47 protein-coding genes (2 of these 47 running past the window's edge) are annotated in these 57,671 nt (G+C 65.0%); 20 read left to right on the top strand and 27 right to left on the bottom strand.

What is annotated here, in order from left to right; genetic code table 11:
* Positions 1-375, bottom strand: the start of a protein-coding gene (locus R2N16_RS08025; RefSeq protein ID WP_316665108.1) for an oxygenase MpaB family protein. The gene continues 522 nt to the left of window position 1, outside the view; only the first 375 of its 897 coding nucleotides appear in the window; the start codon lies at positions 373-375; the stop codon falls past the left edge of the window.
* Between the two features lie 188 nt (positions 376-563).
* Between R2N16_RS08025 and R2N16_RS08020 the strand changes: the two genes are divergently transcribed.
* Complete coding sequence (locus R2N16_RS08020) at positions 564-1,490, top strand: hypothetical protein (RefSeq protein ID WP_428984101.1); 927 nt, start codon at positions 564-566, stop codon at positions 1,488-1,490.
* A 4-nt stretch (positions 1,491-1,494) separates the two neighbouring features.
* Here the strand turns inward: R2N16_RS08020 and R2N16_RS08015 are convergent, their stop codons facing one another.
* Complete coding sequence (locus R2N16_RS08015; protein WP_316665107.1) at positions 1,495-1,926, bottom strand: PGDYG domain-containing protein; 432 nt, start codon at positions 1,924-1,926, stop codon at positions 1,495-1,497.
* A gap of 131 nt (positions 1,927-2,057) precedes the next feature.
* Between R2N16_RS08015 and R2N16_RS08010 the strand changes: the two genes are divergently transcribed.
* Entirely contained in the window at positions 2,058-2,477 is a 420-nt protein-coding gene (locus tag R2N16_RS08010; RefSeq protein WP_316665106.1) for a membrane dipeptidase, read from the top strand.
* Between the two features lie 65 nt (positions 2,478-2,542).
* Here the strand turns inward: R2N16_RS08010 and R2N16_RS08005 are convergent, their stop codons facing one another.
* The gene (locus tag R2N16_RS08005) at positions 2,543-4,645 is read right to left on the bottom strand and encodes a hypothetical protein (protein ID WP_316665105.1); all 2,103 of its coding nucleotides are present in this window, start codon (positions 4,643-4,645) and stop codon (positions 2,543-2,545) included.
* Positions 4,646-4,889: 244 nt separating this feature from the next.
* Between R2N16_RS08005 and R2N16_RS08000 the strand changes: the two genes are divergently transcribed.
* Positions 4,890-6,008, top strand: a complete 1,119-nt coding sequence (locus R2N16_RS08000) for a helix-turn-helix transcriptional regulator (RefSeq protein ID WP_316665104.1) — start codon at positions 4,890-4,892, stop codon at positions 6,006-6,008.
* 7 nt (positions 6,009-6,015) lie between these two features.
* Here the strand turns inward: R2N16_RS08000 and R2N16_RS07995 are convergent, their stop codons facing one another.
* From R2N16_RS07995 to R2N16_RS07980, 4 genes are all read right to left on the bottom strand, one after another.
* On the bottom strand, positions 6,016-6,321 hold the full coding sequence (locus tag R2N16_RS07995) for an NIPSNAP family protein (RefSeq protein WP_316665103.1): 306 nt from the start codon (positions 6,319-6,321) through the stop codon (positions 6,016-6,018).
* Between the two features lie 62 nt (positions 6,322-6,383).
* Positions 6,384-7,415 carry a cytochrome d ubiquinol oxidase subunit II gene (locus R2N16_RS07990; protein ID WP_316665102.1) on the bottom strand — a complete coding sequence of 344 codons (1,032 nt, stop codon included), beginning with the start codon at positions 7,413-7,415 and terminating at the stop codon, positions 6,384-6,386.
* On the bottom strand, positions 7,412-8,785 hold the full coding sequence (locus R2N16_RS07985; protein ID WP_316665101.1) for a cytochrome ubiquinol oxidase subunit I: 1,374 nt from the start codon (positions 8,783-8,785) through the stop codon (positions 7,412-7,414). Before R2N16_RS07985 ends, R2N16_RS07990 begins: the two co-directional genes overlap by 4 nt.
* A 19-nt stretch (positions 8,786-8,804) precedes the next feature.
* The gene (locus tag R2N16_RS07980; protein WP_316665100.1) at positions 8,805-9,365 is read right to left on the bottom strand and encodes a GbsR/MarR family transcriptional regulator; all 561 of its coding nucleotides are present in this window, start codon (positions 9,363-9,365) and stop codon (positions 8,805-8,807) included.
* Positions 9,366-9,798: 433 nt separating this feature from the next.
* Here R2N16_RS07980 and R2N16_RS07975 point away from each other — a divergent pair, with 433 nt between their 5' ends.
* The 10 genes from R2N16_RS07975 to R2N16_RS07930 all read left to right on the top strand — a co-directional run bounded on the left by R2N16_RS07975 (position 9,799) and on the right by R2N16_RS07930 (position 22,906).
* The gene (locus R2N16_RS07975; RefSeq protein ID WP_316665099.1) at positions 9,799-11,343 is read left to right on the top strand and encodes a methyl-accepting chemotaxis protein; all 1,545 of its coding nucleotides are present in this window, start codon (positions 9,799-9,801) and stop codon (positions 11,341-11,343) included.
* A 110-nt stretch (positions 11,344-11,453) separates the two neighbouring features.
* The gene (locus R2N16_RS07970; RefSeq protein WP_065854483.1) at positions 11,454-11,708 is read left to right on the top strand and encodes a GlsB/YeaQ/YmgE family stress response membrane protein; all 255 of its coding nucleotides are present in this window, start codon (positions 11,454-11,456) and stop codon (positions 11,706-11,708) included.
* 161 nt (positions 11,709-11,869) lie between these two features.
* Positions 11,870-12,160 carry a hypothetical protein gene (locus R2N16_RS07965; RefSeq protein ID WP_316665098.1) on the top strand — a complete coding sequence of 97 codons (291 nt, stop codon included), beginning with the start codon at positions 11,870-11,872 and terminating at the stop codon, positions 12,158-12,160.
* Positions 12,161-12,557: 397 nt separating this feature from the next.
* Complete coding sequence (locus R2N16_RS07960; protein WP_316665097.1) at positions 12,558-13,880, top strand: MFS transporter; 1,323 nt, start codon at positions 12,558-12,560, stop codon at positions 13,878-13,880.
* Between the two features lie 12 nt (positions 13,881-13,892).
* Positions 13,893-16,448: a nitrite reductase large subunit NirB gene (nirB, locus tag R2N16_RS07955; protein WP_316665096.1), complete on the top strand. Its 2,556-nt coding sequence runs from the start codon at positions 13,893-13,895 to the stop codon at positions 16,446-16,448.
* A 14-nt stretch (positions 16,449-16,462) separates the two neighbouring features.
* Entirely contained in the window at positions 16,463-16,801 is a 339-nt protein-coding gene (nirD, locus tag R2N16_RS07950) for a nitrite reductase small subunit NirD (protein ID WP_316665095.1), read from the top strand.
* Positions 16,798-18,030, top strand: coding sequence for an NAD(P)/FAD-dependent oxidoreductase (locus R2N16_RS07945; RefSeq protein WP_316665094.1), 1,233 nt, complete (start codon positions 16,798-16,800; stop codon positions 18,028-18,030). The genes nirD and R2N16_RS07945 overlap by 4 nt, the downstream gene beginning before the upstream one ends.
* 31 nt (positions 18,031-18,061) lie before the next feature.
* Positions 18,062-20,815 (top strand): molybdopterin-dependent oxidoreductase, encoded by a 2,754-nt coding sequence (locus R2N16_RS07940; protein WP_316665093.1) that lies wholly within the window; start codon positions 18,062-18,064, stop codon positions 20,813-20,815.
* Between the two features lie 109 nt (positions 20,816-20,924).
* On the top strand, positions 20,925-21,542 hold the full coding sequence (locus R2N16_RS07935) for a DUF2239 family protein (protein ID WP_316665092.1): 618 nt from the start codon (positions 20,925-20,927) through the stop codon (positions 21,540-21,542).
* Complete coding sequence (locus R2N16_RS07930) at positions 21,539-22,906, top strand: MATE family efflux transporter (RefSeq protein ID WP_316665091.1); 1,368 nt, start codon at positions 21,539-21,541, stop codon at positions 22,904-22,906. Before R2N16_RS07935 ends, R2N16_RS07930 begins: the two co-directional genes overlap by 4 nt.
* A gap of 54 nt (positions 22,907-22,960) precedes the next feature.
* On the opposite strand, the gene R2N16_RS07925 is transcribed toward R2N16_RS07930, so the two are convergent.
* From R2N16_RS07925 to R2N16_RS07885, 9 genes are all read right to left on the bottom strand, one after another.
* The gene (locus tag R2N16_RS07925; protein WP_316665090.1) at positions 22,961-24,607 is read right to left on the bottom strand and encodes a fatty acid--CoA ligase; all 1,647 of its coding nucleotides are present in this window, start codon (positions 24,605-24,607) and stop codon (positions 22,961-22,963) included.
* Positions 24,608-24,656: 49 nt separating this feature from the next.
* Positions 24,657-24,983 (bottom strand): Rieske (2Fe-2S) protein, encoded by a 327-nt coding sequence (locus tag R2N16_RS07920; protein ID WP_316665089.1) that lies wholly within the window; start codon positions 24,981-24,983, stop codon positions 24,657-24,659.
* Positions 24,980-25,687 carry a DsbA family oxidoreductase gene (locus R2N16_RS07915; protein ID WP_316665087.1) on the bottom strand — a complete coding sequence of 236 codons (708 nt, stop codon included), beginning with the start codon at positions 25,685-25,687 and terminating at the stop codon, positions 24,980-24,982. Before R2N16_RS07915 ends, R2N16_RS07920 begins: the two co-directional genes overlap by 4 nt.
* Entirely contained in the window at positions 25,674-26,249 is a 576-nt protein-coding gene (locus tag R2N16_RS07910) for an RBBP9/YdeN family alpha/beta hydrolase (RefSeq protein WP_316665086.1), read from the bottom strand. The genes R2N16_RS07915 and R2N16_RS07910 overlap by 14 nt, the downstream gene beginning before the upstream one ends.
* Before the next feature lie 92 nt (positions 26,250-26,341).
* A complete protein-coding gene (locus R2N16_RS07905) occupies positions 26,342-27,475 on the bottom strand; it encodes a porin (RefSeq protein ID WP_316665085.1) in 1,134 nt (377 codons plus the stop codon).
* A gap of 57 nt (positions 27,476-27,532) precedes the next feature.
* Positions 27,533-28,381 (bottom strand): TauD/TfdA dioxygenase family protein, encoded by an 849-nt coding sequence (locus tag R2N16_RS07900; RefSeq protein ID WP_316665083.1) that lies wholly within the window; start codon positions 28,379-28,381, stop codon positions 27,533-27,535.
* Between the two features lie 9 nt (positions 28,382-28,390).
* Complete coding sequence (locus tag R2N16_RS07895) at positions 28,391-29,371, bottom strand: quinone oxidoreductase family protein (RefSeq protein WP_316665081.1); 981 nt, start codon at positions 29,369-29,371, stop codon at positions 28,391-28,393.
* Positions 29,372-29,503: 132 nt separating this feature from the next.
* The gene (locus R2N16_RS07890; protein ID WP_316665080.1) at positions 29,504-30,841 is read right to left on the bottom strand and encodes an MFS transporter; all 1,338 of its coding nucleotides are present in this window, start codon (positions 30,839-30,841) and stop codon (positions 29,504-29,506) included.
* 71 nt (positions 30,842-30,912) lie between these two features.
* Positions 30,913-31,968, bottom strand: a complete 1,056-nt coding sequence (locus tag R2N16_RS07885) for a beta-keto acid cleavage family enzyme (protein WP_316665079.1) — start codon at positions 31,966-31,968, stop codon at positions 30,913-30,915.
* A 144-nt stretch (positions 31,969-32,112) separates the two neighbouring features.
* On the opposite strand from R2N16_RS07885, the gene R2N16_RS07880 reads away from it, so the two are divergent.
* Positions 32,113-33,177 carry an AraC family transcriptional regulator gene (locus R2N16_RS07880; protein WP_316665078.1) on the top strand — a complete coding sequence of 355 codons (1,065 nt, stop codon included), beginning with the start codon at positions 32,113-32,115 and terminating at the stop codon, positions 33,175-33,177.
* Here the strand turns inward: R2N16_RS07880 and R2N16_RS07875 are convergent.
* Both R2N16_RS07875 and cls read right to left on the bottom strand, forming a co-directional pair.
* A complete protein-coding gene (locus R2N16_RS07875) occupies positions 33,132-34,394 on the bottom strand; it encodes an MFS transporter (RefSeq protein ID WP_316665077.1) in 1,263 nt (420 codons plus the stop codon). The genes R2N16_RS07880 and R2N16_RS07875 overlap by 46 nt on opposite strands.
* Positions 34,395-34,480: 86 nt before the next feature.
* Entirely contained in the window at positions 34,481-35,914 is a 1,434-nt protein-coding gene (cls, locus tag R2N16_RS07870; protein ID WP_316665076.1) for a cardiolipin synthase, read from the bottom strand.
* Positions 35,915-36,102: 188 nt separating this feature from the next.
* Here cls and R2N16_RS07865 point away from each other — a divergent pair, with 188 nt between their 5' ends.
* A complete protein-coding gene (locus R2N16_RS07865) occupies positions 36,103-37,830 on the top strand; it encodes a phospholipase D family protein (RefSeq protein ID WP_316665075.1) in 1,728 nt (575 codons plus the stop codon).
* A gap of 77 nt (positions 37,831-37,907) precedes the next feature.
* Here the strand turns inward: R2N16_RS07865 and R2N16_RS07860 are convergent, their stop codons facing one another.
* Complete coding sequence (locus R2N16_RS07860; RefSeq protein ID WP_009240575.1) at positions 37,908-38,048, bottom strand: entericidin A/B family lipoprotein; 141 nt, start codon at positions 38,046-38,048, stop codon at positions 37,908-37,910.
* A gap of 290 nt (positions 38,049-38,338) precedes the next feature.
* Here R2N16_RS07860 and R2N16_RS07855 point away from each other — a divergent pair, with 290 nt between their 5' ends.
* Positions 38,339-39,907 carry a methyl-accepting chemotaxis protein gene (locus tag R2N16_RS07855; RefSeq protein WP_316665074.1) on the top strand — a complete coding sequence of 523 codons (1,569 nt, stop codon included), beginning with the start codon at positions 38,339-38,341 and terminating at the stop codon, positions 39,905-39,907.
* 58 nt (positions 39,908-39,965) lie between these two features.
* Here the strand turns inward: R2N16_RS07855 and R2N16_RS07850 are convergent, their stop codons facing one another.
* Both R2N16_RS07850 and R2N16_RS07845 read right to left on the bottom strand, forming a co-directional pair.
* Positions 39,966-41,381: a bifunctional diguanylate cyclase/phosphodiesterase gene (locus R2N16_RS07850; protein ID WP_316665072.1), complete on the bottom strand. Its 1,416-nt coding sequence runs from the start codon at positions 41,379-41,381 to the stop codon at positions 39,966-39,968.
* A 224-nt stretch (positions 41,382-41,605) separates the two neighbouring features.
* The gene (locus tag R2N16_RS07845; protein ID WP_316665071.1) at positions 41,606-42,511 is read right to left on the bottom strand and encodes a flagellar brake protein; all 906 of its coding nucleotides are present in this window, start codon (positions 42,509-42,511) and stop codon (positions 41,606-41,608) included.
* 167 nt (positions 42,512-42,678) lie between these two features.
* On the opposite strand from R2N16_RS07845, the gene R2N16_RS07840 reads away from it, so the two are divergent.
* Positions 42,679-43,143, top strand: a complete 465-nt coding sequence (locus R2N16_RS07840) for a GtrA family protein (RefSeq protein WP_316665069.1) — start codon at positions 42,679-42,681, stop codon at positions 43,141-43,143.
* A gap of 14 nt (positions 43,144-43,157) precedes the next feature.
* Here the strand turns inward: R2N16_RS07840 and R2N16_RS07835 are convergent, their stop codons facing one another.
* Positions 43,158-43,640 carry a hypothetical protein gene (locus R2N16_RS07835; protein WP_316665068.1) on the bottom strand — a complete coding sequence of 161 codons (483 nt, stop codon included), beginning with the start codon at positions 43,638-43,640 and terminating at the stop codon, positions 43,158-43,160.
* A 654-nt stretch (positions 43,641-44,294) separates the two neighbouring features.
* Between R2N16_RS07835 and R2N16_RS07830 the strand changes: the two genes are divergently transcribed.
* Entirely contained in the window at positions 44,295-45,635 is a 1,341-nt protein-coding gene (locus R2N16_RS07830) for a diguanylate cyclase domain-containing protein (protein ID WP_316665067.1), read from the top strand.
* 79 nt (positions 45,636-45,714) lie between these two features.
* On the opposite strand, the gene R2N16_RS07825 is transcribed toward R2N16_RS07830, so the two are convergent.
* The 5 genes from R2N16_RS07825 to R2N16_RS07805 form a co-directional block, all read right to left on the bottom strand.
* Positions 45,715-46,278 carry an acyloxyacyl hydrolase gene (locus R2N16_RS07825; protein ID WP_316665065.1) on the bottom strand — a complete coding sequence of 188 codons (564 nt, stop codon included), beginning with the start codon at positions 46,276-46,278 and terminating at the stop codon, positions 45,715-45,717.
* Between the two features lie 300 nt (positions 46,279-46,578).
* Entirely contained in the window at positions 46,579-48,084 is a 1,506-nt protein-coding gene (locus R2N16_RS07820) for an efflux transporter outer membrane subunit (protein ID WP_316665064.1), read from the bottom strand.
* 2 nt (positions 48,085-48,086) lie between these two features.
* Complete coding sequence (locus R2N16_RS07815) at positions 48,087-51,188, bottom strand: multidrug efflux RND transporter permease subunit (RefSeq protein ID WP_316665063.1); 3,102 nt, start codon at positions 51,186-51,188, stop codon at positions 48,087-48,089.
* A complete protein-coding gene (locus tag R2N16_RS07810; protein WP_316665062.1) occupies positions 51,185-54,319 on the bottom strand; it encodes an MdtB/MuxB family multidrug efflux RND transporter permease subunit in 3,135 nt (1,044 codons plus the stop codon). The genes R2N16_RS07815 and R2N16_RS07810 overlap by 4 nt, the downstream gene beginning before the upstream one ends.
* Positions 54,320-54,376: 57 nt before the next feature.
* Entirely contained in the window at positions 54,377-55,765 is a 1,389-nt protein-coding gene (locus R2N16_RS07805; RefSeq protein ID WP_316665061.1) for an MdtA/MuxA family multidrug efflux RND transporter periplasmic adaptor subunit, read from the bottom strand.
* Between the two features lie 253 nt (positions 55,766-56,018).
* Between R2N16_RS07805 and R2N16_RS07800 the strand changes: the two genes are divergently transcribed.
* Positions 56,019-56,750: a response regulator gene (locus R2N16_RS07800; protein WP_316665060.1), complete on the top strand. Its 732-nt coding sequence runs from the start codon at positions 56,019-56,021 to the stop codon at positions 56,748-56,750.
* Positions 56,734-57,671: the 5' portion of an ATP-binding protein gene (locus R2N16_RS07795; RefSeq protein ID WP_316665059.1), read on the top strand. It continues 349 nt past the right edge of the window; the window shows 938 of its 1,287 coding nt (coding positions 1-938); its start codon is at positions 56,734-56,736; the stop codon falls past the right edge of the window. The genes R2N16_RS07800 and R2N16_RS07795 overlap by 17 nt, the downstream gene beginning before the upstream one ends.

Here is a 57,671-nt window from a genome sequence, read left to right as displayed (position 1 = left end):
GCCTTGCACGCGATCGTGGATGGTTTTCACGCGGTCGATGAGCGCCAGCGCATCGTGCCGGCTGCCATACGTGGTACCGGCCACGAACTGCGCGGTGCGGCCCAGGCGCCCTTGCAGGTCTTCGCGAAAGTTGGAGTGATCCCACACGCCGGCCAGCGCACGCGGATGCAGCGCCTGCAGCAGCAGCGCGCTGACGCCGCCGGCCATCATCGCCGGAAAATCGGCATGCACCTTCCAGCAGACCGCATCGGGGCCGAACAGGCCCGGGTCGCCCGGCGGAGAGGCAATGTCGAGGGTGAGGCTGCCGGTGGCACGCGTCAGGCCGCGGACCTGGCTGGCGATGCGTTCACGAATTGCGACGAGTGGCGAGGGCATGGTGCCGGAGGTGCCCGGAGGCACGAGGCGAAGAAGCGTCCATTTTACCGACCCGCACCCGGGCACACGGTGCCCGCCATGAGGACAGAACGTCGCATGGCCGATGTGCACCTGCAGGACCATTTGTTGCGAGAGCGTTGGCGTTAGCGCCTCCTAGAATGAAGAGCAATTCCACGAGAACGCCGTCTATGACCTTGCACCGACATACCGCCTGGCTGCGTCCAGTTACCCTGCTTGCCTTGATGGCCACGATGGCCGGCCTATGCCTGAGCCCGGGCTCCCACGCGGCAGACGACGCGCAGGGCCTGCGCGACAAATACCAGAGCGTGGCGCCGCAATTGGCTGATAACCCATTCCACCGTCCGCTGGTGCTGGAATCCACCGAGACGCCCACCATGCTCAAGGGCGACATCTACAGCGTGGTCGATTACCCGTTCGCCACCGTGAACAGCGCGTTGAGTGACGCGACACAAGGCCCCGGCAACTGGTGCGACGTGCTGATCCTGCATCTGAACATCAAGTATTGCCACGCCGTGCCCGGCGCCAAGGGCCCCGTGCTCGACGTGAACCTCGGCCGCAAGGTCGAGCAGACCCTGTCCAGCAGCTATCGGCTGGAGTTCAACTACCGCCCGGTTGCCAGCAATGCAGACTACTTTCGCGTGGAACTGAATGCCGAGTCCGGCCCGTTCAGCACGAAGGACTACCGCATCACGCTGGAGGCCATTCCTGCACCGGCGGGCGGCAACCACACCTTCCTGCATCTGACGTATTCGTACGGATACGGCACAGCGGGCCGGCTGGCGATGCGCACGTATCTGGGCACGGTCGGCAGCGACAAGGTGGGTTTTACGAAGACGGCAGAGTCGTCAGCCGCCGCACCGGAATACGTGGGCGGTGTGCGCGGCCTGCTCGAGCGCAACACGATGCGTTACTACCTCGCAATCGACGCCTATTTGAAAGCGTTGTCAGCGCCGCCGGACAAGCGTTTGCAGCAGCGGCTGAACACGTGGTTCAACGCCACCGAGCAGTATCCGCGCCAGTTGCATGAAGTGGAACGGCAGGACTACCTGCAGATGAAGCACCACGAAGCCGAGCGCCAGCAGACGGCTCAGTAGCGATTCAGGCGGGCCGGTAGACCTTGGCGAAGCGCTGCGCCTGCACGACGCCGTAGTCGCCGGGGGCGTATTGGAGCACCCAATCACCGGCTTGGCCGTGCAGCACATCGCCGGCTTCGGAGCGCGCCATCGAGAACGCTTCGCTCATCTGCTTGGCGAGCACCACGCTCGGGCAATTGCGATAAGCGCCGGCCTGACCATGCGTGAGTGACGCATCGGCGGGGACGTACTTGGCATCGAAACGCCCGCGCGAGACCACCCAGCGGTCGCCAGTTGAACCGGTGATCAGCGCATCGCCGGGTGCGTAGCGGTTGGGGCCTTCCAGGCTCATCAGCGCGCCGGCTTCGGCGGCAAAGTCGACGTGGACGGTCTCGTCCTTGACGAAAGGGCGGGCGGCGGGGTCCGTGCGCAGGTCGACGTGTTGCAGGGTGGGCATGAGGGGGCGCAAAGGCGATGAAGGCGAGGTCGGGCGAAAGGCCGTAAGCGTAGCGCAAATGGTCCGGCTACAGCGTGGTGGGATTGCCGTTGCGGTCGCGTTCGAACACCTTGTGGCGTTTCAGGCAATCCATGAGCCAGGGACCGGCCCGCCCGATTGTGCGCGCGGCGGCCACGACCACCAAACCGCTGGTGCTGTCGCACACGGCGCTGTCGGGGGCGCCCAGGGCGCGCAGCCGGTTGATTTCAGCAGACCATGCACGCGCGGCGGCGGACACCGGCGGTGTGATTGGCGTGTGGCCCAATGCGGCGGATTTTCCCAACCTCGATGCCATGGCGATGGGCATCAAGCGCATGGCCGACGTGGTGGGCGTGGCGCACGTGGGGCTGGGCACCGACCTGCTTGGCTTTATCCGGCCGCCGGTGTTCACCAGTTATGCGCAGTTGCCGGCGCTGGCCCGGGCCCTGCTGAAAGCGGGGTTCACGTCCGTGGAAGTTGGCCAGATTCTGGGCGGTAACTACCGGCGCGTGTTTGAGGCGACAGTGGTTTGATCGGGGCCCGCAAGGTATGACGCCTTGCGGGCCCGATCATCGCTCTTCCCCGTGTGCCCTGCTTGTTAGCGGTCGTACTCGACCGCCGTTGTGAAGTTCAGATCCTGCGGGTCTGCCCACGACATATTCGTGAACGACATGTCTTGTGCGCCCGACCAGCCCGTCACCGCCGGGAAGGCCACACCCTGGTCGCCCGCGACGTTGACGGTGAGCGTGGTGCCCGGCGCGGCCGGTGAGGCACGGCCGACACCATTCACGAACACCGTCGGCTGGCCCGACGCCGTGGAGCGGATCTGGACGTTGACGCGTTTCACGAACGGCACGCCCGCCTTGGTCGTCCACGTGACGGGCAGCGTGGGGCCGCCTGCGAACGTCGATGCCGTGCCCGGGGTGAGGATGTCGCGCGTGGTTTGCGAGATGTCCTGCCAGGTGTACTGGCGCAGCGCCTCGGGCGAGGGCGACGGTGTGCGCAACCGCACCGTGTAGGTCTTGGACGGCAGGCTGGTGACCCCGCCCTGATAGATGGCGATCGTGTAGGCGCTGAACGGCGTGATGGTCGCCAGCTCCGATGCCGTCAGTTGCGGCTTGGCCCATGCCGTGTTGTTGCGCGGTGCATCGCCGGGCCACGTGAAACTCCCCTGATTGGCCGGGTCTTGTGCCGCGCCTGCCAGGCGGAAGTTATTGCGGCAGGCGCTTTGCTTGGCCAGCAGGGCAAGCTGCGCTGGGGTCTGGCTTGCGCCGACCTGGGCGCGGATGTTCAGCGTGTCGCACGTGCCCGAAGACGGCTGCAGGAACACGCCATTGCGCAGGCCCGGGCCGGTAACAATCGCAAAGTCGACCGGCGTGCCGGAGGCGTCCACGATGCCCACCTGCATGTTGATCGAATCGACAAACGCATTGGTGCCCGTCATTGCGGTGGCGCTGTTCAGCCAGTCCCACTTCTGCGCGTTGGCGTTGACCTTCGAGAGCACGGCGCGCTGGTTGCCGACGATACGCCAGCCGTTGTCGCCGCTGGTGCGCGAGGCGGCTTGCACCGCCACTTGCACGTGCTGCTGCATGCCGTCGCGAAGGCCGTCGGCGCGGGTCCAGGCGAGCTTGACCCACAGCGTGTCGCCGCTGCTGGACGCCACGCGGATGATCTCCGGCAGGCTGAAGCTGGCGTTGTTCATCGCGTCGTCGGCAAACAGGCCCGGCGTGCCCCCGCCCGATGCGGGGCCGAATTCCTGCTCGGCGGTCATGCCGTTGTTCAGGTAGGCCGACGGCACCCCGTTGATGCGCGCGCCGTTGGTCACGTCATCCACGAAGATCTGGCCGCAGGCGGGCACGCTGCCGCCCGTGCGTCCGGTGCCCGTGGAGCCGGCAAAGCATTGGTTGAGCGCCGTTTGCAACGCAGCCAGATCGGAGGCGGTTGGCAGGTTGGAGACGGGGTTGCCATTGATGGTCGCCACGCTCGGCAGGCTGGCCTTGTCGCTGGCCTGGGGCGCTACGCCCGGCGAGAGCTGCAATTGCGCAGGCGTATCGCTCGATGCGCCGGCCACGGAGCTGATCTGCACGCTGCCGTCCGGCAGCACGTTCACCTTCACCTGATCGAGCAGGCGGTCGAGGCCCGGTGCGCCTGCGGTCAGCGGGCCCGAGATGAGATCCACCCCGGTGTTGCCGGTGGCGGCCAGCAGGTCGGCCAGCGCGGCGGCATAGGCGGCCACAGTACTGGAGACGGTTTGCGCGGTCACCTTGCTTTGCAGCAGGCCCGTGTTGCCCAGGAGCTTGCTCGGGTTGTCGCCCACGATGGTGGCGGCGATGGCGTTGGTGATGGGCGTGATGTTGATCGTCTGCGTGCCGGCACTGGCGGACAGCGCAATCAGCGTGGCTTGGGAGTCGGCAACGTTGCCAGAAGCCGACAGCACGAACGGCGCGGTCAGGCCTGTCACCGCGCACTGGAATGCCCCGGTGGTGGCGTTGGCCGGGCAGTCGACCGACTTGCCGGACGCGTCCATCAGCGTGACCGTGGCGCCTTGCATGGCCGCGCCCGTGGCGGCGACGCCGCTGACCGTCTGTGCTGCCGGAACGTTGGGGCCGGGCGATGTGCTGGCGCTGCTGCCGGAATCGCCGCCGCCGCAAGCCGACAGGGCAAGGGTGGCCAGTGCGATTGCAATGGGGGTGAGTTTCATGGGTCCTCCGCTGGATCGTGGGTGCGCCGTGCATGCGGCGCCGTTATTCGGCAGGGAGATTCTCGAAGGGCACCCCAAGCGCCCGCATCATTCATTTGGAGGAAAGCGTCGCCAAATGAACGATGTTGATCGGCGCCCGCACGTGCTACGTTTGCGCGCATAACATGTCCGCTGCCACTTTGTTTTTGCCGAGTGAGTACGGCGGGCTTCATGGCCAGACAGCCATCCTTCGGGGGAGGGAAGCGTGCTCAAAGACCAGCTCATCGGTGATCTGTACGAAGCTGCGGTGACGCAGGATGGTTTCCTGGAAGTGTTTCACGACGTCACCGAAGCGCTAGGCGCCAACGTGTTCCACATGTTCAGTTGGGACCCCGTTCGCAACGCGCCTAATCTTTCGACTTACTCCCCAGGAAGGGGGTGGGACGACATCATTGCCCGCTACGACCAGTACTACGGCGCGCTCGATCCGCGCCGTGAGCATGTCGAACGTACCGCTCTGGGTGAATTTGCCTTCTGCCAGGACTATGTGTCCGATGCCTACGTCGAGCGCAGCGAGTTCTACCAGGACTATCAACTACCGTCGGGCTTTCGCTACCTGATGGGCGTGCGCCTGGCGCGCCCCGGCGGCAGCGACATCCTGCTCGGCATGCTGCGCGCGAACGGCCGCACCCCGTTCTCTGATGAGGAGCGCGCCACGGCTGCCGGCATGACCGGCCATCTGCAGCGCACCATCAATCTCTGGCAGGACACGCGCGTGTTGCATCGCGACGCGGCGCTTGGCACGGAGTTGATGGAGCAGCTTGGCCTGGCCGTGTTCGCGCTCGGGCGGGACCAGCGCGTGTTGTTTGCCAACGCCCAGGCCGAAGCGCTGTTGCGTGCATCGACTTGCCTGCGTTTGGAGCACGCCCGATTGAGTGCCACGTTTGCCGCCGACAACGATGGCCTGCAAGCCGCGCTGGCGCGGGTGGCGAAGTCACGCAAGGGCGAGAGCTTTGCCGTGCGTCCGGCACTCGGGGCGCCGCACGAAATCTTCCTCGGCATTTCGCAATTGCCGGCCCACGCCGCGCATGCTGCGTTCGGCGATGCGGCCATGCTGATCACGGCGCGCCGCAAGGGCGATGCCGCACCGGTGACGGCCATGCAGTTGCGCCAGGCGTTCGGTTTGTCAGCGGCGGAGGCGGCGGTGGGTGAGGCGTTGATTGCCGGCAAGACGCCCGACGAATACGCGGCCAACGCCAACGTCGCCATGTCGACCGTGCGCTCGCAGCTGCGCGCCATCTTCGACAAGACCTGCACGCGCTCGCAGGCGGAAGCCGTGGGCGCGATGCTCTGGGTACTGTCGCAGCGCAGGCCGCAGGGCTAGACGGGCGTCACGAAAGTACCGGGCGGAAGAAGCTGCGTTCGTAGCTGACAAAGCAGCCGGTCTCGTCCGCATACTGGAAGGCGGCGATGCAATCCGGGTCGTTTTTCGACCGTTCCCGATAGACCTCATATGCAGCCAGGCTGGGGAACGAGAACAAGGCCAACGCTACATTGCTGGCGCCTTCAGACGGGAGGAAGTAGCCGTGGTGCTTGCCGCCAAACTTCTCGACCAGTGGGATCCACATCTTTCCGTAGGTCTCGAATTCCTGGAGCCGGGCCGGGTTGATGATGTACCGGAGGTAGCAGGTGATCATGTCGTGTGCGGGCGGGTGGGTGAGCCGATGAGCCTAAACGCCCGCCCGCCGCTGAGTCAATCTCAGTAGTACCGCAGTTCCGTCGCCTTGCCGTGGAATACCTTGTATGAGTAGATCGTGTAGCCGACGATGGTCGGCAGCACGATGGCCACGCCCACCAGCATGAACTCAAGCGATTCAGGCGCGCTGGCGGCTTGCCAGATGTCGAGCCGGTCCACCACAAGATACGGGAAGAGGCTGTAGGCCAGGCCATTGAAGGCCAGCAGGAAGATGGCGCCGGTGCCGACGAACGGCGCCCAGATCAGGTGTTCATCCCTCTTGGCAATCTGCTGTGGCAGGCGGCGCAGCACCCAGTCGATCAGCAGGAACAGCACGATTGTTACCAGCGGCACGGGCGCCAGCAGGATGATGTTCGGCAACGCAAACCACTTGTCGAACACGCGCGTGCTGACCCAGGGCGTAGCCAGCGATACGGCGGCCACGCCCAGCGCTGTAAACCACAGGCTGCCGCGTGCCCACTGCACCGCGCGCAACTGCAGCGCGCCTTCGGTCTTCATGATGAGCCACGTGGCGCCCAGCAACAGGTAGCCTGCAATCAGCCCGCCCGCTGTGCAGATCGCAAAGACGACGTTGGCTGCGTCGTACTGGAAGCCCGTGATGTACAGCCCGAGCATCAGGCCCTGCGCCGCGGTGGCAATGACGGAGCCCGCGTAGAAGGCGCGGTTCCACCATGGCTTGTGATGCGCACGGGCCTTGACGCGAAAGTCGAATGCCACGCCCCGCAGGATCAGCCCGAACAGCATCAGCGCGACCGGCAAATACAGCGCACCCAGGATCTCGCCATGCGCGGCGGGAAACGCCACCAGCAACAGCCCGACCCCGAGCACGAGCCAGGTTTCGTTGGCGTCCCAGAACGGGCCGATGGAGGCGATCATGATGTCCTTCTCGGCGTCGTCCGCGCGGCGCAGCAGGATGCCGACGCCCAGGTCGTAGCCGTCGAGGACGACGTAGGCCAGCACGGCAATCCCCATCAGGGCCATGAAGACCACCGGCAGCCAGCCGGCGGGTTGGGTGAGGTCAGGGATGGTGCTCATACGTGGCTCGCGGCGGGCGCGGAAAATTGAGGGATGTGCTTGCCGGGGATGTCGGCGTCAGTCGGGTCGATGGCGCCGCCGGCTTTGCGGGCCAGATAGAACACCACGCCGATGTAGGAGGCGATGAGGAACGCGTACAGCGCGAGGTACATCGCCAGCGTGCTGCCGATCATCCGGGCGGGCACGGACGATGCGGCCTGGGCGGTGGTCAGCACGCCGTAGACCAGCCACGGCTGGCGACCGATTTCCGTAACGTACCAGCCGGCAACCACGGCCACCCAGCCGGAGAACGTCATGGCGACGAGGGCGCGCGCCAGCCAGTTCGGCAGCTCGCCATCACGGCGAAGGCGCCACGCGCTTGTCCACGACACCGCCAGCATCAGCAGCCCCACGCCCACCATCAGGCGGAAGGCGAAGAACACCGGCAGCACGGGCGGATGCTGGTCGAACCGATCGAGCCCCCGCACCTCGCCATCGAGCGAATGCGTGAGATACAGCGATGCGACCTTCGGTACCGCGATCTCGTAGCGGTTGCTGCGCGTGGCTGCATCTGGAATGCCGAACAGCACGGCGGGCACGCCACGTTCGGTCTGCCAGATGCCTTCCATCGCGGCCAGCTTGGCCGGTTGGTGCTCCAGCGTGTTCAGGCCGTGCGCGTCGCCGGCAGCAATCTGCAGCGGGATCAGCATGGCGGCCAGCGCCACGCCGGTCTTGAGCGTCGCACGCACATCGCCACCGCGGTCGTTGCGCAGCCAGCGGTAGGCAGACAACCCTGCCAGCAGGAACGAAACCGTCAGACCCGAGGCCAACAGCATGTGCGTGAACCGGTATGGAAACGACGGGTTGAAGATGATCGCCAGCCAGCTTTGCGGATGTGCGCGGCCGTCGATCATCACGTAGCCGGCGGGTGTCTGCATCCACGAGTTGAGCGCGATGATCCAGAACACCGAGATGGTCGTGCCCAACGCGACCAGGAACGTCGCGAATGTATGGATGCGCGGGCTCACACGGCCCGTGCCGAACAGCATGATCCCGAGAAAGCTGGCCTCCAGAAAGAACGCGGTCAGCACTTCATACGCCAGCAGCGGCCCGGCGATATTGCCGACGGTGTTCATATAGCCCGGCCAGTTCGTGCCGAACTGGAAGCTCATCGTCACGCCAGATACCACGCCCAGCGCGAACGTCAATGCAAAGACTTTCACCCAAAGGCGATATGCGGCCATCCAGGCCTCGTCACCTGTCTTGCGATAGCGCAGCTTGAAGAACAGCAGCACCCACGCGAGCGCGATGCTGATGGTGGGAAAGAGGATGTGGAACGTGATGTTGGCGCCGAATTGGATGCGCGCCAGGACAACGGGATCGAGGGACATGGTCTTTCTTCAGGCGGGGCTACTTCGATTTGCCGCCAACGACAACGGCAAGCTTGTTCTTCATTTCCAGCAGCTTGTGCACCTTGGCACCCATCTTCATGAGCTGCTGCAACGATTCGGCGTCCAGCTTCTGCACGTCCTCAAACCAGTTGGTCATGAGCATGATGAGCTGGTACATCTCTTTCATGCGTGCTTGCGCGTGGCGGTCATCCGGATCTGTGGGGGATTCGATCATCACGTCGCGCAGCAGTGAGAGCGTGGGGTCGATCTCGCGCTTGCGGCGCTCTTCGGCCAGCGTGCGGAAGATGGTCCAGATATCGTCGGGGGCGGAAAAGTATTCGCGCCGGTCGCCCGGCTTGTGCGACAGCCGCACGAGCTTCCACGACTCCAACTCCTTGAGGCCGATGCTCACATTCGAGCGGGAGAAGCCGAGCGCCTCGGCGATCTCGTCCGCGTTGATCGGCTCGCGCGCCGCGTAGAGCAGCGCGTAGATTTGCCCCACGGTGCGATTGATGCCCCAGCGGCTGCCCATCTCGCCGAAATGCAGAACGAAGCGCTGTTTCAAGGGAGAGAGTTGCATTGTTTTGATTTTTCTCAATTTTCAGGAATTTCTGAAAGTTTAGCTGCCCCGTCCAGCCGTGCAATGTGACGCGCTGTCGCGGGGGAGCACGGCGGCTTGCCCTGATCCCGAGCGGCTTTTATGTGATTTTTATTCACAAGAACGCGTGTGGCGTCTTATTATTTCGTTTTATCTCGAGTTACTCGCGCAAAAATTAACGCAAATGAGGGATTAGCGGATGCGGCGTAATGCAGTAATCCGCTGCCGCTTCGCGACAAGACCGGGCAGGTAGGGACGCTGCAGATAAGAATCATTTCCGTGATGCAGTATCTGCCTGGGCAGGGTGGAGGGGAATAGAGGAGGAGATCGTCGCGACGCCGGGGTTATGTCGGTCTTAATAAAACCGGTTTTATGCCGATTACCCGTTTGCGAAGCAAATCATCAAGGAGATCCCATGCGTGTCAACGAACCTGTTACCCAACGCGAGTACGAGTTTCCGGACAACGCCACGCTGATGTCGACCACCGACACCCAGAGCTACATCGCCTATGCGAATGCGGCGTTTGTGGAGGTCAGTGGTTTTTCCCGCGAAGAGATTGAAGGCCAGCCCCACAACATCGTGCGCCACCCGGACATGCCACCTGAGGCATTTGCCGATATGTGGGCCACGCTCAAGGCGGGGCAGCCGTGGACGGCGCTGGTCAAGAACCGCCGCAAGAATGGCGACCATTATTGGGTGCGCGCCAACGCCACGCCCGTGGTGCGTAACGGCCGGGCCAGCGGCTATATGTCAGTGCGTACCAAGCCCACGCGCGAAGAAATCGCGGCGGCCGAGGCGCTCTATAAGGATTTCCGCTCCGGCCAGGCAGGCAGCCGCAAGTTTCACAAGGGCCTGATCGTGCGAACGGGGTTGATGGCCTGGCGTTCGGTGTTTCAGGTGATGCCGGTGCGCTGGCGCATTCGGCTCACCTTTCTCACATTGCTGCCCGCGCTGCTGGCGCTGGCGTGGGCGTTCGGCCTGTCCGGCGCGGCGCTCGGTGGTTTTGCCGGCGCGTTGCTCGTGGCCCTGGCGCTGGCCTCGTGGTCATTGAAGGTGCAGATCGCCACGCCGCTCGAAAAGCTGCAGGAGCTTGCGCTGAACGTGGCCTCGGGTGAGAGCCGGAAAGTCGCCATTGCAGACCGCGTGGACGAGATCGGCATGACGCTGCGCACGATCAGCCAGCTCGGGCTGATGTTCCGCTGGTTGATCGACGATGTGGCCGAGCAGGTCGTCAACGTGCAATCGGCCAGCCTGGAGATCGCCAAGGGTAACGGCGACATCAACATGCGCACCGAGCAGGCTGCCGCGAGCCTGGAAGAAACCTCCAGCTCCATGACGCAGATGACCGCCACGGTGGCCAGCAATGCCGAGACGGCCGGGCAGGCGAACACGTTATCGAGTGCGGCCACGCAGGCGGCGGTCAACGGCGGCCATGCCATGGAGCAGGTGGTGGCCACCATGAGCGGCATTACGCAGAGTGCCAAGCAGATTGCCGACATCATTGGCGTGATCGACAGCATTGCCTTCCAGACCAACATCCTGGCACTCAACGCGGCCGTGGAGGCCGCGCGCGCCGGTGAACAAGGGCGGGGTTTTGCTGTCGTGGCGGGCGAGGTGCGCGCGCTTGCGCAGCGCAGCGCGGGCGCAGCCAAGGAGATCAAGGCGTTGATCGGCACCAGTGTCGACAAGGTCGAATCGGGCTCGCGGCTGGTGGACGATGCCGGCAAGACCATGGACGACATCGTCGAACAGGTCAAAAAGGTTTCAGCCATGATCGCCGACATCAGCCTGGCGACGGCGCAGCAGACCGACGGCATCACGCAGGTCAGCCAGGCGGTCAACCATCTGGATCAGGTCACGCAGGAGAACGCCACGCTGGTAGGCCAGAGCGCGGCAGCGGCCGAGGGCCTGCGCATTCAGGCCACGCGCCTGGTGGAGGCAGTGAACGTGTTCCGTTGAGCGCTGCAATTGCAAAAACCGCGTGAGCGCCACATCACGATTGTGCTGTCTTCGCCTACTATGCCTGTGCGGTAACGTCTCTCAAAACGGACATTCTTTGGAGCGCGAACATGGCCTCACACGGTTTGATTGCTTGGTTGATCATCGGCGCGGTGGCGGGTTGGCTGGCCGGCATCCTGGTCAAGGGTGGCGGTTTCGGCATCTTCGTCGACATCGTGGTCGGCATCGTCGGTGCGTTCATCGGCGGATGGTTGGCAGGGGTGCTGGGCATCTCGCTGGGCGGCGGCTGGATCGCCTCGATCATCACGGCGGTGATCGGCGCGGTGATCCTGCTGTTCATCATCCGGTTGATCAAGCGCGCATAGCGCGAACCCGCACTCAACCCAAGAACGGCGGTGGATGCGGATGTCATCCAACCGCCGGATTTCAACATCTACCGCATCACCTAGACTGGTTGAACCAAGGGCAGCCGCGCCGCGCCACAAGCGCTGGCGCTGCCGGTACACGCTAACCCAGCGAGGCCACCATGTCTGACCAGCTCACCGCACCGCAAGAACTCTACGAAGGGTTCGAGATTCACGTCGTGCCCAGCCCCACGCGGGCAAACTCCACGCGCTACACCTACACCGGCTACGTGTGCCACCCCGGCGCTGATCCGCAGTTGCCCGGCCATGTCGTGCCCTTTCATGCCGATGGCGACGACACCTTCCGCAGCCCCGAAGAGGCCATGGAGGAAGCCGTGCACGTGGCGCGCAGCATTGTCGACGGCACGCATCCGGATCTGTCGGTGCTGTCGATCGTGACGCACGGCTACTGACGCCGAAACCTGATCCGGTAGCTTTCCTCCTAACCGGTCACCCAGCCGGTCATGCACGTGATGTACCGGTCGCCCTTGGCGGCGACCGGCGCATTTGCTGTGCCGCACCATCCCGACTCGCGCCTGCACCGAAACCGTGCGGTGCGGTGCTCGTGCATGAGGCACGCGCACCGGCCGACTTTGGGGCAATTTCCTGCAAACCGCGATAGCACAAGGCTTTTCGCCCCTGGCACACCTGTTGCGTAGCACCATTGCGCGGGTCAAAGGCGATCCGCGCTCTTCGTGGTGAAGGCCCTGGTGCTCAGGGCTACTTGGACAACGGCGTCCCAGACCCTGGCTAGTGCAGCCGGGCTCTCGGACGCCTTTCTTTTTTTTCGGCCCCTGATTGGGATTCAACATGACCGGCAAAGCCACCCGAATCGACCTGTTCAGCCTGCGTACGCCGCAGATGCGCGCCTTCCATCTGACGTGGCTCGCGTTCTTCGTGTGTTTCTACGCGTGGTTTGCCTGCGCGCCGCTCATGCCGGTGCTCAAGGGCGAGTTCCACCTCACCCCCGGCCAGATCGCCAACATCAACATCGCGGCGGTGGCGGTGACGATCCTGGTGCGGCTGATTGTCGGCCCGCTGTGCGACCGCTTCGGCCCGCGCAAGACCTATACCGGCTTGCTGCTGCTGGGTGCCATCCCGGTGCTGGGCGTGGCGCTCGCGCAAAGCTACGAAACCTTCCTGTTCTTCCGCCTGGCGATCGGCGCGATTGGCGCGAGCTTCGTCATCACGCAGTACCACACGTCGGTCATGTTCGCGCCCAACGTGGTGGGCACCGCCAACGCGGCGGCGGCGGGCTGGGGCAACGCCGGCGGCGGTGTGGCACAAGGCACGATGCCGCTGCTGCTGACCGCCATCGTGATGATGGGCGTGACGCAGAGCCTGGGCTGGCGCCTGGCCATGGTGGTGCCGGGTGTGGCGATGCTGATCGTCGCCGCGCTGTACTGGCGCTATACGCAGGACTGCCCGGAAGGCAACTTCAGTGCGCTGCGCGCCGCCGGCAAGACCATCGAAGGCGGCAAGAAGGGCGGCTGGGGCAGCTTCGTGACGGCCGCCGGCAACTACCGCGTGTGGCTGCTGTTCATCACCTACGGCGCGTGCTTTGGCGTGGAGATCTTCATCCACAACATCGCCGCCACCTACTACGTCGATCACTTTGGCCTGTCGCTGGCGGGTGCGGGCATGGCCGCGGCGAGCTTCGGTTTGCTGGCGCTGTTTGCCCGCGCGCTGGGCGGCATCGTGTCGGACCGGGTTGCAGCCAAGCGCGGGCTCGACGCACGTACCCAACTGCTGTGCGTGCTCATGATTGGTGAGGGCCTTGGCCTGCTGGGTTTTGCGCATGCCGGCAGCGTGACGATTGCGGTTCTGGCCATGCTCGGCTTCGGCCTGTTCACGCACATGGCGTGCGGCGCCACGTATGCGCTGGTGCCGTTCATTGATCGCCGTGCGCTGGGTGGCGTGGCCGGCATCATCGGCGCGGGCGGCAACGCTGGCGCAGTGGCCGCGGGCTTCCTGCTCAAGGGCATGGGCGACACGCAGGCCACGCTGTCCATCCTCGGCGTGCTGGTGGCGCTGTCCGCCATCTGCGCCGTAGCCGTGCGCTTCTCGGCAGAACACAAGGCGCGTGAACAAGCGCTATACGACAACACGCTGGCCGCTGCCGGCAACGCCTAAGAGAGACACACCATGACCATGAAGATCGTCGTCATCGGCCACGGGATGGTGGGCCACAAGTTTCTGGAAAGCCTGCTAAATGCACCGGGCCATCACCTTCAAGTGACGGTACTGTGCGAAGAGCCGCGCCCCGCATACGACCGCGTGCACCTGTCGGAATTCTTCACGGGCAAGACGGCGGAAGACCTCTCGCTCGTGGCCCCGGGCTTCTTTGACCGCGATGACGTGGTGCTCAAGCTCAACGCCCGCGCCACCGCCATCGACACCACCGCCAAAACGGTGACGACCTCCACCGGCGAGGTGCTGCCCTACGAGAAGCTCGTCATCGCGTCGGGCTCGTCGCCGTTTGTGCCGCCGGTGCCCGGCCGCGACCGCAAGGACTGTTTCGTCTATCGCACCATCGAAGACCTCGAAGCGATGACCGAATGCGGCCAGCGCGCCAAGACCGGGGTTGTCATCGGCGGCGGCCTGCTGGGGCTGGAATGCGCCAAGGCCCTGCGCGACATGAACCTGCAAACGCACGTGGTCGAGTTTGCCGGCCGCCTGATGGCCATGCAGGTGGACGATGGCGGCGGCCGCATGCTGCGCCGGAAGATCGAAGACCTCGGCGTAACCGTGCACACGCAAAAGAACACCGCGGAGATCGTCGACGGCGAAACGGCTACGCATCGCCTGAACTTTGCAGACGGCACGCACCTGGAAGCCGACATGGTCGTCTTCTCGGCCGGCATCCGCCCGCGCGATGAACTGGCACGCGCCTGCGGGCTGGAAGTGGGCGAGCGGGGCGGCATCGTCATCGACTCCGAGTGCCGCACCTCCGCGCCGGACGTCTACGCGATTGGCGAATGCGCGCTGTGGGGCGGCAAGGTCTACGGGCTGGTTGCGCCGGGTTACGAGATGGCGCGTATCACCGCCAAGCAAATCCTGGCTGCGGACGATGCGACGGAGTTCAGCGGCGCCGACATGAGCACCAAGCTCAAGCTGATGGGCGTGGACGTCGCCAGCCTGGGCGATGCGCAGGGCGTGACGCCGGGCAGCCGCAGCGTGCAGTTCACCGACGAGCGCAAGCAGATCTACAAGAAGCTGGTCGTGTCGGAAGACGGCAAGTACCTGCTGGGCGGTGTGCTGGTGGGTGATGCAGCGGAGTACGGCACGCTGCTGCAGATGATGCTCAACCGCATCGAGCTGCCAGAGGCGCCCGAATTCCTGATCCTGCCGCAGGCCGATGGCAATGCGCGCCCCGCGCTGGGCGTGGATGCGCTGCCGGATAGCGCGCAGATCTGCTCATGCAACGACGTGTCGAAGGGCGCGCTGTGCCAAGCCGTGTGTGCGGGCGCCACCACCGTGGGTGCGCTCAAGGATGCGACCAAGGCCGGCACCTCTTGCGGCGGCTGCGTGCCGCTCATGACACAGGTGATGAAGGCCGAGATGAAGAAGCAGGGCCTGGCCGTCAACAACCACATCTGCGAGCACTTTCCGTACTCGCGTCAGGAGCTGTATCACCTGGTGCGTGTGGGCCGCATCCAATCGTTCGAGGCGCTTCTGGAGGCGCACGGCAGCGGTATGGGTTGCGACATCTGCAAGCCGGCCGTGGCGAGCATCCTCGCTTCGTGCTGGAACGACTTCGTGCTCAAGAAGGAGCACGCCGGCCTGCAGGATTCCAACGACTACTTCCTCGCCAACATCCAGAAGGATGGGACGTACTCCGTGGTGCCGCGCATGCCGGGCGGCGAGGTCACGGCAGATGGCCTGATCGCCGTGGGCCAGGTCGCCAAGAAATACGGCCTGTACACCAAGATCACCGGCGGCCAGCGTGTCGACCTGTTCGGCGCGCGCCTGGAGCAACTGCCGCTGATCTGGGAAGAACTGATTGCGGCTGGCTTTGAATCGGGCCATGCGTATGGCAAATCGCTGCGCACCGTGAAGTCGTGCGTGGGCTCCACATGGTGCCGTTATGGCGTGGGCGATTCGGTGGGTTTTGCAGTGGCGCTGGAGAACCGCTACAAGGGCCTGCGCTCGCCGCACAAGCTCAAGTTTGGCGTCTCGGGCTGCACGCGCGAATGTGCAGAAGCACAAGGCAAGGATGTCGGCATCATCGCTACCGAGAAGGGCTGGAACCTGTATGTGTGCGGCAATGGTGGCATGAAGCCCCGCCACGCCGAACTGCTGGCAGCCGACCTCGACCAGGAAACGCTCATCAAGTATGTCGACCGCTTCCTGATGTTCTACGTGCGCACGGCCGACCGCCTGCAACGCACCAGCACATGGCGCGACAACCTGGAAGGCGGCCTCGACTACCTGAAGGACGTGGTGATCAACGACAAGCTGGGCATCGTGGCGGAACTCGAAGCCGAGATGCAGCACGTGGTCGACACCTATCAAGACGAGTGGAAGACCGCCGTGACCAACCCCGAGGTGCGCAAGCGCTTCCGCCACTTCGTCAACAGCGAGGCGAAGGACGCGAATGTCGTCTTCGTTGAGGAGCGCGGCCAGATCCGCCCCGCCACGGTCGAGGAGCGTGCCAAGACGCGGCCCGTGCGCATTCCTGTTGTTGCTGAAGCGGCTTGATAGAGGAGCACGTCATGCAAGCATCCCGTTGGACCCCGATCTGTGCCCTGGAAGACATCGTTCCCAACACCGGCGTCTGCGCGCTGGTGGGCGGTGATCAGGTTGCCGTGTTCCGCGTGGGCGGCAACACCCCGACAAGCGTGTACGCCATCGGCAACTACGATCCGAATTCCGACGCTGCCGTGCTCTCGCGCGGGCTGGTCGGCAACCTGGGCGAGCGCATCGTCGTTGCCTCACCGATCTACAAGCAGCACTTCGACCTGACCACGGGCGAGTGTCTGGAAGCGCCGGCCAACTCTGTGCACGCGTACGCGACCAAGGTTGAAGACGGCAAGGTCTGGGTAGCGGTATGAACGCCACGACCGTGCGACCCAAGCTCGTCGTCATCGGCAACGGCATGGCCGGTATGCGCACGGTCGAAGAGTTGCTCAAGCTGGCGCCTGACCTGTACGACGTCACCGTGTTTGGCGAAGAGCCGCACGGCAACTACAACCGCATCCTGCTCTCGCCCGTGCTGGCGGGCGAGAAGCAGGTTGACGACATCATGCTCAACACGCGTGAGTGGTACGAGCAGAACCACATCACGCTGCATGCGGGCGACCCGGTGGTCGCCATCGACCGGCCGCGCCGCACGCTGCGCTCGCGCGACGGCGTGGAGGTGCGCTACGACCGCCTGCTGATCGCCACCGGCTCGCGGCCGTTCATCCTGCCGGTGCCGGGGCACCTGCTGCCCGGCGTGATCGCCTTCCGCGACATTCAGGACGTGGAGACGATGCTGGAGGCCGCCCGCAACCATCGGCACGCGGTCGTCATCGGCGGTGGTCTGCTGGGGCTGGAAGCCGCCAATGGCCTGATGCGCCAGGGCATGGACGTGACCGTTGTGCATCTGCCCGACAGCCTGATGGAGCGCCAGCTCGACAAGCCGGCCGCCAAGCTGTTGCAGAAGGCGCTGGAAGCCAAGGGCCTGCGATTCCTGCTGGGTGCGCACACGGCGGAGCTGCTTGGCACCGACCGCGTGACCGCTGTGCGGTTCAAAGACGGCACCGAGATTCCCGCCGACCTCGTCGTCATGACTGCCGGCGTACGCCCGAACATCGAGCTTGCCAAGGCGGCCGGCCTGCATTGCGAACGCGCCATCATCGTCGATGACACGCTGCAGACCTACGACCCGCGCATCTACGCCGTGGGCGAATGCGTTCAGCATCGCAGTGCAACGTTCGGGCTCGTCGCGCCCATCTGGGACCAGGCCCGCGTGTGCGCCGCGCACCTGGCCGGCGCCGGTCACCGCCGCTATGTCCAACAGGCCACGGCGACCAAGCTGAAGGTCACGGGCGTAGACTTGTATTCCGCTGGCGATTTCATCGGCGGCGACGGCACCGAAGACATCGTGCTGCGCGACCCGCGCCGCGGCGTCTACAAGCGCCTTGTGCTGAAGGAAGACCGCATCGTCGGTGCGGTGCTGTATGGCGACGTGGCCGATGGCCCGTGGTACTTCGACATGATCCAGCGCCAGACCCCCATCACACCCATTCGCCAGCGCCTGTTGTTTGGCCGCGCGCTGTGCGAGGTAGAAGCCGCCTGATCTCTGATCTGCCTGAACCGAAGGCCATCTCATGACGATGACGACCATCCCCATCCACCCTGCAACCAACGCGGTGCGCACCACCTGCCCGTACTGCGGCGTCGGCTGCGGTGTGCTGGCGACCCCGCAGGCGGATGGCAGCGTCGGTATTGCGGGTGATCCGGCGCACCCGTCCAACGCGGGGCGCCTGTGCGTGAAGGGCTCGGCGCTGGGCGAGACGGTCAGCCTGGATGGCCGGCTGCTATACCCGGCCATGCGCGAGCGCTCGCATGACGCGGACGCCTCGCAGTTGGCCAAACCGGCGCCATTGCAACGCGTCTCGTGGGACACCGCGCTCGACGCCGTCGCGCAAGGCTTTCGCCGCATTGCCGAAGAGCACGGCCCGGATTCTGTCGCGCTCTACGTCTCCGGCCAGTTGCTGTCCGAGGACTACTACGTCGCCAACAAGCTGATGAAGGGCTTTATCGGCACGGCCAACATCGATACCAACTCGCGGCTGTGCATGTCGTCGGCGGTGGCGGGGCACAAGCGCGCGTTCGGCGAAGACCTCGTGCCCGTCTGCTATGACGATCTGGAAACGGCCGATCTCATCGTGCTGGTGGGCTCCAACACGGCGTGGTGCCACCCGATCCTGTTCCAGCGCATCGTGCGCGCCAAGGAAGCGCGGCCCGAGATGAAGGTGGTGGTGGTTGACCCGCGCCACACGGCCACGTGCGAGCTGGCCGATCTGCATCTGCCCATCAAGCCCGGCACGGATGTGTGGCTGTTCAATGGCCTGCTGTCGTTCCTCTCGCGGCGCGGCGTGGTGGACAGGAACTTCGTCACGCTGCACACCAACGGCCCAGACGCCGCACTGGAAGCCGCCGGCACCGAGAGCAATGACGTCGAAGCCGTCGCCAAGGCCTGCAAGCTCAAGCTCGACGATCTGCTCACGTTCTACAGCTGGTTTGCCGATACCGAGCGCACCATCACCGCGTTCTCGATGGGCGTCAACCAATCGACGGCGGGTACGGACAAGGTCAACAGCATCATCAATTGCCATTTGCTCACGGGGCGTATCGGCCGCGCGGGCATGGGGCCGTTTTCGATTACCGGCCAGCCGAATGCGATGGGCGGCCGCGAGGTGGGCGGCTTGGCCAACATGCTGGCCGCGCACATGGAGCTGAATGAGCCATCGCATCGCAAGCTCGTGCAGACGTTCTGGGGCGCGCCGCGCATGGCCGACAAGGTGGGCCTCAAGGCGGTCGATCTCTTCAACGCCATTGAAGACGGGCGCGTGAAGGCCGTGTGGATCATGGGCACCAACCCCGTGGTCAGCCTGCCCGATGCGGACCAGGCGCGCCGTGCGCTGGCCAAGTGCGAACTCGTCGTCGCCTCCGACATCGTTGAAGCCACCGACACCACCGTACTGGCCGACATCGTGCTGCCCGCGCTCGGCTGGGGCGAGAAAGACGGCACGGTGACGAACTCCGAGCGCCGCATCTCGCGCCAGCGCGCCTTTCTGCCGGCACCCGGCGAGGCCCGCGCCGACTGGGACATCATCGCCGACGTCGCCCGCCGCATGGGTTACGACGGCTTCGATTTCAAGAGCCCGCGCGATGTGTTCGACGAACACGCACGCCTGTCGGCCTACGCCAACGATGCGAGCGGCATCCGCCGCGCTTTCCACCTCGGTGGTCTGACGGGGCTCGACACCGATGCGTACGACGGCATGTCGCCCGTGCAATGGCCCATCGCAACGTCGGGCAACAGCGAAGCGCGCCTCTTCAGCGATGGCCGCTTTGCGCACCCCGATGGCCGTGCGCGTTTCGTGCCGACGGCTGCCCGCGCGCCGGCGCATGCGGCGGATGGCGAGTATCCGCTCATCCTCAACACCGGCCGCGTACGTGACCAATGGCACACCATGACGCGCACTGGGCGTGCGCCCAGGCTCGCGGATCACGTGCCCGAACCGTTCGTCGACCTGCACCCGCACGATGCGCTGCTGGCCGGCGTGCGCGAAGGCACCCTGGCGCGCGTATCGTCGCGCTGGGGCAGTGTGGTGGCGCGTGTGCGCATGACGGGCGGCATCGCGCGTGGCAGCGTGTTCGTACCGATCCACTGGAACGGCCAGTTTGCTTCCGATGCGCGCGTGGGTGCGGTCGTTAATCCGGTCGTCGACCCGGTGTCCGGCGAACCCGAGTTCAAGCACACGCCAGTGATGGTCGAGCCGTTTGATGTGGCGTGGCACGGTTTCGTGCTCTCGCGCCGCGCACTCGACACCGACGATGCAACCTGGTGGACGCGCATTCAGGGCAAGCAGTTCGTGCGCTATGAGCTGGCTGGCCGCCAACAGCTTGGTTCCGTACACGATTGGGCGCGCACGTTGCTCGGCGTGAGCGACCCGCATGCCGACTGGCTCGAATACGAAGACGCCACCGCGCGGGTCTACCGCGCCGTGCACGTGGTGGACGACCGCATCGAAGCCTGCGTTTTTCTCTCGCCGCGTCCGGACCTGCCATCGCGCAACTGGCTGGCGGGCCTGTTCGCACAAGAACGCCTGGAAGACCTCGATCGCGCGGGCGTGCTGCTTGGCCAGCCGATCGAAGCCGGCGTCGACGTGGGTCCGACCGTCTGCTCGTGCTTTGGCGTGGGCCGCAACACCATCTGCGATGCCATCCGCACCAAGGGCCTGCAATCCACTGGCGAGATCACGGCCTGCCTGAAGGCGGGCGGCAATTGCGGCTCATGCGTGCCGGAACTCAAGCGGCTGCTGGTGGAGGCGCGCGTGCAGCAGGCGGCATGACCTGTTCGTCACGTAACGCGCAATAGCAATTTCTGCCCGGGTAATATTGACTTCAAATTAAACCCGGGTAGAATTTGTTCCTGTTGAAACTTCAGCAGGAGCGCGTCTCATGGATGCCGCAGCAATCCACACTTGCACGGCGTTTGCCGGCACCCAACGCTTGGCCGGCGGCCCCCTTCGCGAGGTCGCCCGGGCCGTCAAAACCCACCTGGCTGCCCACCCCGAATCGCAGGTGCTGGTGTTCGACAACACCAGTGCGCACCCTGTGGAATTCGATTTGCGCGGCACGGTTGAAGACGTGCTTGCGCGCCTTGATCAAGCTCCACCGTCTGCCACCACTGAACCGGCTGGGTCCGAAAATCGCCCGCGTGGCCCTGGCCGCCCCAAGCTGGGCGTGATTGCCCGCGAGGTGACCTTGCTGCCGCGCCACTGGGATTGGCTGGCTGCGCAGCCGGGCGGGGCGTCGGTTACGCTGCGCAAGCTGGTGGAAGACGCGCGCCGCGCGGCCGAAGGCGCCGACCGCCGCCGCGTTGCGCAAGAGGCGGCGTACCGCTTCATGTCCGCCATGGCGGGTAACGCCGCGGGCTTTGAAGATGCCACACGCGCCCTGTTTGCCGCAGATGCCGTCGCGTTCGAATCCCTCACCCAATCCTGGCCCGCTGACGTGCGCGACTTTGCGCGCGCACTGGCGAGCCAGGCATTCAATCCTCAACAGGAGGCTGCATGACAGCGCCTGCTGCTCGCCCGTTGTGGCGAACATTCGTTGCATTCCTCGGCCCCCTGATCCTGGCCAACATCCTGCAATCGTTGTCGGGCACGCTCAACAACGTCTATGTCGGACACATGCTCGGCGTGAAGGCGCTGGCCGCGGTGTCGGCGTTCTTCCCGATCCTGTTTTTCTTCATCGCGTTCATCATCGGGCTCGGGTCGGGCGCGGCGGTGTTGATCGGGCAGGCGTGGGGCGCCAAGAAGCCTGAGGCGGTCAAGACCGTTGCAGGTACGACGCTGACGGTGGGCTTCATCGTGGGGCTGACGGTGGCGCTGCTGGGCGGCCCGTTCGCGCATGCGCTGCTGGGTTGGCTCGGCACGCCGGCCGACATCCTGCAGGACGCCACGCTCTACGCCAGCGTCATGCTCTATGCCATGCCGGGCCTTTTCGTCTACCTGCTCGCCACGGCGATGATGCGCGGCGTGGGCGACACGCGCACGCCGCTGCGTACGCTCGCGCTGTCGACGTCGGTCGGGCTGGTCTTGACGCCGACGTTCATTCGCGGCTGGTTCGGCTTGCCGCAACTGGGTGTGGCAAGCGGGGCGGCGGCCACCATCATCTCGTTCACGATCGCGCTGGTGTGGCTCGCCTTCTTCCTGCGCCGCCGCAATCATCCGCTCGCGCCCGATGCCGTGTTGGCGCGGCACCTGTGGGTCGATTTTGGTGTGCTGAAAACCGTGCTGAAGATCGGCGTGCCGACGGGCGTGCAGCTTGTGGTGATCTCGATTGCCGAGCTGGCGCTGCTGTCGTTCGTCAACGGCTTCGGCTCCGACGCGACGGCCGCTTACGGCGCCGGTACGCAGATCATCAGCTACGTGCAGTTCCCGGCGATGTCGATTGCGATCACGGCGTCTATCCTCGGTGCGCAGGCCATCGGCTCGGGCAATACGGAGCGGCTCGACGCCATCACGCGCACCGGGCTGTGGCTCAATGTTGCGATTACCGGCGTGCTGGTGGTGATGGCATTGCTGTTCTCGCGCGCCGTCATCGGCTGGTTCACCACGAACACGGAAGTGATGAGCCTCGCCCAGAGCCTGCTGCATATCTCGCTATGGAGTTCGGTCATCTTTGGCATGGCGAGCGTCTTCTCGGGTGTGATGCGCTCAAGCGGCACGGTGATGGCGCCCACGGCGATTTCCATCCTCGCCATCGCGGCGGTGGAAGTGCCGGTGGCCTGGGTGCTGAGCCGGCATATCGGCACCGACGGCATCTGGGCTGCGTACCCAGCCGCCTTCCTCGCCATGTTCGTGATGCAGGGGCTGTACTACGCGCTCGTGTGGCGTCGCCGCGCGCAGCGGTTCGGCATCCGCCGCATGGTCTGACGACATCCCCGCCGGCTGCCACAGGTGCTGCCGGCGGTGGGACGGCCGCCAGGCTTACGCCGCGGTCTCGCGCAGGGCCTTCTTGTTGACCTTGCCGACGCTCGTCTTCGGGATCTCCGCCACGAAGGCGATACGGTCCAGTTCCGGCACGGCATATTTGCTGATGCGTTTGGCCTCGGCGTGCGTCAGCAGGCTGTCACGGATGGTTTCTGCCTTCAGCCGCGCGCCCGGCTTGCCGACGACAAACGCCATCGGGCGCTCTCCCCATTTGGCGTCGCGCACACCGATGACGGCGCTCTCCTGCACACCCGGCACCTGGGCAATCAGGCTTTCCACTTCAATGGATGACACCCACTCGCCGCCGGTCTTGATCAAGTCCTTGATGCGGTCGACGATCTGTACAAAACCGTCGGGCGTCATGACGGCAACGTCCTGCGTGTGCAGGTAGCCGCCGGCCCACAGCGCTTCCGACGCTTTCGGCTTGTTGAAATAGCCCTGCGTGAGGTACGGCGTGCGCAACACGATCTCGCCCGGGTGCTTGCCGTCGTGTGGCACATCGCGCAGATGCTCGTCGACGATGCGTAGTTCGGCCAGCGGCACCGGGCGCCCCGTGGCGCAGCGCATGCGGATCTCTTCCTGCCGGTCTGCGGGCTTGCGGTCTGGCGGCAATTGCGCGATTGCAACCACGGGGCCGGTTTCGGACATGCCGTAGCCGGCAAACACGTCAATGCCCCGTGCAAGCGCTGCCTCGCAGAGTGCCGGAGACAGCGCCGAACCGCCAATGAGGACCTTCCATCCGGACAGGTCGTGCATACCGCCTTCCGCCGCCTGCAGCAGCATCTGCAGCAGCGTCGGCACGCAGTGCGAGAAGGTCACCCTTTCCGAGTCATGCAGCTTGAGGAGGAGGTCTGCCGCATAGCGTCCCGGCAGGACGACCTTCAGGCCCAGCATGACCGCGATGTACGGCATGCCCCAGGCCAGGACGTGGAACATCGGCGTGATCGGCATGTAGACATCTTCGCGGTGCAGGCGCTGGCCATCGCGGGGTGCGCACAGCGTGGTGGCCGTCGCCATGGTGTGCAGCACGATGTCGCGGTGGCTGTAGCTCACGCCCTTGGGGTCCCCCGTGGTGCCGGTCGTGTAGAACGTTGCGGCCCGCGTGCGTTCATCGAAGTCGGTAAACGCAAAATCGGGCGAGGCACGGGCGAGCAGCGCCTCGTATTCGCCGCTCACCGGCAGCGCGGTGTGCGGCATGGGGGCGTTGTCGGCCAGCACCACAACGTGGCGCACGCGCGTCAGGTTGGCCCAGATCTCTTCCAGCAGCGGCACGAAGTCGGCGTGTACGAGCACGACTTCGGCCTGCGCATCGTTGAGCGTGTAGAGAATCTGCTGGGCTGAGAGTCGCACGTTCACGGTGAACAGCGTTGCGCCCATCATCGGCACGGCGAAATAGCACTCGAGGTAGCGGTGGCTGTCCCAGTCCATGACGGCCACGGTCGAGCCGTGTTGAACCGCCAGTGTGCTCAGTGCCGAGGCGAGCCGGCCGATGCGCTCTCGAAACGTGCGATAGCTGTAGCGCAGCGCACCGCGATAGGTGATTTCCTGCTCGCCGTAGAGGCATTGCGCGTTGGTCAGCAATTGCTTGACGAGCAGCGGGTACGTGTAGGCCGAAGGTGTCGGGGTGATGAGGTTCGCATGCATGGTCTGGAGGGCCTTGTTCGGTAGGCAGGTTCGTATGGGGCGTGGCGATTCAGGCTGCGTCTTCGAACTGGATGACGACATGGCCGTTGGCTTCCTGAACGGCGTAGGTCTTCAGGCACAGGCCGCCGGGGCCGGGCATGCATCCGGTGGCCAGATCGAAGCGCAGGCCGTGCGCCGGACACTGCAATACGTTGCCGTCCAGGCGCCCGCCGGCCAGTGATGCGCCGTTGTGCGGGCAACTGTTGTCGACGGCATGCAACCGGCCTTCGACGTTGAACAGAACGATGCTGCGGCCGTCGACGAAGACGAGCTTGCGTTGGCCGGCGCCCAGTTCGTTGGCCGATGCCACGGTGACATTGCGAGCCATGATGTTCATTGGGATGGCGATGGCGATAGCGATAGCGCGTTCTGCATCGCGCGCACCAGCGTACTTGCCGGATGTGCGCCGGAAATCGTCACGTCCGAGTTGAAGATGAAATGCGGCACCCCCGAAACGGTCACGCCGCGACCGACGGGCTTGCAGACGCCGGGTGGGCACGCGTTGGGCACCGTCGCCTGGGCGAGGTTGGGCTCGGCCTCCAGACGCTGCAGCACGTCTTCGTCACCGATGTCGGCGCCTTCCACAAAATAGGCGTTGAAGATGCGCTCGATAAGTTGAGCCGGCTGTCCGCCTGCATCGAGCCGGCGATAGTTCCGGACCACGCTGTGCGCACGCTGGGTATTGGGCAGGACGCTGATGCGTGCGAAATCGAAGTCGATGCCGACGGCTTGCCCGGCGCGCTGCACCTGCGCGCGCCGCATCGACACGGCAGTGGGACTGCCGAGGCGGCTGAGATAGAACGCCTGGTAGGCCAACCCTTCCTGCGGGGTGTCCGGCAGCAGCGGATACGGGCGCCACCGCACCTGGGTCTTCACCTCCGGATACAGCATCGCGAACGTGCGCAGCGCGCTTGCCAGATGGCGCGTACCGATCCAGCACCACGGACAGATGAAGTCGAAGTAGACATCGACCGTGAGCCTGGCGTGCCGACGGATCGCGCCGGCCGGACTGGCCTCCATGGGCCGGTCAATCGAGTTCATGGATCAGGGCTTCCGCCATGGGCCACGGGCCGAAGCCGGCAGCGGGGTTCAAGTGGCCGACAACGCCCAGATCGACCAGACGGCTGCCCCAGTCGGCGGCCATGCCGGCTACGCGTTCGAACGATGCCAGCGGATCGTTCCGGCTGGCCGCGACGATGCTCGGAAACGGCAGCGGCCGGCGCGGGCAGGGCAGCCAGCCGTTTTTCTGCAGCACCTCCTGCGTGGGGTAGCCCGAAGGCAACTGCGCGTCGAGATCGGCCGGGGTTGCTAACAGGGCGCCGTGGATCTTGCGCGCGTGTCGTCTGGCCCAATGCACGGTGATCATCACGCCTGCGCTATGCGCCACCAGGATCACCGGCCCATCGATGGCGCTGATGGCCCTGTCCAAAGCCGCTACCCGTGCCGCGCAGCTCAGCCTGTCGACCTCCAGCGGCGGGACGGAAGCAGCCTTGTGGCCGCCTGCCCGGAGTTTGGCTTCGAGCAACGTCTGCCAGTGCTCGGCCACGTGGTCGCGCAGGCCGGGCACCATGAGGATGGTGGAAGCGGTTTTGGACAACGTCATGATGAAGCGCCATGAAGAAAAAACGAGGAGGTCGCCCTCCTCGAATGCCGACCGGGGAGACGGCAGAAGCCGCCTCCCGTGGTGAGGGCCGCTCAGAATTTGTGGCGGATGCCAACCGCCGCGCCCAGCATGCTGGTCTTGCCGGCACCCAGGCCGTAGCCGGTGGCGTTGAGGTCCACCGTGGCCTGGTCCATCGCCAAACCCGCATTGCGCGCATAGGCCGTGCTCAGATACAGATCGGTGCGCTTGGAAAGGGTGTAGTCGGCAATGAACGCGACCTGCCACGGGTTGGCCTGTGTGGACGGGGCGCTGTTGATGGTCTTGATCTTCTGGTACGAGTATTCGAGCGAGAGCATCAGCGCATTCGTTGCCTGATAGTTCACGCCGGCCCAGTAGTAATCGTCGCGCAGCGCCACGCTGCCGTTGGCGTTCTTGTTCTGCCCCCAGCGGTAGCCGCCCATGATCTTGAGCACATCGCCCATCAGATAGCTGCCGGCCAGCGCTGCCTTGCGCACGGTGCCGGAGCTGAACGCGCCGCCGCCCAGCGGGGTGCTGGGGTTGTACTGGTCATACGCCAGGGTGGCGCCCAGCGGCCCCGCCGAATACGCCACCCCCGCACCATAGCCGCTGTCGCGTCGGGCCTGGCCCGGCACTTCACCATTGCCGCCGCCTGCCGGGTTGGCGCTCGGGGCGCCGGTGCCGAACGACCAGTGTGCCTGCGCAGTCACCGGGCCGAAGTTGCCCGTGTACATGGCGGTGTTGTCCGAGCGGAAATTGACGCCGGTTTGCACTGCGGCCGGTTCGTACTGCGTGGAATACGCCATCGGCTCGAAGTTGGCCAGCAACTGGAACAGCGTCGTGTACTGGCGGCCGAAGGTGAACTGCCCGATCGTGCTGCTCTTGAGCCCGACATAGGCCTGGCGCCCGAACAGCCGGCCGCCTTGCTGCGATTGGCCCGTATCGCTTGCAAAGCCGCTTTCGAGCACGAACAGCGCGCTCAGTCCGCCGCCAAGATCCTCCACGCCGCGCAGGCCCCAGCGCGAGCCCGACAGGCCGCCGCTTTGCATGGCCACGCGGTTGCCCGAACTGCCCGGCGTGGCGCCCGGCAGGTTGGTCGCGTATTCGATGTTGGTATCCACCACGCCGTACAGCGTGACGCCGGATTGCGCGCAGGCCGCGCCGGCACAGGCCAGCAGGGCCACGGGGGCGATGTGCATCGTCTTCATGTTGCAGGGTCTCCTCTTGGTGTTATCGCCGACGGGTCCGATGTGTCCCGACGATCGTTAGAACGGCTTGCCGCCGATGATGCCGGCACGTTCCATCTTGCGATGGCACGGTGCGTAATCCATGACTGCGTAGTGCTGCGTGGCCGTGTTATCCCAGATGGCAACGCTGTTCGGCTTCCAGCGCCAGCGCACCTGGTATTCGGGAATGTAGGCCTGGCTGATGAGGTAGCGCAGCAGCTCCGACGCGCCGCCGGTGGCGTCCTGTCCGAAGCGCACGCGCGCGGGTGTGTGGTAGTTGGTGAAGTGCGTCGTGAAGCCGTTCACGTACAGCACCTTTTCGTCAGTCTCGGGGTGCCTGCGCACCACGGGGTGTTCCGGATCGGGGTACTGCGCCTTGAGCGCGAGGCGCTTTTCGATCGGCATGACGGCCCCAAAGCTGGCTTCGATGCTGTGGCGCGCGCGCAGGCCGGCAATGTCGCGCTTGACGTCTTCGGGCAGGTTCTCGTACGCCAGCACCATGTTGGCCCACATGGTGTCGCCGCCCACGGGCGGGCATTCCACGCAACGCAGTACGGCGCCGAACTGCGGGGCCTCGCGCCAGGTGGTGTCGGCGTGCCAGCAGTTTTCGTAGCGGTCATTCGGGTGCTCGGGCGTCTTGTAGATGCGCACGAGGCCGGGGTGGTCCGGGTCGCTGCCGGCTACCGGGTGGTCTTCCAGATTGCCAAAGCGGCGAGCGAACGCAACGTGCTGCGCACGGCTCAAGTCCTGGTCGCGCAGGAAGATCACGCGGTGCTTGAGCAGCGCTGTGCGGATTTCGCCAAACAGGCCATCGTCTTCGACGGCGTCGCGCAGTTGTACGCCGGTCAGCTCGGCGCCCAGGGCGTTGGTCAGTTGTTCGATACGCATGACGGCCCCTCAGATGACGAAGACGGACGATCCCGTCGTCTTGCGTGCTTCCATATCGCGGTGGGCCTGCACCGCGTCTTGCAATGCGTAGCGCTGGTTGATTTCGATCTTGATGCGACCGGCGGCGACGTGGTCGAACAGCTCGCCGGCAAGCTCGGCTTTCTCGGCCGGATCGGCGATGTAATCCGCCAGGGCCGGACGGGTCAGGTAGAGCGAGCCCTTCATCGCCAGCAGTTGCGGGTTGAACGGCGGGATGGGGCCCGACGCCGTGCCCACGCACACCATCAGACCGCGTCGCTTGAGTGAGTCCAATGAGGCCTCGAAGGTGGCCTTGCCCACGCTGTCGAACACCACGTTCACACCCACGCCGCCGGTCAGCTCACGCACGCGTTTTGCAACGTCTTCGTGCGCGTAGTTGATGACGTGGTCGCAGCCATGTGCGCGGGCGATGTCCGCCTTCGTTTCGCTCGATACCGTGCCGATCACCGTCAGCCCGAGCAGCTTGGCCCATTGCGAGACGATCAGCCCCACGCCGCCCGCGGCCGCATGCAGCAAGATCGTGTCGCCCTTGGCAAACGCGTAGATGCGGCGCAGCAAGTAGGCTGACGTCAGGCCGCGCATGGTCATGGCGGCCGCGGTTTCGCAGGCGATGGCGGCGGGCAGCTTGATGAGCGGTGCGGCCGGAATCAGGCGCTCGGTGCTGTACGCGCCCAGCGTGTTGATGAAGCCGGTATAGGTCACGCGGTCACCCACGGCGACATTGGCCACACCATCGCCTACCGCTTCAACGATGCCTGCTGCTTCAACGCCCATGCCGGCCGGGCGCGGCACAGGGTAGAGCCCCGAGCGGAAGTAGGTGTCGGCAAAGTTCAGCCCGACGGCTTCGTGGCGCAGACGGACCTGCCCCGGGCCGGGTTGGCCGACTTCGACGGTCTCGCAACGCAAGACCTCGGGGCCGCCGGTTTCATGAAAGCGGACTGCGGTTGCCATGGGCATCTCCTGGGTTCTTTTCAAATGTTTGGGGTGCGCGCCGCCTGCGCGGCTCGCCTGGCGAGACGCGGTCAAGGCGGGAGAGGGGTGAGATGCCTTGTGCGGCGGCGCGCGGTTAGCGGAGTCAGGCCGTCATGCGGAAGCCACGGCGGCTGGTGCGGCGGTGGGCGCTGCGTCGATCGACACGTTGGCCACGCGCTTGAGTTCAGCTTCGTAGCTGCGTGCGGCCAGCAGGAAGCAGCCTGCAGCAACCACGCCGAAGATCGGCATCACTGCGAGGGCGGTCTGCAGGCCCCACGCATCGGACACGGCGCCGCCCACAAACGGCCCGATGGCCAAGCCGAACAGGTTCTGGAACAGGGAGAGCACCGCAGCTCCTGTTGAGCGCACGCCGGGGTGGACCACGTCGAACACCACGCTTGATGCCGGCGCTACCGTGCACGTCATCAAGAAGCCGCCGAAGGCGATCAAGAGGAACTGCTGGTTGGCCGGCATGGTGGCACCGAAGGCTGTCATGAACACGAGCAGCGTGATCACGGCCAGCACCGCTACCGCAATCAGCCGGTTGCGCTGGCGGCGCGCTGCAACCACATCGGCCACCACACCCCACACGAAGGCGCCCAGCGCACCGCACAGCACCACCAGTGCGGCTTGCATGGCGGCACGGTCCGGCGGTGTCCCGTGATAGCGATTCAGGTAACTCGGCAGCCACGACCAGATGGTGGACACGACGATCAGCTGGAAGGCTGCGCCCAGGCATGTCCACCACAGCGTGCGTGAGCTGGTGAGCGCGCCCGCCACGCGTTGCAGGAGCGTGCCCGCGGGCTGCCGCATTGGTGTGCTGCCAGGTGCCATCGCCACCGTCTTGTAGTCCGGCACCAACACATAGAGCAGCGCCAGCAGCAGACCAGGTACGCCTACCACGCCAAATGCCGCCTGCCAGCCCCAGCGCGCTGCAATCACGCCGCCGAGCAACACCCCCAGCACCGATCCGACGGATGCCGCGGCGAAGAAGGCGCCCATCAACGTAGCGCGCAGGCGCTTGGGGAACAGGCTGGCTATGAGCGCCGCGCCGACCGAACCGTAGCCGGTTTCACCCACGCCCACGATGGCACGCGCGGTGAAAAGCTGCCCGTAATTGCGCGTGAACATGCAGGAGATCGTTGCCAGGCTCCATACAGTGGCCATCACGACGATGCTTTTGACGCGGCTGAAGCGGTCGGCCAGCAGCGCCACGGGCAAGCCGCCCACCGCCACCACGATCGAGATGACCGAGACGAGCGCGCCAAGTTGCTTGTCAGACAGCGCCCAGGCTGTCTTCAGATGCGGGAACAGCGACACGATGACTTGCCGGTCGATGTAATCGAACAGCATCAGTGCAAAGGTCATTGCAAACGCAAACCACGCCTGGGGGCGGCTGACGAGGTAGTCGTCGTGGTCTGCGCGCGGGTCGGCGGCATGCAGATTCATGGTTGTCTCCGAGTGGCGGCGCTTGCGTTGAGCGCCACCCGTGTGGGCCCGGTGATACTGCGGCTTCTAGTTTAGGCCGCGCGCAGCGGCAGGTTCTTCACGTTCGGGGCACGGTTGGGGGACATGCCGTTCTTTGCCAGCGTTTCTTCCACGCTGTCATAGTGCACGCCGATGCGGTAGATGGCGCGGGCTTCCTTGCCGCTGGCAATCTCACGGCCCAACTCATGCGCCACGCGTACGCACTGCTGGATCTGCTGTACGGACGTCATGCGGTTGCCGTGCTGGTCGATGATGGTGTCTTCAATCCCGCAGCGCGGGTGCAGGCCCATTGCCATGGCCATCATGTTGAAGGGCAGCACGTTCTTGAGCAGCGACTCGGCCGTCAGCGTGCAGCCATCCGGCGCGCGGTGGATGAAGTTGAAGAAGTTGAACGGGTTGGGGCCGTCAAAGCCGCCGCCAATGCCGATCCAAGTCAGGTTGAGCGGGCCCAGGTAGACCCCCTTGCGCACCAGGCGCTCCAGCGTTTCCAGTGCGTGGATGCCGGTCAACTGGAAGTGCGGCTGCACGCCGGAGGCTTGCAGGCGGCGCAGGTGCTCCTCCAGCCAGGCCGGGCCGGCAGGGACGGTCATTTCCGCATAGGCTGCGGCCAGCGCGGGATTGGCCAGCGACGTGCCTTCCAGATACGCCGGATACAGCAACTCCATGATGTTCATCTGCGTGGTGTTGACTGCCACCGTCACCTGGTCGGGCGTCGGGGTCAGGTCGGCCAGCATGTGACGCGTGTCGTCCGACAGCCACTTGGCGGCTTGCCCTTCGTCTTCCGGGGCAAACGAAATCGAGCCGCCCACCTGGATGATCATGTCGGGCACCGCCGCACGCACGCCGGCAATCAGCTCGTTGAATTTCGACAGCCGCTTGGAGCCCTTGCCGTCCAGCTCACGCACGTGCAGGTGCAGCACCGTGGCGCCGGCGTTGTAGCAATCCACGGCCTTCTGCACCTGTTCTTCCATCGTGACCGGAATGTCTTCGGGAAAATCTTCCGGCATCCATTCCGGGCCATACGGCGCAACGGTAATGACGACTTTGTCCTGGTTTTCCGGGTGCAGCGAATCATCAAGGAATTGCATGTTGGGGGCTCCTGTAGGGGATGTCTCGGCTGGACTTCACTATAGGGAAGCGGTAACTTCGAATTTCTCAATTGGCGCCAATTTTTTCTCTTTGTGCGCCATTCCGCGTAAACACCAAGACGGTTCGAAGCCCCCCTGAAACCTATGGAAACGATGGTGCGTGCCCGGTCGCTCAACGGCTACTTCCAGGTCGTGCGACGGCTCGGTTTCAACCCGCAGGAAGCGCTGCGGCAGGCGGGGCTCGACCCGGCCAAACTGGCCGATCCGGAGCAGCCTGTGTCGGTCGTGGCGACGTGCCAGTTGATGGAGATCACCGCCGCCAGTGCCCCGTGCCCCACGCTCGGCCTGCAGATGGCCGAGGCGCGCCAGGAGCTGGATTTCGGCGTGCTCGGGCTGCTGCTGGCGCACAAGCGCACGCTGCGCGAGGCGCTGCAGGCCATCATCCAGTACCGCCATCTGCTGAACGAGGCACTGGCGATCTACTTGGAATCCGACGGCGACATGGTGGTGATTCGCGAAGAGGTCATCACCGAGACGCCGGTGCCGTTGCGGCAGGCCAACGAGCTGGCCGTCGGCGTGCTGGCCCGGACGTGCAGCGCGCTGCTGGGGGTGCACTGGAAGCCGCGCAGCATCCACTTCACACATGCCGCCCCCAGTGACGTCAGCCTGCACAGGCGCGTGTTCGGCTGCCCCGTCGTGTTCGGCAGCGACTTCAACGGCATCGTCTGTGCGGCTGCCGATCTGGAAACGCCCAACCCCGCCGCCGACCCGGCACTCGTGCGCTATGCGGAAAGCCTTGCCGAGCCGCTCAATGTATCGGCGCAGGAGGCGGTGGTGCAGGACGTGCGGCGCGCGATCTACCTGCTGCTGCCGCTGGAGCGTGCCTCGGTCGAGCAGGTGGCGGATCACCTCCACCTGAGCGTGCGTACGCTGCAGCGCCAGTTGGAATCAGCCGGCATGACGTTCTCTGATTTGGTGGAGGAGGTGCGGCACAACCTTGCCGTCCGCTACATGGCGAATCCGAGCTACCGGATCGGGCGGGTGGCTGCGTTGCTCGGCTATACGCGGCAGGCATCGTTTACGCGCTGGTTCATCACCCACTTCGGCATGACGCCGCGTGCGTGGCGTGATGTGCAGCGCGGTGCCCGGGGTGGTGACGCGACTCAGGCAGGTTCGAGTCCGGCTGACGCATCATCGGCACCCGGCTGATGCGCCAGCCGTACCGCCGGTGAGAGCAGAATGCACAGCAATTGCAATGCAAAGCCTGCCACCGCCACCAACAGGCAGGCCCCCACGCCGGCCTGCGCCGCGAGCCAAGCGGCCATGGCGGCGCCGACCGGCCGAGCGCCATACGACATCACGTTCACTGCGGATACGCGCGCCAGCAACGCGGGCGGCGTCACCGTCTGCCGCAGCGTGGTCGTGCTCACCACCCACAGAATCGGCCCGCAACCCAGTAGAAAGAAGCCTGTTTGTGCCAGCGCCGGCCACGGTTGCCAAAGCGTGGCCGCCAGCAGCACGCCTCCCGCCAGCCCGCACACGGGGCCGGTCGCGACCACATGGCCGAAGCGCCAACGCGCGAGAATCCGTGCGGCCAGCAGCGCGCCGACCACCATGCCCGCGCCGTACATGCCGAGCGTCAGTCCGATGGCCTGCGCAGACAGCCCCAACTGCCGAGCCGCATACGGCACGAAGATGGCGAACACCATGAAGATGGCCGTCGTGAAGACGAACTGCGTGAGGAACACCGGCCGCAGCAGCGGATGTTGAAACACGAAGCGCGCGCCTTCGGCGATGTCCTGCAGCGGATGCACTGCGTGCCGTGCCTCGGGCTCCGGAGCTGCCATGCCGGCCAGCAGTGCCGCCGCCATGGCCGACAACGCAGCTGCCAATGCAAATGCCGCCATCGCGCCCGTCCAGCCGATCAACGCGCCGCCGATGGCCGGTCCGCACGCAAATGCAATCGTGCGCGCCAACTCGATGCGCCCGTTTGCACGCGCGAGCATCGCTGCCGGCACGAGCGACGGCACCAATGCAGGCGCCGCCACACTGAACACCACCGTGCCGCATACCGCAACAAAGCCAAGCACGCCCAGCGCAGCGAGGTTCAAACGCCCTGCCACCAGCAGACCCGCCACAACAAGCAACGCCACCGCGCGCACTGCCTCTGCGCCGGCCATCAATACCCGTTTGGGCCAACGGTCCGCCAGCATGCCGATGGGAATGGCAAACAGCACGAAGGGCAGCGTCAGGGCCACTTGCAGCCAGCTCGCTGTGCTGGCGTCGGCATGCAGGGTGAGCACCGCAACCATTGGCATGGCGGCCAGCGCAATTTGTTCGGCCGACTGCGCAGCCAGGTTGGAACCCGCCAGCCGATTGAAGCCGGGCGGCAGATGGTCGACAGCGGGGACACGTGGGGCAGACATCGCACACTCCTGAAAACGTTCGTGTCAGGGTAGGGGTGGCGACGTCCGGATGCGCTCCGCTTCTTGCGGGCGAATTCGAAGCGTGGTTACAAGATGGGGGCGAACAGCTTGGCGACGTGCATGATCACGCGGCGCATTGGGTGTGCATGTTCGTATTCATCACGGCCAACACGGGCGGCTTCGGCAAAATCGGCTTCGAGCATCTGGGCGACGTCGTGGGCGAAGCGCGGGTCGGCGGTCATGATCATCAGCTCGAAGTTCAGGCGGAACGAACGGTTGTCGAGGTTGGCGCTGCCCACGGCGGCGGCCTCGTCGTCGATCAGCACCACCTTCTGGTGCAGGAAGCCAGGCAGGTAGCGATAGATCTTCACGCCGGCGCGGATCGCCTGATACGCATACAGCGTTGATGCGAGGAACACCATGTGATGGTCCGGCCGCGACGGGATCAGGATGCGCACATCCACACCACGCAGCACGGCCAGGCGCAGCGCGGCAAACACCGCTTCGTCGGGAATGAAGTACGGCGACGTGATCCACAGCCGCTTGCGCGCCGACTGAATGGCCTCCATGAAGAACAGCGAGCAGGTTTCCTGCTTGTCCGCCGGGCCGCTGGCGACAACCTGGCAGACCATGTCTTCTTCAGGCCGCAGTTCGGGCACGATCAGCTGCGGCACTTCATGGGCGGCCCAGTACCAGTCTTCGGCAAAGGTGAGCTGCAAGTCCATCACGGCTGCACCGACGATCTCGATATGCGTGTCGCGCCACGGTGCAAGCGGCGGCTTTTCGCCCATGTATTCGTTGCCGACGTTGTGGCCGCCCACGTAAGCGCGGTCGCCGTCTACCACCACGAGCTTGCGGTGATTGCGGAAATTGAGCTGGAAGCGGTTGACGAACCCGGCGTGGGTGGAGAACGGCTTGGCCAGCACGCCGCCTTCAATCAGCCGCTGCACATAGCGGCGTGGCAGCGCGTGGCAGCCGATGCTGTCGAAGAGAAAGTACACACGCACCCCCGCCCGCGCACGGTCCAGCAGCAGTTCGGCCAGGCGGCGTCCAAGCGTGTCGTCATGCACGATGAAGAACTGCACGATCAGCACGCGCCGCGCCTGCGCAATGGCCGCAAAAATGGCATCGAAGGTTTCCGCGCCATTGACGAGCAGACGGACGCGGTTGCGCGCCAGGCACGGCGTGCCGGTCAGGCGCGGCAAGGCCTGCATGCAGGCGTGCCGCGGCGCGACCACGCTCGATTCATGGTCGCGCAGGCCGCGCCAGTCGTCGGACAGGGTGATTTCGCGCAGGCGCGCGTTGTGAAAGCGGCGCGCATCCACGTAGCCGGCAAATGTGCTGCGCCCGAAGATCAGATACGGGATCAGCGTGAACTCCGGCAGCGTGACCAGCGAAATGGCCCACGCGATGGCGCCCTGCGAGGTGCGCACGGTCAGCACGGCATGTATGGCCGCGAGGACGCCCACGCAGTGCACAAGAAAGAGGAAGGCGGCAAATGCCGTGGTGTTGGTCAGCATCGGAAGCGGTGGGGGGGAAACAGCACACCGTTGGCCATTTTGACACGCCTGAGGTGGCGTCGGACAAACACGGATACTGCCCCGGCGGACATCTCGCGTAGTCTGACCGTGCGGTCTGCTCAGGCACGCCGCATGCTGGTGTGGAGTAGACGTCCTGTCGACCCGCCGCACCCAACACGACATCGAACATGCAAGGGCACCCGAGGAACCTCCCGACCGCGTATCTGCGCGCTGGGCTTGCCTGGCTGGCCATCGTACTGCTGACAAGCTGCGCAAGCCTGCCCGAGCATGTCGACCGACCCGTGACGACGGCGCTGCCCAATGCCGAATCGGCCACCTCGCTGGGGCGCCTGGCGCAGACGAACGCGCCGTCGGCCGATGTGTCCGGCTTCCGGCTGATCCCGTCGGGGGAAGAAGCCTATGCCACGTTGCTCACACTGGCCGACCGGGCCGAGCGCACGCTGGACTTGCAGTACTTCATCATTGCCAGCGACAACAGCGTGCGCGAACTGATGCGCCATGTGCTGGCCGCTGCCGACCGCGGCGTGCGCGTGCGCATGCTGGTCGACGATCTGCACAGCGACGGACGCGATCTCGCATTTCTCAAGTTTTCGTCGCATAAGAACATCGACATACGGCTGTTCAACCCGTTTCCGGGTGGGCGGATGTCGAACGTCACGCGGTACCTCAGCGGTGCGGCTGAGTTCCGCCGCGTCAATCGGCGCATGCACAACAAGGCCTTCATTGCCGACAACGCACTGGCCGTGACAGGCGGGCGCAATCTGGGCGCCGAGTATTTCACCCAGAACCCGACCACCAACTTCGTCGATCTGGATGTGCTGGCCGCCGGGCCGGCGGTGCGGCAGTTGTCGTCGGCGTTCGATGCGTACTGGAACAGCGAATTTGCCTATCCGGTGCAGGCGTTGGCGCCCGAGCCGAGCACGGCGCATCCGCCCGAACCGAAGGACGGTAACTACCCACCGCCCGTGGCGATGCCGCACCGCCCGGAAGGGCCGCCGCAGCATATCGATGTGCCGACCCGGCCGGTCGACATGGGCTCCGGTTCCGGCAAGGCGGCTCCGGGCAAGACGATCTCGCAGCTTGAACAGCGCCGCAATCAGACCGATCTCGCCAGCCCGGTGCCGGAGCAGCCCTTGCCGCTCAAGCCTGCGCCGCGCGACTGGTTCCTCGCCGACCAGATTGCTCGTGGCCGCCTGCGCCTGGAGTGGGCGCCCGCGCAGGTGATCGTCGATCGTCCGGCCAAGGTGTCGGGTGATGACGTCGAGCCCGGCGGCGAGCGCCTCGCCCAGACGCTTCTGCATCTGGTTGACGAGGCCAAGCGCGAGGTGGTGCTGATCTCGCCGTATTTCGTGCCCGGCAAGCGCGGCGTAGAGGTGGCCAAGCGGTTGCAGGATCGCGGCGTGCGCCTGTGTGTGCTGACCAATTCGCTGGCGGCGACCGACGCGCCCATCGTGCACGTGGGCTATGCGAGATATCGTGGCGCGCTCATCGACAACGGTGTTGAACTGTACGAGCTGCGCCCGACGCTGGGCGATCGCCCCAAGATGATCGGCACGTTCCGCTCGTCGCAGGCGAGCTTGCATGTGAAATCGATCGTGGTGGATCGCAGCACGCTGTTTGTCGGCTCGATGAACATCGACCCGCGCTCCATCGGATTGAATACGGAAACGGGCTTGATCATCCGCAGCCCGGTGCTGTCGGAAGCGGTGGCCAAGCTGTTTGACGACTCGGTGCGCGACAGTACATACCGGGTGACCAAGGCCGATGGCCACCTGCGCTGGACCACCCACCAGGACGGCAAGGAGGTTGTGGTCGATCACGAGCCCGAAGTCGGCCTGGGCCGCCGGACCTGGATTCAGATGCTGGCGCCGTTCACGCCCGAAGAACTGCTGTAGCGGCGCCAAAAGAAAAAACGCCGCGAAGTGCGGCGTTTTTCAACTCAGGCAAGGGGCAGCCCCAGGCCTTCGCTTCATTACATCTTCTGCTTGGTGTTGTCAGCAGCGTTTTCCAGCTTCTGGCCACCCGTCTGGATGTCCTTGCCCATGCCCGCCATCGTGTTGCAGCCAGCCAAGACGGCGCAGCCCAGGGCCAGCAGTGCGATCAGTTTCTTCATCTCGATCCCCTTGTGAGCCGTGCGGTATCCCGCACGATGTTCGCGTGATTGCCACCAGGGCGGTGGCGCAACCCGCATTTTAGTGCCACCCCGCGCACGTAGGGTGCGTTGGCCGCATCTTTTTTGCCGGCTTGCATATCACTTGCGGCGCATTCCGGTCATTCGGGGTGATGCCCTCTATTTCTGCCGCCCCCTGCCGTTAGCACCTTTGGGAGTGAACAGGGTGCCCGAAGAGGGGCGCGGGAACAGGATCTCGGCGCCACACGGCCCAACCATGCAGGGGAAAACATATGTGGAAGTGGATGGATACGAGCATTCGCACGCGGCTGACGTTCCTGGTCGCGGTATTTGCAATCATGATTGCCGTGGTGGGCTTCGCGGGCATCACGGCCGGCCGGGCGACCAATGACGATTTGCGCGCGGTGTATCTGGAAGATGCCAAGGGCTTGGATCTGCTGGCCAAAGACACCATCAACCTGCTGTGGGCGCGCATCCACCTGACCAATTTCGATTCGGTCTCTTCGCCCGAAGAACTCAAGAAGCTGCTGGCCGATGCGCACACCATGGTCAACTCGGCCAACGACGCCTGGGCCCAGTTCATGAAGCTGCCGATTGCCGAGGCGGACCGTGCCCAACTGCAAGCCGCCGACGCCGCACGCACCAAGTTCGTCAAGACCGCGCTGGAGCCGGCCATTGCCGCGCTGGAGCGCAGCGACCTCACTACGTACCGCGAACTGAATACGAACCTGGTGCCGAAGCTGTTCGTCGATTACGATTCGGCGCTCGGGCCGCTGGTCGGCGCGCGCTTCAAGTACGGCCAGCAACGCTTTGACCATTCCCAATCGCGCTACGCGATGAGCATCTGGATTTCGGGCGGCTTGCTGGCCGCCGCGCTGGTGCTGTCTGTGGTGGCGCGCGGCGTGCTCAGCCGCACGGTGGTGCGGCCGCTGGAACGCGCCATCCAGGTGTTCGAGCGCATGGCCTCGGGCGACCTCGCCACGCGGATGGAAGGCCAGACCGCCGCGGGCCGCCGCGACGAAACCGCACGCCTCATGCACGCAGTGTCGTCCATGCAAACGAGCCTGCAGCAGATCATCGGGCAGGTGCGCACGGGCTCGGATTCGATCGCCAGCGCCACCAAGCAGATCGCCGCTGGCAATGCCGACCTGTCGCAGCGTACCGAGCAACAGGCCTCGTCGCTGGAAGAAACGGCGTCGAGCATGGAAGAGTTGACCAGCATCGTGAAGCAGAACGCCGACAACGCGCGTCAGGCGAGCACGCTGGCCGTCAACGCGTCGGACATTGCCGTCAAGGGCGGGGAAGTCGTGGGCCGCGTGGTGGACACGATGGCGGGCATCAACGAAAGCAGCCGCAAGATCGCCGACATCATCGGCGTGATCGAGGGCATTGCGTTCCAGACCAACATTCTCGCGTTGAATGCCGCCGTGGAAGCCGCACGTGCCGGCGAGCAGGGCCGCGGCTTTGCCGTCGTTGCCGGTGAGGTGCGCAGCCTCGCGCAGCGCAGTGCCACGGCGGCCAAGGAGATCAAGGCGCTGATTGGCGATTCGGTGGGCCGCGTGCAGAACGGTTCGACGCTGGTGGCCGAAGCTGGCACGGTGATCGACGAGGTGGTGGTGGCCGTGCGCCGCGTGACCGACATCATGGGCGAGATCAGCGCTGCGTCGGAAGAGCAGAGCAGCGGCATTGAACAGGTCAACCAAGCCGTCACGCAGATGGATCAGGTGACGCAGCAGAATGCAGCGCTGGTTGAACAGGCAGCGGCTGCGGCGGAATCGTTGGAAGAACAGGCTGAGGCGCTGCGCAGCGCGGTGGCGGTCTTCCGCGTCGAGCGCACATAAGCGGTACACGCGCAAGTACGAATGCCCTTTCGCCTTGCAGGCGGGAGGGCGTTTTCTTTTACGGCATCAGATCGCGTGCGCGCTCGGCAATCACGCCTTGTGTGTCGTCGATCCAGCGGGCAGGGAAGGGTTGCGAGAGCAAGTAGCCCTGGATCACGTCGCACCGGCATGCGCGCAGTGCGTGGAGTTGCGCGGCAGTTTCCACGCGTGTGGCGGTGACGGGCACGCCCGCACCATGCGCGGCCGTCACCAGGCGTTGCAGCACCGCGTGATCGCTCGCGTTGGTCACTGCGTTGACGACCGCCTGATCAAGCTTGACCTGGTCGGGGCGGAACGTTGCGAGGCAATCGAGGCTGTGCGCGGTGGCACCAAAGTCTTCCACTGCCACGCGTGCGCCGCAGGCGTGCAGGGCTTGCACGGCTTTCTGCGCCGCGTCGCTGGCACGGCGCAGCGTGTGTTCCGATATCTCGAAGACGAGGCGTGTGGTCGGCACTGCGTGGCGGGCGGCAATGTCGCGAACGACGTCGCTCAATTGCGGATCGAGCAGCTGCGCAACGGACAAATTGACGGCTGCATGCACGCCGGGCTGATGCCGGCTGTTGCGCTCCGCGCGCTCGGATTCTTCGCGCAGCAGGCCGGCCAACATCTGCGCGGCGTTGTCGAGCACCCAGCGGCCCACCTCGCGAATGTCGCCCGTCTGCTCCAGGATCGGCAGAAAATCGGCCGGTGCCACGCCTCCCAGCTCCGGTGAAATCCAGCGCAGCAAAAATTCGTAACCGACGATCCGTCCGTCGATCAGGCTCAGTTGTGGCTGCAGGTTCAGGCTGAACTGGCGGCGCGCAAGCGCGTGGCGCAGTTGTGCGGCCAGGCGTGGATGCTCGGCGACGGCATCGTTTTCATCGGTGTGGGCGCTGTTGTTGCCCGTGCGTGGCGGCGTGGCCGCCGGGGCATACAGCGCGGGGCTTTGCTCGGCGCCGTGCTGAACAGCGTAGAGCGCCCGGTCGGCCTGTTCAATCAGCCGCGCCGCATCCGAGGGCATGCTCTCGAAAAGCGTCATGCCGATGCTGCACGAGCAGACCAGCTCATAACCATGCGTGATGAAAGGTCGCGTGAGCGCCGCAGAAATCTGTCGCGCGAGATCGTGCACATCTTGTGCCGAGACGAAATCTGCGCAGGCAACGGCAAAGGTCTCGGGGCCGATGCGCCCGACGATGGGGGCGATGCCATTCGCAGCGGGCACGCTCAGCGCTTTAAGCCGCGATGCACATTCGACGATGACCTCTCTCGCCGCCAGCGGCCCGAGCGTGTTGGTCGCCTCGGCAAAATGGTCGAAGCCGATCAGCAGCAGGGCGCCGATTGCGTCCTGGCGTGCGGGTTGCGGCATGGCAGCCAGCAGTTGGACGAATCGTTCGCGGTCCGGCAATCCGGAGATGGGATCCAGACTCGATGGCGCGGCAGACCTTGCGCGGATCATAAATGGGGATCGTCCTGCAAATGCCTTTAAAACGAAAATACGTACGCTTGATGTAGCGTCAATTGTATAGCTTTGTCAAAAGCAAACCTGCGGCATCATAAGCCGAAAACCGGCCACAGTGGCCGATTGCGGGCATGTTTTCGTGTGAATCCGGCAGGGTTTTTTAACGTTTAACAGTAATGAATTCTGATCAAAGCGACGCGAATATCTGTTCTGTCTGGACGTTACACCATGCGCTGGCCACCCCAAAGCAACTGTTCGTAGATAAAGCACTGGAGCAGCATTTTTTGTGCCGCCACCAATTCGATGAATTCCACGCCGTATTGATAGACGTTGGGCAGGTCGGCCGGTTTTTCACTGCGTACGAGGGCCGCGGCCACCAGTTCGGAGTGGTAGTCGCGCGTTTTCACCCGGAAGCGCATCCGCGCCGGGGCGCCGCTGACTTCCAGCCGATGCGCGGAGCGGAACGACGCGCCCGTTGTGCTGATGTCCGAGATGTGGATCATGCGCGGCGGGTCGCCGCTGACCAGCATCTTGCCGACCACGTTGGCGCGCACGCGCAGCGATTTGCGCAACGTGCGATTCTTGATCCGCCGCGGCGGCGACAACACGACGTATTCGAACGGGATGCGGCACACCGCCATCACGGTGCATTCGAAGCTGGCAATGCCCTCGCCCGAGAAGGCGTGGACTTCCACCAGTTCGTCCTTGACCGGCATGACCGTGCGGCCGCTGTCGGTGGGCATGGTGATGAGCAGGTGGCGCTGCGGGCTGTAGCCCATCACGCGGGCGGCACCCTTGGTCTGGCCGGCGCCCGCAGTCAGTCGCACAGTCAGCATGCCGCCGGGGCGCAGGCCGAGCAGCTCCATGGCGATCGTGCGTTCACCCTCAGGGTCGTCGCCCATGTCGGGGAACATCGTGTTTGGGAACTGCGTATTGGCAAAGGCGGGCGCGGGCGCGGGTGTGCCATCGGACTGACGATGCGGCCGGTGCAGCGTGAACAGCAGGTCGATCTCCTCTGGCGAGTGGATGACGTCGCCCTTCGGGACGAGCAACTGCCCGTCGGCGTCGAGCATCGGCCACGGCAGGGGGATCGCAAGCGGAATGTCGAGAGGTTGAAGTTCGAGCATGGCAAATGGGGAGCCCACAGCCGCGCGGAGCCCTACGTTTCTATACGGCCAAATCTTGCACAACTTTAAGCGCACTTATTGTGCAGGGGCGGTGGCACGCGAGTTGCGGCCCCGCAGCCATGATCGAGCACAATGCGGGTTTCAAAGTGGATGGGGTGAGCGCGGCCATGGCATCTCGGCAGCATTTCTGGGCAGCGGTGGAGCAGTTTGCGCGCTATGTCGTGATCGGCTGCGGTGCAACGCTGGCGCACTATGTGGTGCTGTTCGGGCTGGTGCAGGTGGGCGTTTCGCCCTGGCGGGCATCGGTGGCGGGCAGCGTGATCGGTGCCACGCTCAACTACTTCATCAGCCGGCAGGCCGTCTTCAACAGCACACGCGGGCACATCGGGGCGATGGTGCGGTTTGGCCTGGTGGCTTTTCTCGCGCTGGGGTGCAATGCGACCATCATGGCGATCGGCCTGGGAATTGGCCTGTATTACCTGATCGCACAAGTGTTCGCCTCGGCCATCACGGCAATCTTCAACTTTCTGGCGCACCGCTACTGGACGTTTCGTGATGCCGACGCCATCGGGGCGCCCACGGAGCCGCAACCGACCATCGTGCCGGAGCAACCCACGCACAACGGGCCCTGAACGGCCCTGCCGCGTTAATACCGGCTTGCCACGCTCTGCAGGCCGGCAGCGGTTTCCGTGACAAACGTCACTTCGTCGATACCGTCGGCGGGTTGGGGTGGGCCGTCGTCGCGCAGGCGCTCGACCACCAGATGGACATCGATCACATCGGCCACGCCGGACGCTTCCAGCGAAACGAGTGCGGCCAACTGCGCAATCGCAAACGTATCCGCGAGCAGCGGCGTGTCATCGTGGAGATCGCCGGCAACGCGTGGCGGTGGGGTACTGCCACCAGCCCGCCCGGTGTGCTGCGCCGTCTCACGTGCGCGATAGGCGAAGTAGGCGTCGGCAAAGTGCACGCGGTGCGCATCGAATACGCGCACGGCGGCGGTGAGGGCGTCGTCCACCCAGGTCGGATCAACGGGCGCCGTGCCGGGCTCGGTACCTTCGGGCAGGCCCGCAAGCTTGAGCGCATACCGATGCGTCTGCGTGCCGGGGGCGACAAAACTCAATTCCATACGACCTCCCACAACCGCGTGCGTATGTGCCGCGGCTTGCCGTGTTTGACTTCGCCCCCCGAAGCGATATTGAAGAATAGTAACGGAGCAGGCCGTTTGCGCATTTCGTTCTTCCGGATGAGGTCGGGGGGCTTGTCTTCACATTAAGACATTCACACTGTGGAGATTGCGCCTCACCCGGGGAGGCAAACGGTTGCGTGACTGCGCCGTTTGCGCGACCTAACCGAACGGCTAGCTGCTTCGCGGAGGGGGCCGGTGTACAGTTGCCGGATGTCTGGCGACGCCGGACAGATGTCGACAATCGACGTCGACAAACGCAGACGGGAATGACGCGGGGCGCGTTTCCTTCGCGTCATCTCGCGCACGAGGGGACCCAAAGCGCGCACGCGGTCCATGTCCCCTCGCGGGAAGGGATTGCCCCGTTAACTCGCGGCTTCTATAGTCCGCCTCGATTCGTGCGCTTGCAACGCACCAAGGTCTGTCATTGCCAGCCGCCAACTGGGCCGCGCAGACCACGAGACCGGTTACGGGGATCACGCCAACCGCCACCGCGCGCGCCTAACGCAACCATTGCGTCATGGGGCACCCGGCGGCGCGATGGCCACTACATCAGCCACCCCCCCGGGACTGCCGCATTCGCGAAACAGCATCGCCATGCTTGAGGACCACCACTTGTACAAGGCTGCGATCGAACATTCGCCGATAGGAATCGGCCTGTGCGCGCCGGAGGGTCGCTTCCTCGACGTGAACCGTGCGCTGTGCACGCTGACCGGTCACGAAGCACAGGCGCTGCGCGCGCGCGATCTGTTCGACCTGTGCCACCCCGACCACACGGAACGCACGCGAGATGGTGTCGAGTCGCTGCTCGCCGGGCAGCGCGATGCGCTGTCGATGGAAACGCGCCTGGTGCGCCAGGACGGTACCACCGTGTGGGTGCAGACCGACGTGGCGGTAGCGCGCGACGACGGCAATGCGCATCTCGTCGTGCAGATGCAGGACGTGACCGCGCGGCGCCTGGCGCTGGAATCGCTGCGCGCGTCGGAGCAGCGATTGGCCTATGTGCTGGACGGCGCGGGGCTGGGTACGTTCGACTGGTCCACGCGTGCGCGGCATGTTTCGTTCAACCGTCGAACGGCCGACATGCTCGGTTACGAGCCAACGGATCTGTCCAACGACCCGAATGCGTGGTTCGCCATGGTGCATCCGCAAGATGCCGCGTTGAGCGTGCGACGCATCTACCGCCATATGCGCGGCGATGTCGACAGCTTTGAAATCGAGCAGCGCATGCGCGCGCGCCACGGCCAATGGATCTGGGTGGCCGCGCGCGGGCGCGTGACCGAGCGCGATGCACGCGGCACGGCCACGCGTGTGAGCGGCACGCTGCTCGACGTGACGCAGCGGCGCACGGCGCTGGATCAGGCGCACCACCTTGCGTTGCATGATCCGCTGACGGACTTGCCGAATGCACGTTTGCTTCGCGATCGCCTGTTCGTCGCCATCCAGACGGCGCGTCGCGCTCGCGGCCAGGTTGCCGTTGTGTTCATCGATCTCGATCGCTTCAAGCCTGTCAACGACGAGTATGGCCACGCCGTGGGCGACCTCGTCCTGAAGGCGACGGGCATGCGGTTGCGCAGCGGGCTACGTGCATCGGACACGGTAGCGCGCCTTGGTGGCGATGAATTTGTTGCCGTCCTCACGCACTGCGCCACACGCGACGATGTGACGCAAACCGTCGAACGCCTGATCGAGCAATTGCAGGCGCCGTTCCGTGTGGAGGGCCATGTGCTGTCGATGGGCGTGAGCGCAGGCGTGGCGCTGTATCCGACCGACGGGCGTGATGCACAGACGCTCATCCGCAATGCCGACGCTGCGATGTATGAGGTCAAGCGTGCCGGCGGCAACGGCCTGGGTTTCCATGCCTCGCTCAACTACGAGCGGCTGATGGGCATGCGATCGCGCGATCGCGATCTCGACGGCGAAGCCGACGCGCGTTAATCCACCACCGCGCGCAAAAACAAAACGGCCCGCCGCGAAGGCAGGCCGTCTTTCTCTAAGCGTCGCAAACGTCCAGGTCTTAGAACGTATAGCGCAGGTACAGCTCGTTCAGATCCGTGCCCGGGTTCGGGCGCTTGACCGACGCGTTCGACACGTGTTCGAAGCGGTAGCCCATCTGGAATTGCTGTTTGCTGCCGAAGGCCACACCCACGCCGATCATGTCGGAGAACTGGAAGGCGGTGCTGAAGTTGTGCTCATCCGACGTGCGGGTGTGCGACAGCAGGCGCGGGCCAACGCCAGCTTCAATGAACGGCACCCACGAGCCGCCGCGCTTTTCGATGCGGAACAGCGGCGTCACGCCGAACTCGGTGAGGTTCTGGCGGTTGGTGCCCTTGGTCGAGCGCCATTGGCCCAGCGCCACTTCCCAGTCCAGGTTCACGAACCAGCCTTCCGGGTTGCCCCAGTGGAAACCCGAATCGAAATCCAGATCGACGCCGTACTTCTCGATGCCGTGCCTGTTGTCCTTGCCGTAGATGACGCGCACGGACGGGTCAGCCTGCGCAGGCAGGGCGGCGAACAGCGTGGCGGCACCCAGGGCGGTGGCCAGCAGCTTGGCGGAAAGGGGAAGCGCGGATCGGATCATCAGAGAGGGCAGAGTCAGTTGAGCGGCGCGCGTGAATCAGGGCAACAGCGTCGGCAACCATGCGCGCGGCGGACATGGTGGCAGGCAAACAGACGGTCGGGACGGCACCAGTGCAGGCTTGCAAGGCAGCGGTGGACGCAATTTGCGCGCCTGCTGCTGCATCACTGCCCGGATGGTCGGGGCGGTCTGAAATAAATTCCGACGATTATAGGGGGAACTCTCCCACTGCGTGCGGGCTTACGCACAAGGGGATATTGCCGGTGGCGAAACGTCGCCGGCCCACCGGCAACCCGAGAAGGGTTACTGCACGGCTGGCGCGGATGCCGGTTGCAGAGCTGCCTGGCCGACCGCCGGCACTTCGCCGTGCCACCCCCCGCCCAGCGCCTTGACCAGCAGCACCGCTGCCGAATACTGCTTGCCCTGCAGCGTGAGCAGCGTGCGCTCGGCACTGTAGGCCGTGGCCTGTGCAGTGATGACTTCCAGGAAGCTCACCGTGCCCGCGCGATAGCGGTTCAGGTTGAGTTGCGCGGCTTCCTGCGCGGCCTTGACGGCATCGGCCTGTACCGCAAATTCCTGCGTTTGCCAGCGCAGCGCGGCGAGGTTGTCCTCGACGTCCTGGAACGCGCCGAGCACGGTCTGGCGGTACGTTGCAACCGACGCGTCGTAGGCCGCGCCGGCCTTGTCGACGGCGGCGGCACGCGCGCCGCCATCAAACAGCGTGGCGGCCAGCGTCGGGCCGATGGACCAGACGCGGCTCGGCAGCGTTGCCAGGCGTGAAAGTGTGTTGGCCGTCAAGCCGGCCGATGCCCCCAGCGTGAGCGTCGGGAAGTACGCGGCCTTGGCCACGCCGATTTGCGCGTTGGCAGCGGCCATGCGGCGCTCGGCGGCGGCAATGTCGGGACGGCGCTCCAGCACGGCCGATGGCACTTCCAGCGGAATGGCGGGCAAGGCCGGCAAGTCTGCTGCGCTGGCGGCGGTGGCCGGGGCCAGCGAGAATTCCGCCGGTGGTTTGCCGATCAGCACCGCGATGGCGTGCTCAAGTTGCGCACGGGTGACTTCGGTATCCAGCAGCAGCGCTTGCGACTGCTTGAGCTGCGTCTGCGCGGTCAGCACATCCGAGCGCTGTGCCACGCCCACGGCGTACTGGTTTTGCGTGAGCTTCAGGAAGCGCTCGTAATCGGCAACCGTGCGCTGCAAGACGGCCTTCTGGGTATCTGTGACACGCAATTGAAAATAATTCTGCGCAAGCGTCGCCTGCGCGGAGAGCAAAGCGGACGACAAATCACCGGCGCTGGCTTGCGCACTGGCCTTGTTCGACTCCACCGATCGGCGGATGCGGCCCCACAGGTCCAGCTCCCAGCTTGCGTTGAGCGACAGGCTCTGCGAGTTGAGCAGGCTCGGGTTGCCGGTCGACAGGCTGCCGTCCGGGTTGACCGAGGTGCGGACCGAACGACTGCGCGTGGCCGATGCACTGGCACCCAGCGTCGGGAAGAACGAAGCCTGCGCCGATTGCACCAGCGCCTGGGCCTGACGGTACTGCGCCTCGGCCACAAGGATGTTCTGGTTGGCGGCGGCCACCTGTTCTTCCAGCGCGTTCAGTTGCGGGTCGTTGAAGATCTCCCACCACTTGCCGCGGGCAGTGGCGTCGCTCGGGTCGGCGACTTTCCAGTCGCCGGCTTCCTTGTATTGCTGCGGCACTTCGGCATCGGGGCGCTTGTAATCGGGTCCGACCGCGCAGGCCGAGACGAGTGCGCACGCGGCCAGCGCGAGCAACGAGGTACGAAGGGCTTGAGTGCCTCTTGTCATGTTCAGCTTCCTTGCGAATCCAATGCGGGCAGCGGTGCGTCCTTGCTGCGGCCGGCGCGACGCAGGCGCAGCCGGTCGAGCGCCAGGTAGACCACCGGCGTGGTGTAGAGGGTCAGGATCTGGCTGACCAGCAGCCCGCCGACGATGGACACGCCCAGCGGCGTACGCAGCTCAGCGCCGTCGCCATGGCCAAGCGCCAGGGGCAGGGCGCCCAGCAGCGCTGCCATCGTCGTCATCAAGATCGGCCGGAAGCGCAGCACGCAGGCGTGGAAGATCGCGTCCGCCGGGCTCATGCCCTGGCTGCGCTCGGCCTCCAGCGCGAAGTCGATCATCATGATCGCGTTCTTCTTGACGATGCCGATGAGCAGAATCACCCCGATCAACGCGATGATCGAAAAGTCCGTGTCCGTGATGATCAGCGCCAGCAGCGCCCCAACACCGGCCGAGGGCAGCGTCGAGAGAATCGTGATGGGGTGCACGTAGCTTTCGTACAGCACGCCAAGCACGATATAGATGGTGATGAGCGCAAACAGGATCAGCACCGGCTGGCTGGAGAGCGAATCCTGGAATGCCTTGGCGGTGCCCTGGAAGCTGCCGTGCACGGAGGACGGCACGCCGATGCGGTTCATCGCGTCCTGGATGTCCTGTGTGGCACTCGACAGCGATGCCCCCGGCGCCAGGTTGAACGAGATCGTGCTCGCCGCGAACTGCCCCTGGTGGTTGACCGCCAGCGCCGTGTTGGTCGGCTCGTAGTGTGAGAACGTCGACAGCGGCACCTGCGCACCCGCCGACGTGATGACGTAAATGTCACGCAGGCCGTCAGGGTTCTGCCAGTACTGCGGCGCGGCTTCCATCACCACGCGGTACTGGTTGAGCGGGTTGTAGATGGTCGACACCTGGCGTTGTCCGAATGCGTTGTTCAGCGCGTTGTCGACATCGCTCGGGTTGATGCCAAGCGATTTTGCCTTGTCGCGGTCGATGACGAGAGAGGTCTGCAGGCCCTTGTCCTGCGTATCGGTGTTGACATCTGTTAGCGATTTCAACTGCGTGAGCGCCTGCTTGATCTTCGGGTCCCACGTGCGCAGCTCGTTCAGGTCGTCGGCCTGCAATGTGTACTGGTACTGCGCATTGCTGGCCCGCCCGCCCACGCGGATGTCCTGCACCGACTGCAGGAACAGGCTCGCGCCTGGCTCACGCGCCAGCTTGCCGCGCAGGCGGTTGATGATCTGGTCGGCAGACATCTTGCGCTCGGCCAGCGGCTTGAGTTGGATGAACATCTGCCCGGTATTGCGCTGACTGCCGCCCGTAAAGCCGACCACGTTCTCCACCGCCGGGTCTTGCCGGACGATGGTGATGAAGTCGGTCAGCTTCGTACGCATCGCCTGGAACGAGATCGACTGGTCGGCCTGGATGAAACCGATCACGCGGCCGGTGTCCTGCTGCGGGAAAAACCCCTTCGGCACGATGACGTACAGGTACACGTTCAGGCACACCGTCGCGAACAGGATCAGCAGTGTGAGCCAGCTGTGCCGCAGCGCCCACGCCAGCGAGTTGCGGTACATGTCGAGCAGGAAGGTGAAGAAGCCTTCGGTCTTGCGGTGGAACCAGCCGTGTTCTTCTTCGGCGGCGGGCTTGAGCAAGCGCGCGCACATCATCGGCGTGGTGGTGAGCGACACCACCAGCGACACCAATATGGCCACAGACAGGGTCACCGCGAACTCGCGGAACAGCCGGCCCACGATGCCGCCCATCATCAGCAGCGGAATGAACACGGCAATCAGCGAAAGGCTCATTGACACCACCGTGAAGCCGACCTCGCGCGCCCCCTTGAGTGCCGCCTGCATGGGCCGCATGCCGTTCTCGATGTGGCGCGAGACGTTCTCGAGCACCACGATCGCGTCGTCCACTACAAAGCCCGTCGCCACGGTCAACGCCATCAGCGAGAGGTTGTCGAGGCTGTAGCCGCACAGGTACATCACCCCGAATGTGCCGATCAGCGAGACCGGCACCGCCACGCTGGGGATGAGCGTCGCCCGCACGTTGCGCAGGAACAGGAACACCACCATGATCACCAGCGCGATCGACAGAACCAGCGTGCGCTCCACATCCCTGAGCGAGGCGCGGATGGTGGGCGTGCGGTCCATCATCACATCGAGGTTGATCTGCGCGGGAATGGTGTTGCGCAGGTACGGCAGGATGTCGTTGATGCGGTCGACCGTGTCGATGATGTTGGCGCCCGGTTGCCGGCTGATGATGAGCAGCACTGACGGCTTGCCGTTGGCCGAGCCGTAGTTGCGGATGTCCTGCACGCTGTCGGTGACGTCGGCCACGTCGGCCAGCCGCACCGGCGAGCCATTGCGCCAGGCGATGATGAGCGACTGGTATTCGACAGCCTTCTTGGCCTGGTCGTTGGCGTAGATGGTCCAGACGCGCTCGCCGGATTCCATCATGCCCTTGGGCTTGTTCGCGTTGGTACTGGTGATGACGGTGCGAACGGTCTCCATCGAGATGCCGTACTTGTTCAGCGCCATCGGGTTCAGCTCCACCCGCACCGCCGGCAGCGATGCACCGCCGATGGTGACCTGACCCACGCCGTTGATCTGTGACAGCTTCTGCGCAAGGATGGTCGAGGCCGCGTCGTACAGCTCACCGCGCGACTTGGTGTCGGAGGTCAGCCCCACGATCATGATCGGCGCATCGGCCGGGTTGACCTTGCGATACGTCGGGTTGCTCGGCAAGCCCGAAGGCAGCAGGCTGCGCGAAGCATTGATGGCAGCCTGCACATCGCGCGCGGCGCCGTCGATGTCGCGCGACAGATCAAACTGCAGCGTGATCCGCGACGAACCGAGCGAGCTGGACGAGGTCATCTCGGTAATGCCCGCGATGCGACCCAGCGAACGCTCCAGCGGCGTCGCCACGGTGGCCGCCATGGTCTCGGGGCTGGCGCCCGGCAGCGAGGCATTGACCGAGATGGTCGGAAAGTCCACCTGCGGCAGCGGTGACACCGGCAGCAGGCGGAACGCCGCGATACCGGCCAATGCCACGCCGATGGTCAGCAGCGCCGTGGCAACCGGCCGCGCGATGAAGGTGGCGGACAGGTTCATCGCGGTCCGCCAGATTGGTTGGTGCCCGCGGCGCCGTGGCGCCGGGCGGCACGGCGTGCACGCCAGTCACGCAGGCGTTCGCCCAGGTTGTCGAAGGCCAGATAGATGACCGGCGTGGTGAACAGTGTCAGCACCTGGCTGACCAGCAGGCCGCCCACCATCGTGATCCCCAATGGCTGGCGCAGCTCGGAACCCACGCCCGTGCCCAGCATCAGCGGCAGGGCACCCAGCAGGGCGGCCATGGTCGTCATCAGAATCGGTCGGAAGCGCAGCAGACACGCCTGGTAGATGGCGTCGCGCGGGGCCATGCCTTGCTCGCGCTCGGCCTCCAGTGCGAAGTCGATCATCATGATCGCGTTCTTCTTGACGATACCGATCAGCAGGATGATCCCGATGATGGCAATGATGCCCATGTCCTTGCCCGACACCAGCAGCGATAGCAGGGCACCCACGCCGGCCGACGGCAGCGTCGACAGGATCGTCACCGGGTGGATCGTGCTTTCGTACAACACGCCCAGCACGATGTACATCGTGATGATGGCCGCAAGGATCAGCCACAACTGGTTCGACAATGACGCACGGAACGCCAGCGCTGCACCCTGGAAGCTGGTTTGCATGCTGGCCGGCAAGCCGATTTCCTGTTCGACGGCATTGATCGTGTCGACCGCCGCGCCCAGCGAGGCACGCGGTGCCAGATTGAACGAAATGGTGGCCGCCGGGAATTGGCCCTGATGGTTCACCACCAGCGAGCCGGGCTGCTCCACCACCGTGGCGAACGCGCCCAACGGAATCTGCTGGCCGCCGCTCGATGCCACGTGCAGGTCGTACAGCGATTGCGGCCCAAGCTGCATCTTCGGGTCCGTTTCGAGCACCACGCGGTACTGGTTCGATTGCGTGAAGATGGTCGACACCAAGCGTTGGCCATAGGCGCTGTACAGCGCGCTGTCGACCGCCGCCATCGTGATGCCGTACACCGCCGCTTTGTCGCGGTCGACCTGCACGTAGGCGCGCAAGCCGTTGTCCTGCAAGTCGCTCGCCACGTCGCGCAATTCGTGGGTCTGCTGCAGGCGTTCAACCAGTTTAGGCACCCACTTCGAGAGGTTGTTCGGGTCCGGGTCTTCCACGGTGAACTGGTACTGCGTGCGGCTGACGCGGTCTTCAATCGTCAGATCCTGCACCGGCTGCATGTACAGCGAGATACCCGCCACCTTGGCCAGTTCGGGCTGCAGGCGCTGAATGATCTCGGTGGCGTCGGCGTCCCGCTCATCCTTGGGCTTGAGGTTGATGAGCATGCGGCCGCTGTTGAGCGTGGTGTTCACACCATCCACACCGATGAAAGACGACAGGCTCTCCACGGCCGGGTCCTTGAGCACCACCTCGGCCAGCTTCTGCTGCCGCTCGGCCATGGCCGAGAACGAGATTGACTGCGACGCATCCGAAATGCCCTGGATCACCCCCGTGTCCTGCACCGGGAAGAAGCCCTTGGGCACCACCACATACAGCAGCGCCGTCAGCACCAGCGTGCCGATCGCCACGAGCAGTGTGCTCTTCTGCCGGTCGAGCACCCATTGCAGCATGCGGCCGTACCGCGCGATGACGTTGTCGAAGAACGTACCGGCGGCGTGATAGAAGCGCGATTGCTCGGCTTCGGGAATGTGCTTGAGCAAGCGCGCGCACATCATCGGCGTGAGCGTGAGCGACACCACGGCCGAGATCAGGATCGACACTGCCAGGGTGATTGCAAACTCGCGAAACAGCCGCCCCACCACGTCGCCCATGAACAGCAGCGGAATGAGCACGGCGATGAGCGAGAACGTCAGCGAGATGATGGTGAAGCCGATCTGCTTCGAACCCTTGAGCGCGGCCTCCATCGGCGGGTCGCCCTCTTCGATGTAGCGCGCGATGTTCTCGATCATGACGATGGCATCGTCTACCACGAAGCCGGTGGCAATGGTGAGCGCCATCAGCGTGAGGTTGTTGATCGAGAAGCCCGCCAGGTACATCACCCCGAACGTGCCCACCAGCGACAGCGGCACCGCCACCGCCGGAATGACCGTGGCCGGCACGTTACGCAGGAACAGGAAGATCACCATCACGACCAGCGCCACGGCCAGCATCAGTTCGAACTGCACGTCCGATACCGAGGCGCGAATGGTCGTGGTGCGGTCGGTCAGCAGCGACACCTGCACGTTGCCGGGCAGGGTGTCCTTGAGCTGCGGCAGCAATGCCTTGGCGCGGTTCACCACTTCGATCACGTTGGCCCCGGGCTGGCGCTGCACGTTCAGGATGATGGCCGGGGTGGCGTTGGACCACGCGGCCAGCTTGCTGTTTTCAGCGCCGTCAATGATCTGTGCCACGTCGGTCAGCCGGATGGGCGCACCGTTCTTGTAGGCGACGATCATCTTGCCGTACTCGGCGGCCGACTTGAGTTGATCGTTGGCGTCGATGGTGGAGGCGCGCATCGGGCCGTCGAAGCTGCCCTTGGCGCCATTCACGTTGGCGGTGCCGATGGCGGTGCGGATGTCGTCGATCGACAGCCCCAGCGCTGCCAGAGCCGACGTGTTCGCCTGGATGCGCACGGCGGGTCGTTGGCCGCCGCTGATGCTGACCAGGCCAATGCCCGGCAACTGCGACAGCTTTTGCGCGATGCGCGTGTCGACCAGGTCTTCGAGCTTGGGCAACGGCATCGTGTTGGAGGTGATCGCCAGCGTGAGGATCGGCGCGTCGGCCGGGTTCACCTTGCTGTAGATCGGCGGCATCGGCAGGTCGTTCGGCAGCAGGTTGCCGGCCGCGTTGATGGCCGCCTGCACTTCCTGCTCGGCAATGTCGAGCGAAAGCGACAGATCAAACTGCAGCGTGATGACCGAGGCGCCGCCCGAACTGGACGACGTCATCTGCTTCAAGCCCGGCATCTGCCCGAACTGGCGCTCCAGCGGCGCGGTGATGGACGAGGTCATCACGTCGGGGCTGGCACCCGGGTACAGCGTCGTCACCTGGATGGTGGGGTAATCGACCTCGGGCAGGGCGGAAAGCGGCAGCATCCGGTACGCCACCAGGCCCGAGAGCAGGATGGCGACCATCAACAGCGTGGTCGCCACGGGCCGGAGGATGAAGATTCGGGAGGGATTCATGCCAGCTCGGAACAGAAGACTTCGTCAGGCGAGTGCACGCGATGCACGACGCAGGGGTTACGGCTGGGCGGCCGGGGCGCTCGCAGCGGGTGCCGAAGCGCCACCCTGGCCACGGCGATGACGTCCGCCCTGGTGGGCTTGGCCGGCTGCGGGTGCGCTTGCAGGAGCGGCACCCGGTTGGATCACCTCCACCGGCGAGCCGTCGCGCAGCTTGTCGGCGCCGTCGGTCACCACGCGCTCGCCGGGCTGGAGGCCTTGCGTAACCGACACGCGCTCACCTTCGGTCACGCCCAGCTTGACCACACGCAGCGCCACCTTGCTGTCTTCGCCAACCACGTAGACGAAGGTGCCCTGCGTGCCGCGCTGGATGGCCGCGCCCGGCACGATCACCACGTCGCGCAGGGTATCCACACGCATGCGCACGTTCACGAACTGGTTGGGGAACAGCATGGCGTTCTGGTTCGGGAACTGCGCGCGCAGCTTGACCGTACCGGTGGTGTTATCAATGGTGTTGTCCACGGTCATGAGCACGCCGCGCGCGAGTTGCGTGGTCTGGCCGCGGTCCCAGGCTTCCACCGGCAGCTTGTCGCCGGACTGCAGGCGCGGCATGACCTTGGGCAGGCTGTCTTCCGGAATCGAATAGATGACCGTGATCGGGTCGATCTGCGTGATCACCACGATGCCGTTGGTGTCCGACGCGTGCACGATGTTGCCCGGGTCCACCTGGCGCAGGCCCACCCGGCCAGACACCGGCGCGGTGATGCGCGTATAGGAAAGCTGCACGCGCGCATTGTCGACGTTGCCCTGGTCCAGCTTGACCGTGCCGTCGTACTGGCGCACCAGCGCGGCCTGCGTATCCACCTGTTGCTTGGAGATCGAATCCTGCGAGAGCAGCGTCTGATAGCGCTGCAGGTCGAGCTTCGCGTTTTGCAGCAGCGCCTGATCGCGCGCAAGCTGACCTTCTGCCTGGGCGAGCTGCGCCTGGTAGGTGCGCGGGTCCACCTCGGCCAGCAGGTCTCCGGCCTTGACGGTCTGCCCCTCCGTGAACGCCAGGCGCACGAGCTGGCCGTCCACACGTGTCTTGACCGTCACGTTGTTGACCGGGGTGACATTGCCCAGCGCCGACAGCACCACATTGATGTCGCCCTTGACGGCCGTGCCCACCATCACCGGCATCGGCTTGTTGGCCATGGCCGCCCCGCGGCCGCCCGGACCACCTCGGCCACCCGGGCCGCCCGCGTTGCGGTACTTCGCGTGATAGACCGCATAGCCGATCAGCACCAGGATGATGATCACCACCCAGATGCCCCAGCGGCGGCGCTTGCCACCCTCACGCGGGGGCGGCAGCAGCGTTGAAGACACCTCGTGGGGCGTCTCTTTCCCGTCGTGTGTGCGGCGACCGGCGTCGTCAAACTGGCCGGGCTTCTGGTCCTTGGGATCGGACATGTTGGCGTTCCTGTTCTTAGCAATATGGGGACGAGCGCACATGATAGCTGGCGCCCGTGCCAGTCAGACCGCAGCTTAAAGGCAACGTCTTTGCGCAGAATTAGTCGCGCAGCGGGTTCTATTACGGCAGATTACAAACCCATTGCGGTGTTACCGAGAGAAACAATATGGTGAAAATGCGCCGGATTCGTGGTGGCCACAATCGCTATCATGAGCACACCTTCCTGCGTCTACCAGACACTCCACCAGACAGATGAGCAGCACCAAGATCCTGGTCGTCGATGACGACGTCGAACTGCGCGACCTCCTGCGCGAATACCTGACCCAGCAGGGCTTTGCCGTTTCCGTGCTGCACGACGGCGATGGGCTGGGCGCCCGGCTCGAACGCGAGCGCCCCGCGCTCGTGGTGCTCGACCTGATGATGCCCAAGGTGGACGGCCTGTCGGCCCTGCGCGACCTGCGCGCCCGCAACGACGACGTGCCCGTGATCCTGCTCACTGCCCGCAGCGACGAGATCGACCGCATCATCGGCCTGGAAATCGGCGCCGACGACTACCTCGGCAAACCGTTCTCGCCGCGCGAGCTGCTGGCCCGTATCAACGCCGTTCTGCGCCGCCGCCTGGCCGTGCCGGCTTCGGCTCCGGAAGACCGCGACAGTTTCAGCTTCGGTCCGTTCAAGCTCAATTTCCGCATGCGCACGCTGTTTCGTGGCGATCGCGCACTCTCCATCAGCGATACCGAGTTCGCGCTGCTCAAGCTGCTGATCGCGCATGCGATGCAGGTGCTCACGCGCGAGCACATCGTCGAGCTGATGTACGGGCCGGGCAGCGGCGTGTCCGACCGCGGCATCGACGTGCAGATCTGGCGCCTGCGCCGCGTGCTGGAAGAAGACGCCCAGCGCCCGCGGTACATCCAGACCGTGCGCGGCCGCGGCTACACCTTCGTGCCGGACGAGCGGGAAGAGGTCAATGAAGTTCAAGACTAGATTCGACACGCTCTTCGGCCGGTTGGCCGTGCTGATCGTGGTGGTGCTTGTGCTGAGCCATTTCTCGTGGCTTGGCGTGCTGCGCGCGGAGCGGCGGGAGCGGCAGTTCCAGGCTTCGGTAGACCAGATGGCGTTCCAGTTGCAGGCGTTCCAGGCAGCGATGGATGGGCATCTGCACGTCAAATTGCCTGACCTCGTGACCGAAACCGCTGAGCCGCCCCCAGGCGACGCGTTGTCGGCATCGGACAAGTCTGCTGAATTGGTGCGACAGCTTGCGCGCCGCTTGCCGTCGGACACGCAATTGCGGTTGGAAGCGGGCCCCACACCGCGCGTATTCGTGCGCTTTCCGCAGCGCAACAAGTGGATCGCCATGCCGCTGGTGTGGGTGCATGCGCCGCCCACCATCTCGGCCGTGGTGCCTGGCGTGATGGTGGTGCTGGCGATTGCCATTGCGTTCTCGCTGTTTGCGGCCTGGCAGATCCAGCGCCCCGTGCGCGAACTGGCCGATGCTGCCGGTGCGCTGGCCCGGCGCCGCTATGTGGCACCGCTCAAGGAGCGCGGCCCGTACGAACTGCGCCAGTTGACCGTCCAGTTCAATCATATGGCCGCGGATCTGTCGGCCACCGACGAAGAGCGCAACACCATGCTGGCCGGTATTGCCCACGACTTGAAGACGCCGCTGTCACGCCTGCGCTTGCGTGCCGAAATGCTGGCCGACCAGAAAGCCGGCGCCGGTATCGAACGCGACGTCGAATCCATGTCGGCCATCGTCGAGCAGTTTCTCGCCTATGCGCAAAGCGGCGACAGCGAGGCGCGCGAGGTGTCGGTCGACCGTCATCTGCGCGGCCTGGTGCAGCCGTTTGCCGAGCAGGGCAAGCATGTCGCGCTCGATCTGCATGCGGGAGATCGCTTCCGCCTCAA

The sequence above is a fragment of the Ralstonia psammae genome, from assembly GCF_958405935.1.
In the GTDB taxonomy this organism is placed as follows: domain Bacteria; phylum Pseudomonadota; class Gammaproteobacteria; order Burkholderiales; family Burkholderiaceae; genus Ralstonia; species Ralstonia psammae.
Note: the sequence above shows the minus strand (reverse complement) of the source record. Positions and strands in the feature narration are given on the sequence as shown.

Bases quoted from the DNA above. Each gene is read 5' to 3' on its own strand.
- cls (WP_316665076.1), bottom strand. From the start codon at position 35,914: ATGCTGACCAACACCACGGCATTTGCCGCCTTCCTCTTTCTTGTGCAC.
- R2N16_RS07915 (WP_316665087.1), bottom strand. From the start codon at position 25,687: ATGAACTCGATTGACCGGCCCATGGAGGCCAGTCCGGCCGGCGCGATC.
- R2N16_RS07965 (WP_316665098.1), top strand. From the start codon at position 11,870: ATGTCTGACCAGCTCACCGCACCGCAAGAACTCTACGAAGGGTTCGAG.
- R2N16_RS07840 (WP_316665069.1), top strand. From the start codon at position 42,679: ATGGCATCTCGGCAGCATTTCTGGGCAGCGGTGGAGCAGTTTGCGCGC.
- R2N16_RS07960 (WP_316665097.1), top strand. From the start codon at position 12,558: ATGACCGGCAAAGCCACCCGAATCGACCTGTTCAGCCTGCGTACGCCG.
- R2N16_RS07980 (WP_316665100.1), bottom strand. From the start codon at position 9,365: ATGCAACTCTCTCCCTTGAAACAGCGCTTCGTTCTGCATTTCGGCGAG.
- R2N16_RS07825 (WP_316665065.1), bottom strand. From the start codon at position 46,278: ATGATCCGATCCGCGCTTCCCCTTTCCGCCAAGCTGCTGGCCACCGCC.
- R2N16_RS07900 (WP_316665083.1), bottom strand. From the start codon at position 28,381: ATGCGTATCGAACAACTGACCAACGCCCTGGGCGCCGAGCTGACCGGC.
- R2N16_RS07895 (WP_316665081.1), bottom strand. From the start codon at position 29,371: ATGGCAACCGCAGTCCGCTTTCATGAAACCGGCGGCCCCGAGGTCTTG.
- R2N16_RS07885 (WP_316665079.1), bottom strand. From the start codon at position 31,968: ATGCAATTCCTTGATGATTCGCTGCACCCGGAAAACCAGGACAAAGTC.
- R2N16_RS07910 (WP_316665086.1), bottom strand. From the start codon at position 26,249: ATGACGTTGTCCAAAACCGCTTCCACCATCCTCATGGTGCCCGGCCTG.
- R2N16_RS07845 (WP_316665071.1), bottom strand. From the start codon at position 42,511: ATGCTCGAACTTCAACCTCTCGACATTCCGCTTGCGATCCCCCTGCCG.
- R2N16_RS08005 (WP_316665105.1), bottom strand. From the start codon at position 4,645: ATGAAACTCACCCCCATTGCAATCGCACTGGCCACCCTTGCCCTGTCG.
- R2N16_RS08020 (WP_428984101.1), top strand. From the start codon at position 564: ATGACCTTGCACCGACATACCGCCTGGCTGCGTCCAGTTACCCTGCTT.
- R2N16_RS07925 (WP_316665090.1), bottom strand. From the start codon at position 24,607: ATGCATGCGAACCTCATCACCCCGACACCTTCGGCCTACACGTACCCG.
- R2N16_RS07850 (WP_316665072.1), bottom strand. From the start codon at position 41,381: ATGATCCGCGCAAGGTCTGCCGCGCCATCGAGTCTGGATCCCATCTCC.
- R2N16_RS07815 (WP_316665063.1), bottom strand. From the start codon at position 51,188: ATGAACCTGTCCGCCACCTTCATCGCGCGGCCGGTTGCCACGGCGCTG.
- R2N16_RS07920 (WP_316665089.1), bottom strand. From the start codon at position 24,983: ATGAACATCATGGCTCGCAATGTCACCGTGGCATCGGCCAACGAACTG.
- R2N16_RS07800 (WP_316665060.1), top strand. From the start codon at position 56,019: ATGAGCAGCACCAAGATCCTGGTCGTCGATGACGACGTCGAACTGCGC.
- R2N16_RS07855 (WP_316665074.1), top strand. From the start codon at position 38,339: ATGTGGAAGTGGATGGATACGAGCATTCGCACGCGGCTGACGTTCCTG.
- R2N16_RS07970 (WP_065854483.1), top strand. From the start codon at position 11,454: ATGGCCTCACACGGTTTGATTGCTTGGTTGATCATCGGCGCGGTGGCG.
- R2N16_RS07990 (WP_316665102.1), bottom strand. From the start codon at position 7,415: ATGAGCACCATCCCTGACCTCACCCAACCCGCCGGCTGGCTGCCGGTG.
- R2N16_RS07890 (WP_316665080.1), bottom strand. From the start codon at position 30,841: ATGAATCTGCATGCCGCCGACCCGCGCGCAGACCACGACGACTACCTC.
- R2N16_RS07940 (WP_316665093.1), top strand. From the start codon at position 18,062: ATGACGATGACGACCATCCCCATCCACCCTGCAACCAACGCGGTGCGC.
- R2N16_RS07805 (WP_316665061.1), bottom strand. From the start codon at position 55,765: ATGTCCGATCCCAAGGACCAGAAGCCCGGCCAGTTTGACGACGCCGGT.
- R2N16_RS07820 (WP_316665064.1), bottom strand. From the start codon at position 48,084: ATGACAAGAGGCACTCAAGCCCTTCGTACCTCGTTGCTCGCGCTGGCC.
- nirB (WP_316665096.1), top strand. From the start codon at position 13,893: ATGACCATGAAGATCGTCGTCATCGGCCACGGGATGGTGGGCCACAAG.
- R2N16_RS07935 (WP_316665092.1), top strand. From the start codon at position 20,925: ATGGATGCCGCAGCAATCCACACTTGCACGGCGTTTGCCGGCACCCAA.
- R2N16_RS07905 (WP_316665085.1), bottom strand. From the start codon at position 27,475: ATGAAGACGATGCACATCGCCCCCGTGGCCCTGCTGGCCTGTGCCGGC.
- R2N16_RS07930 (WP_316665091.1), top strand. From the start codon at position 21,539: ATGACAGCGCCTGCTGCTCGCCCGTTGTGGCGAACATTCGTTGCATTC.
- R2N16_RS07945 (WP_316665094.1), top strand. From the start codon at position 16,798: ATGAACGCCACGACCGTGCGACCCAAGCTCGTCGTCATCGGCAACGGC.
- R2N16_RS07975 (WP_316665099.1), top strand. From the start codon at position 9,799: ATGCGTGTCAACGAACCTGTTACCCAACGCGAGTACGAGTTTCCGGAC.
- R2N16_RS07830 (WP_316665067.1), top strand. From the start codon at position 44,295: ATGCTTGAGGACCACCACTTGTACAAGGCTGCGATCGAACATTCGCCG.
- R2N16_RS08010 (WP_316665106.1), top strand. From the start codon at position 2,058: ATGAGCCAGGGACCGGCCCGCCCGATTGTGCGCGCGGCGGCCACGACC.
- R2N16_RS07865 (WP_316665075.1), top strand. From the start codon at position 36,103: ATGCAAGGGCACCCGAGGAACCTCCCGACCGCGTATCTGCGCGCTGGG.
- R2N16_RS07810 (WP_316665062.1), bottom strand. From the start codon at position 54,319: ATGAATCCCTCCCGAATCTTCATCCTCCGGCCCGTGGCGACCACGCTG.
- R2N16_RS07835 (WP_316665068.1), bottom strand. From the start codon at position 43,640: ATGGAATTGAGTTTTGTCGCCCCCGGCACGCAGACGCATCGGTATGCG.
- R2N16_RS08015 (WP_316665107.1), bottom strand. From the start codon at position 1,926: ATGCCCACCCTGCAACACGTCGACCTGCGCACGGACCCCGCCGCCCGC.
- R2N16_RS07860 (WP_009240575.1), bottom strand. From the start codon at position 38,048: ATGAAGAAACTGATCGCACTGCTGGCCCTGGGCTGCGCCGTCTTGGCT.
- nirD (WP_316665095.1), top strand. From the start codon at position 16,463: ATGCAAGCATCCCGTTGGACCCCGATCTGTGCCCTGGAAGACATCGTT.
- R2N16_RS07995 (WP_316665103.1), bottom strand. From the start codon at position 6,321: ATGATCACCTGCTACCTCCGGTACATCATCAACCCGGCCCGGCTCCAG.
- R2N16_RS07880 (WP_316665078.1), top strand. From the start codon at position 32,113: ATGGAAACGATGGTGCGTGCCCGGTCGCTCAACGGCTACTTCCAGGTC.
- R2N16_RS07875 (WP_316665077.1), bottom strand. From the start codon at position 34,394: ATGTCTGCCCCACGTGTCCCCGCTGTCGACCATCTGCCGCCCGGCTTC.
- R2N16_RS07985 (WP_316665101.1), bottom strand. From the start codon at position 8,785: ATGTCCCTCGATCCCGTTGTCCTGGCGCGCATCCAATTCGGCGCCAAC.